The 57671-nt window shown below is 74.2% G+C and carries 51 protein-coding genes and 2 pseudogenes (1 of these 53 running past the window's edge); 31 read left to right on the plus strand and 22 right to left on the minus strand.

The window, feature by feature from the left end; translation table 11 throughout:
* Both VGH76_RS20200 and VGH76_RS20205 read left to right on the plus strand, forming a co-directional pair.
* Window positions 1-148 (plus strand): DUF3117 domain-containing protein (locus VGH76_RS20200; protein ID WP_331558581.1); only part of this gene is annotated, 148 nt, incomplete at its 5' end.
* Between the two features lie 10 nt (window positions 149-158).
* Window positions 159-1685, plus strand: coding sequence for a leucyl aminopeptidase family protein (locus VGH76_RS20205; RefSeq protein ID WP_331558582.1), 1527 nt, complete (start codon window positions 159-161; stop codon window positions 1683-1685).
* 7 nt (window positions 1686-1692) lie between these two features.
* Here VGH76_RS20205 and VGH76_RS20210 read toward each other — a convergent pair whose 3' ends face one another.
* Entirely contained in the window at window positions 1693-2352 is a 660-nt protein-coding gene (locus tag VGH76_RS20210; RefSeq protein ID WP_331558514.1) for an O-methyltransferase, read from the minus strand.
* A 657-nt stretch (window positions 2353-3009) separates the two neighbouring features.
* Between VGH76_RS20210 and sigE the strand changes: the two genes are divergently transcribed.
* The 4 genes from sigE to tatB all read left to right on the plus strand — a co-directional run bounded on the left by sigE (window position 3010) and on the right by tatB (window position 6678).
* The gene (gene sigE / locus VGH76_RS20215; RefSeq protein WP_331558515.1) at window positions 3010-3678 is read left to right on the plus strand and encodes an RNA polymerase sigma factor SigE; all 669 of its coding nucleotides are present in this window, start codon (window positions 3010-3012) and stop codon (window positions 3676-3678) included.
* Entirely contained in the window at window positions 3675-4379 is a 705-nt protein-coding gene (locus tag VGH76_RS20220) for a zf-HC2 domain-containing protein (RefSeq protein WP_331558516.1), read from the plus strand. Before sigE ends, VGH76_RS20220 begins: the two co-directional genes overlap by 4 nt.
* A 152-nt stretch (window positions 4380-4531) precedes the next feature.
* Window positions 4532-6184 (plus strand): S1C family serine protease, encoded by a 1653-nt coding sequence (locus tag VGH76_RS20225; protein WP_331558517.1) that lies wholly within the window; start codon window positions 4532-4534, stop codon window positions 6182-6184.
* 8 nt (window positions 6185-6192) lie between these two features.
* The gene (gene tatB / locus VGH76_RS20230; RefSeq protein WP_331558518.1) at window positions 6193-6678 is read left to right on the plus strand and encodes a Sec-independent protein translocase protein TatB; all 486 of its coding nucleotides are present in this window, start codon (window positions 6193-6195) and stop codon (window positions 6676-6678) included.
* A 2-nt stretch (window positions 6679-6680) separates the two neighbouring features.
* On the opposite strand, the gene VGH76_RS20235 is transcribed toward tatB, so the two are convergent.
* Complete coding sequence (locus VGH76_RS20235; protein ID WP_331558519.1) at window positions 6681-7181, minus strand: MarR family winged helix-turn-helix transcriptional regulator; 501 nt, start codon at window positions 7179-7181, stop codon at window positions 6681-6683.
* Between the two features lie 79 nt (window positions 7182-7260).
* Between VGH76_RS20235 and VGH76_RS20240 the strand changes: the two genes are divergently transcribed.
* Window positions 7261-8136 carry a class III extradiol ring-cleavage dioxygenase gene (locus VGH76_RS20240; protein ID WP_331558520.1) on the plus strand — a complete coding sequence of 292 codons (876 nt, stop codon included), beginning with the start codon at window positions 7261-7263 and terminating at the stop codon, window positions 8134-8136.
* 48 nt (window positions 8137-8184) lie between these two features.
* Window positions 8185-9552 (plus strand): MFS transporter, encoded by a 1368-nt coding sequence (locus VGH76_RS20245; protein WP_331558521.1) that lies wholly within the window; start codon window positions 8185-8187, stop codon window positions 9550-9552.
* A 234-nt stretch (window positions 9553-9786) separates the two neighbouring features.
* Here VGH76_RS20245 and VGH76_RS20250 read toward each other — a convergent pair whose 3' ends face one another.
* On the minus strand, window positions 9787-10338 hold the full coding sequence (locus VGH76_RS20250) for an XRE family transcriptional regulator (RefSeq protein ID WP_331558522.1): 552 nt from the start codon (window positions 10336-10338) through the stop codon (window positions 9787-9789).
* A 41-nt stretch (window positions 10339-10379) separates the two neighbouring features.
* On the opposite strand from VGH76_RS20250, the gene VGH76_RS20255 reads away from it, so the two are divergent.
* Window positions 10380-10871 (plus strand): N-acetyltransferase family protein, encoded by a 492-nt coding sequence (locus VGH76_RS20255; protein WP_331558523.1) that lies wholly within the window; start codon window positions 10380-10382, stop codon window positions 10869-10871.
* Window positions 10872-10926: 55 nt separating this feature from the next.
* Here VGH76_RS20255 and VGH76_RS20260 read toward each other — a convergent pair whose 3' ends face one another.
* The 3 genes and pseudogenes from VGH76_RS20260 to VGH76_RS20270 form a co-directional block, all read right to left on the minus strand.
* Window positions 10927-12063 carry an Mrp/NBP35 family ATP-binding protein gene (locus VGH76_RS20260; RefSeq protein ID WP_331558524.1) on the minus strand — a complete coding sequence of 379 codons (1137 nt, stop codon included), beginning with the start codon at window positions 12061-12063 and terminating at the stop codon, window positions 10927-10929.
* A 252-nt stretch (window positions 12064-12315) separates the two neighbouring features.
* Window positions 12316-12756 (minus strand): annotated as a pseudogene (locus VGH76_RS20265) (DUF1003 domain-containing protein); the annotation flags it as partial.
* Window positions 12749-14101, minus strand: coding sequence for a magnesium transporter MgtE N-terminal domain-containing protein (locus tag VGH76_RS20270; RefSeq protein WP_331558583.1), 1353 nt, complete (start codon window positions 14099-14101; stop codon window positions 12749-12751). The gene VGH76_RS20270 and the pseudogene VGH76_RS20265, both read right to left, overlap by 8 nt.
* A gap of 232 nt (window positions 14102-14333) precedes the next feature.
* Between VGH76_RS20270 and VGH76_RS20275 the strand changes: the two genes are divergently transcribed.
* The 3 genes from VGH76_RS20275 to VGH76_RS20285 all read left to right on the plus strand — a co-directional run bounded on the left by VGH76_RS20275 (window position 14334) and on the right by VGH76_RS20285 (window position 17285).
* Window positions 14334-15293, plus strand: a complete 960-nt coding sequence (locus VGH76_RS20275) for a CoA ester lyase (protein WP_331558525.1) — start codon at window positions 14334-14336, stop codon at window positions 15291-15293.
* A gap of 82 nt (window positions 15294-15375) precedes the next feature.
* A complete protein-coding gene (locus tag VGH76_RS20280; protein ID WP_331558526.1) occupies window positions 15376-16572 on the plus strand; it encodes an acyl-CoA dehydrogenase family protein in 1197 nt (398 codons plus the stop codon).
* A 194-nt stretch (window positions 16573-16766) separates the two neighbouring features.
* The gene (locus VGH76_RS20285; protein ID WP_331558527.1) at window positions 16767-17285 is read left to right on the plus strand and encodes a general stress protein; all 519 of its coding nucleotides are present in this window, start codon (window positions 16767-16769) and stop codon (window positions 17283-17285) included.
* Window positions 17286-17515: 230 nt separating this feature from the next.
* On the opposite strand, the gene VGH76_RS20290 is transcribed toward VGH76_RS20285, so the two are convergent.
* Both VGH76_RS20290 and VGH76_RS20295 read right to left on the minus strand, forming a co-directional pair.
* Entirely contained in the window at window positions 17516-18919 is a 1404-nt protein-coding gene (locus VGH76_RS20290; protein ID WP_331558528.1) for an MFS transporter, read from the minus strand.
* A gap of 204 nt (window positions 18920-19123) precedes the next feature.
* A complete protein-coding gene (locus VGH76_RS20295; protein WP_331558529.1) occupies window positions 19124-20212 on the minus strand; it encodes a magnesium and cobalt transport protein CorA in 1089 nt (362 codons plus the stop codon).
* 378 nt (window positions 20213-20590) lie between these two features.
* Between VGH76_RS20295 and VGH76_RS20300 the strand changes: the two genes are divergently transcribed.
* The 6 genes from VGH76_RS20300 to VGH76_RS20325 all read left to right on the plus strand — a co-directional run bounded on the left by VGH76_RS20300 (window position 20591) and on the right by VGH76_RS20325 (window position 24271).
* Window positions 20591-21106 carry a MaoC family dehydratase gene (locus tag VGH76_RS20300; RefSeq protein ID WP_331558530.1) on the plus strand — a complete coding sequence of 172 codons (516 nt, stop codon included), beginning with the start codon at window positions 20591-20593 and terminating at the stop codon, window positions 21104-21106.
* 66 nt (window positions 21107-21172) lie between these two features.
* On the plus strand, window positions 21173-21331 hold the full coding sequence (locus VGH76_RS20305) for a hypothetical protein (protein WP_331558531.1): 159 nt from the start codon (window positions 21173-21175) through the stop codon (window positions 21329-21331).
* A 57-nt stretch (window positions 21332-21388) separates the two neighbouring features.
* Complete coding sequence (locus VGH76_RS20310; RefSeq protein WP_331558532.1) at window positions 21389-21898, plus strand: PH domain-containing protein; 510 nt, start codon at window positions 21389-21391, stop codon at window positions 21896-21898.
* Between the two features lie 19 nt (window positions 21899-21917).
* Window positions 21918-22784, plus strand: a complete 867-nt coding sequence (locus VGH76_RS20315) for a PHP domain-containing protein (RefSeq protein WP_331558533.1) — start codon at window positions 21918-21920, stop codon at window positions 22782-22784.
* A gap of 10 nt (window positions 22785-22794) precedes the next feature.
* The gene (locus tag VGH76_RS20320) at window positions 22795-23658 is read left to right on the plus strand and encodes a RecB family exonuclease (protein ID WP_331558534.1); all 864 of its coding nucleotides are present in this window, start codon (window positions 22795-22797) and stop codon (window positions 23656-23658) included.
* Window positions 23659-23698: 40 nt separating this feature from the next.
* The gene (locus VGH76_RS20325; RefSeq protein ID WP_331558535.1) at window positions 23699-24271 is read left to right on the plus strand and encodes a hypothetical protein; all 573 of its coding nucleotides are present in this window, start codon (window positions 23699-23701) and stop codon (window positions 24269-24271) included.
* Window positions 24272-24293: 22 nt separating this feature from the next.
* On the opposite strand, the gene VGH76_RS20330 is transcribed toward VGH76_RS20325, so the two are convergent.
* The 5 genes from VGH76_RS20330 to VGH76_RS20350 form a co-directional block, all read right to left on the minus strand.
* Window positions 24294-25556: a kynureninase gene (locus tag VGH76_RS20330; RefSeq protein WP_331558536.1), complete on the minus strand. Its 1263-nt coding sequence runs from the start codon at window positions 25554-25556 to the stop codon at window positions 24294-24296.
* A complete protein-coding gene (locus VGH76_RS20335) occupies window positions 25553-26392 on the minus strand; it encodes an oxygenase MpaB family protein (protein WP_331558537.1) in 840 nt (279 codons plus the stop codon). Before VGH76_RS20335 ends, VGH76_RS20330 begins: the two co-directional genes overlap by 4 nt.
* Complete coding sequence (locus VGH76_RS20340; protein ID WP_414637768.1) at window positions 26389-27243, minus strand: alpha/beta fold hydrolase; 855 nt, start codon at window positions 27241-27243, stop codon at window positions 26389-26391. Before VGH76_RS20340 ends, VGH76_RS20335 begins: the two co-directional genes overlap by 4 nt.
* A 146-nt stretch (window positions 27244-27389) precedes the next feature.
* Window positions 27390-28859, minus strand: a complete 1470-nt coding sequence (locus VGH76_RS20345) for a hypothetical protein (protein WP_331558539.1) — start codon at window positions 28857-28859, stop codon at window positions 27390-27392.
* A 7-nt stretch (window positions 28860-28866) separates the two neighbouring features.
* Window positions 28867-30429, minus strand: coding sequence for a DEAD/DEAH box helicase (locus VGH76_RS20350; RefSeq protein ID WP_331558540.1), 1563 nt, complete (start codon window positions 30427-30429; stop codon window positions 28867-28869).
* Between the two features lie 423 nt (window positions 30430-30852).
* Between VGH76_RS20350 and VGH76_RS20355 the strand changes: the two genes are divergently transcribed.
* The gene (locus VGH76_RS20355) at window positions 30853-31515 is read left to right on the plus strand and encodes a ferritin-like fold-containing protein (protein WP_331558541.1); all 663 of its coding nucleotides are present in this window, start codon (window positions 30853-30855) and stop codon (window positions 31513-31515) included.
* 131 nt (window positions 31516-31646) lie between these two features.
* On the plus strand, window positions 31647-31877 hold the full coding sequence (locus VGH76_RS20360; protein ID WP_331558542.1) for a DUF3107 domain-containing protein: 231 nt from the start codon (window positions 31647-31649) through the stop codon (window positions 31875-31877).
* 59 nt (window positions 31878-31936) lie between these two features.
* Here VGH76_RS20360 and VGH76_RS20365 read toward each other — a convergent pair whose 3' ends face one another.
* Window positions 31937-32566 carry a TetR/AcrR family transcriptional regulator gene (locus VGH76_RS20365; RefSeq protein WP_331558543.1) on the minus strand — a complete coding sequence of 210 codons (630 nt, stop codon included), beginning with the start codon at window positions 32564-32566 and terminating at the stop codon, window positions 31937-31939.
* A 190-nt stretch (window positions 32567-32756) separates the two neighbouring features.
* On the opposite strand from VGH76_RS20365, the gene VGH76_RS20370 reads away from it, so the two are divergent.
* The 4 genes from VGH76_RS20370 (at window position 32757) to VGH76_RS20385 (ending at window position 40436) form a co-directional block, all read left to right on the plus strand.
* Window positions 32757-33854, plus strand: coding sequence for an alpha/beta fold hydrolase (locus VGH76_RS20370; protein WP_331558544.1), 1098 nt, complete (start codon window positions 32757-32759; stop codon window positions 33852-33854).
* Window positions 33851-34804, plus strand: a complete 954-nt coding sequence (locus tag VGH76_RS20375) for a DUF3152 domain-containing protein (protein ID WP_331558545.1) — start codon at window positions 33851-33853, stop codon at window positions 34802-34804. Before VGH76_RS20370 ends, VGH76_RS20375 begins: the two co-directional genes overlap by 4 nt.
* A 279-nt stretch (window positions 34805-35083) precedes the next feature.
* Window positions 35084-36259, plus strand: coding sequence for an adenylyltransferase/sulfurtransferase MoeZ (gene moeZ / locus VGH76_RS20380; protein WP_331558546.1), 1176 nt, complete (start codon window positions 35084-35086; stop codon window positions 36257-36259).
* Window positions 36260-36452: 193 nt separating this feature from the next.
* The gene (locus VGH76_RS20385; protein WP_331558547.1) at window positions 36453-40436 is read left to right on the plus strand and encodes a glycosyltransferase; all 3984 of its coding nucleotides are present in this window, start codon (window positions 36453-36455) and stop codon (window positions 40434-40436) included.
* Between the two features lie 24 nt (window positions 40437-40460).
* On the opposite strand, the gene VGH76_RS20390 is transcribed toward VGH76_RS20385, so the two are convergent.
* Window positions 40461-40991 (minus strand): dihydrofolate reductase family protein, encoded by a 531-nt coding sequence (locus tag VGH76_RS20390; RefSeq protein WP_331558548.1) that lies wholly within the window; start codon window positions 40989-40991, stop codon window positions 40461-40463.
* A gap of 204 nt (window positions 40992-41195) precedes the next feature.
* Here VGH76_RS20390 and VGH76_RS20395 point away from each other — a divergent pair, with 204 nt between their 5' ends.
* Window positions 41196-42056: a formate/nitrite transporter family protein gene (locus VGH76_RS20395; protein ID WP_331558549.1), complete on the plus strand. Its 861-nt coding sequence runs from the start codon at window positions 41196-41198 to the stop codon at window positions 42054-42056.
* Between the two features lie 61 nt (window positions 42057-42117).
* Here VGH76_RS20395 and VGH76_RS20400 read toward each other — a convergent pair whose 3' ends face one another.
* Window positions 42118-43176, minus strand: a complete 1059-nt coding sequence (locus tag VGH76_RS20400) for an MBL fold metallo-hydrolase (protein WP_331558550.1) — start codon at window positions 43174-43176, stop codon at window positions 42118-42120.
* A 172-nt stretch (window positions 43177-43348) separates the two neighbouring features.
* Between VGH76_RS20400 and VGH76_RS20405 the strand changes: the two genes are divergently transcribed.
* The gene (locus tag VGH76_RS20405) at window positions 43349-44881 is read left to right on the plus strand and encodes a PP2C family protein-serine/threonine phosphatase (RefSeq protein WP_331558551.1); all 1533 of its coding nucleotides are present in this window, start codon (window positions 43349-43351) and stop codon (window positions 44879-44881) included.
* 137 nt (window positions 44882-45018) lie between these two features.
* On the opposite strand, the gene VGH76_RS20410 is transcribed toward VGH76_RS20405, so the two are convergent.
* The 6 genes from VGH76_RS20410 to VGH76_RS20435 all read right to left on the minus strand — a co-directional run bounded on the left by VGH76_RS20410 (window position 45019) and on the right by VGH76_RS20435 (window position 52941).
* Window positions 45019-46161, minus strand: a complete 1143-nt coding sequence (locus VGH76_RS20410; protein ID WP_331558552.1) for a hypothetical protein — start codon at window positions 46159-46161, stop codon at window positions 45019-45021.
* 114 nt (window positions 46162-46275) lie between these two features.
* Window positions 46276-46980 carry a type 1 glutamine amidotransferase domain-containing protein gene (locus VGH76_RS20415; protein WP_331558553.1) on the minus strand — a complete coding sequence of 235 codons (705 nt, stop codon included), beginning with the start codon at window positions 46978-46980 and terminating at the stop codon, window positions 46276-46278.
* A 115-nt stretch (window positions 46981-47095) separates the two neighbouring features.
* Complete coding sequence (locus VGH76_RS20420; RefSeq protein WP_331558554.1) at window positions 47096-47509, minus strand: DUF2267 domain-containing protein; 414 nt, start codon at window positions 47507-47509, stop codon at window positions 47096-47098.
* A 637-nt stretch (window positions 47510-48146) separates the two neighbouring features.
* Complete coding sequence (locus VGH76_RS20425) at window positions 48147-49055, minus strand: 1,4-dihydroxy-2-naphthoyl-CoA synthase (RefSeq protein WP_331558584.1); 909 nt, start codon at window positions 49053-49055, stop codon at window positions 48147-48149.
* A 57-nt stretch (window positions 49056-49112) separates the two neighbouring features.
* A complete protein-coding gene (locus VGH76_RS20430; protein ID WP_331558555.1) occupies window positions 49113-51572 on the minus strand; it encodes a winged helix-turn-helix domain-containing protein in 2460 nt (819 codons plus the stop codon).
* Between the two features lie 181 nt (window positions 51573-51753).
* Complete coding sequence (locus VGH76_RS20435) at window positions 51754-52941, minus strand: AMP-binding protein (protein ID WP_331558556.1); 1188 nt, start codon at window positions 52939-52941, stop codon at window positions 51754-51756.
* A gap of 72 nt (window positions 52942-53013) precedes the next feature.
* Here VGH76_RS20435 and VGH76_RS20440 point away from each other — a divergent pair, with 72 nt between their 5' ends.
* The 5 genes and pseudogenes from VGH76_RS20440 to nirB form a co-directional block, all read left to right on the plus strand.
* Complete coding sequence (locus VGH76_RS20440; RefSeq protein ID WP_331558585.1) at window positions 53014-53994, plus strand: o-succinylbenzoate synthase; 981 nt, start codon at window positions 53014-53016, stop codon at window positions 53992-53994.
* A gap of 59 nt (window positions 53995-54053) precedes the next feature.
* Entirely contained in the window at window positions 54054-54503 is a 450-nt protein-coding gene (gene cynS, locus VGH76_RS20445) for a cyanase (protein WP_331558557.1), read from the plus strand.
* A gap of 65 nt (window positions 54504-54568) precedes the next feature.
* Complete coding sequence (locus tag VGH76_RS20450) at window positions 54569-55456, plus strand: TIGR02569 family protein (protein ID WP_331558558.1); 888 nt, start codon at window positions 54569-54571, stop codon at window positions 55454-55456.
* A gap of 151 nt (window positions 55457-55607) precedes the next feature.
* The gene (locus tag VGH76_RS20455; protein WP_331558559.1) at window positions 55608-56990 is read left to right on the plus strand and encodes a nitrate/nitrite transporter; all 1383 of its coding nucleotides are present in this window, start codon (window positions 55608-55610) and stop codon (window positions 56988-56990) included.
* Window positions 56991-57087: 97 nt separating this feature from the next.
* Window positions 57088-57671 (plus strand): annotated as a pseudogene (nirB, locus tag VGH76_RS20460) (nitrite reductase large subunit NirB) (it continues 2040 nt past the right edge of the window).

Below are 57671 nucleotides of genomic sequence, written 5' to 3' on the forward strand. Positions count from 1 at the left end.
GACCGGTGACGGTCCCCTCGAGGTCACCAAGGAGGGGCGCGGCATCGTGATGCGCGTGCCGCTCGAGGGTGGGGGCCGGCTCGTCGTGGAGATGACCGCCGACGAGGCGAGTGACCTGCGGGAGGCGCTCACCTCCGTCTCGCCCTGATCGGGTGAGCGTGACGACGGGGTCGGGCGTGCCCGGGACCCCGGCCGAGGGCGTGCCCTTCGCCGAGCCCGGACTCCCGACCCCCCTGGCCGACGTGGTGTGCGTCGACCCGGGCACCGCCCCGGCAGGCGACGCGCTCGTGCGCCTGCGACGCACCGTCGACGCCGAGGGCGAGTCCCTCCCTGCCCCGGAGCCGACGCCGAGCGGCTGGACCGCGTCACCGGGCGCGGTCACGGCCCTGGCTCCGTCCGACGGGGCCGGCCGGTGGCTCGTCGGCGCGGGCGGCGGGTCGGAGTCCGACTGGCGCGCCGCCGGGGCCGCCGCCGTGCGGGTCGTGACGGGCCGCTCCGAGCCCGGCGAGCTGTACGGCGCCCTCGACGGCGACGTCGCGCGGGTGCTCGTGGCGATCGAGGACGGCCACCCGGGACCCGACGACGACGCGGCGTGGGCGGCGCTCGCGACCGGTCTCCTGCTCGGGTCGCACCGGTTCTCGGTCCGCTCGTCGGCGCCGGCCGAACCGCCCACGGTGCGGGTGGCCGTTCCCGGGGACGCCAGGCCCGCGGTCGAGCGGGCCCTCGTGCTGGCCCGCGCGACGGCCACCGCCCGCGACCTCGCCGACACCCCCTCGGGGGCGAAGTCCCCCGCGTGGTTCGCCGACCAGGCGGTCGCGGTGCTGGGGTCGGTGCCGGGCCTCGAGCTCGTGGTCCGCGACGAGGCCTGGCTCGCCGAGGAGGGGTTCGGCGGCGTACTGGCGGTCGGCGGTGGATCCTCGCGGCCACCGCGGTTCCTCGAGATCTCGTGGTCCCCGGCGGGCGCGGACCGGCACGTGGCGCTGATCGGCAAGGGCATCACGTTCGACACCGGCGGCATCTCGATCAAGCCGAACGCCGGCATGGCCGACATGCGCACCGACTGCTCCGGGGGCGCCGCGGTCGTCGGCGCGCTGGCGGCGATCGCCACGCTCGGGCTGCCGGTGCGCGTCACCGGCCTGGTCCCGCTCGCGGAGAACCACGTCTCGGGCTCGGCCTACCGGCCCGGTGACGTCGTCCGCCACTACGACGGCCGCACCTCCGAGGTCACCAACACCGACGCCGAGGGCCGGATGGTCCTCGCGGACGCCCTCGGCTGGGCGGTCGCGACCCTCGAGCCGGACGTGATGGTCGACGTCGCCACGCTCACCGGCGCGATGAAGGTCGCCCTGGGCGTGCGGACCGGCGGGCTCTTCGCGACCACGGACGACCTCGCGCGCCGCCTCGTCGACGCGGGCGGGGAGACCGGCGAGGCGTGGTGGGCGATGCCGCTGGCCGCCGCGCACGACTCCGACGTCGACTCCACCCTCGCCGACGTCCGGCAGGCGCCGCCCGGGCCCGGTGGGATCGTCGCGGCGCTGTTCCTGCAGCGTTTCACCGGCGGGCTGCCCTGGGCCCACCTCGACATCGCCGGCCCCGCGCGGTGCGACTCGCCCCACGAGGAGGTCGCCAAGGGCGCGACCGGGTTCGCGGCGCGCACGCTCGTCGAGTTCGTCGCCCGCTCCTGAACCCCGCTCAGGACAGGAGCGAGGCGCAGAGCAGCCCGTCGGACACCGGGAGCAGCAGGGGCGCGAGCCGTTCGTCGGCCCGCACCGCGCGCACCGTCTCCCGCAGCGCCGAGGAGATCGCCTCCCGGCGTACCTGGTCGCTCACCCGCCCGGTCCACAGGACGTTGTCCAGGGCCACCACCCCGCCGGGACGCAGCAGCCGCACCGCCTCCTCGAGATAGCGCGGGTACTCCACGGTGAGCGCGTCGACGAGCACGAGGTCGTAACCGGAGTCGGAGAGCCGCGGCAGCACGTCCAGCGCCCGCCCGGTGATCATCCGGACGCGGCCGGGTGCGAACCCGCCCTCGAGGCACGCCTGGCGGGCCAGACCCTGGTGCGGCGCCTCGCAGTCGATGCTGGTCAACAGCCCCTCGCGCGGCATCCCGCGCAGCAGGCTCACCGTGCCGAGCCCGGCCCCGGAGCCGATCTCGACGACGCTGCGCGCGCGGGTCGCCGAGGCCAGGAACGTCAGGGCCGCGCACGCGCCCGGCCCGATCGGGACGATCCCGTGCTCGGTGGCCCGTACCCGCGCCGCCGCGAGGACCTCGTCGTCGCCGGTGAAGTGCTCGGCGCGGGCGCGGAGACGCTCGGTGGCGCCTGCCTCGCCGGTGGGGTCGGTGAGCGCCACGGTGACCGCGGCCTCGTCGTCGTTGTCCTGGTCGGCCGGGGGATCACCGAGCGGGCGGAGGCCTGGCTGCTCGGGGAGCGTCTCGTCGGCTCCGTGCCGTCCCGCCCCGTGCCTCTCGGCCCCCGACCCGCGCCGACCGGCGGGGGTGGACGTGGCGCGCAGCGGTTCAGTCGGTACCCGGGGGTAGACCGGGATGCGGTTGCTGCCGTGCGCACCGCCTGCCCGCCCGCTCGGGGGCCGGGCCGCGCCGCGGCGCCTGCCCGCGAGTCCGGGGGCGCTCGACGTGGACCCCGTTCCCGCGTCATCGTGAGGTGCTTGCGGAGTCCGGTCCGTAGGGGTCGCATCCAGGGGAGCACGCCGGTGGGCGGCCCCCGGCGGCGAGGGGGTGCTCGTGGAATCGACGACGCGCAGGGCGGCACGGGCGCGACGGGACTCACCGTCGTCGCCACCGCCCCGGCGGCCCCCGTCCTCCGTCACGCGAACCAGGCTAGATCGCGATCACGCCACCCGGTCCGCGCCGCGCCGCGCCTCGACCCCTATGGGTCGAGCTCCCCTATCGGCGTGCTCCCTTGAATGTCGCTCCGTCTCCCGTGGATCCTCAGCCCCCTCTCAGACGACCCTCACCCGGGTGTCATACCGAGCGGAGAGAGTGTGGCCATGACCGAGACGCTCGCCGCGCGCCCTGTCGGACCGGACGTGGGTTCCTCCGGCGCCGCCACGACCCACGCGGGCGCCTTCACCGACGGCGCCGAGGGATGGACACCGCCGTCCTGGGACGACGTGGTCCGCGAGCACGCCGACCGGGTCTACCGCCTGGCCTACCGGCTCACCGGCGACGCACACGACGCCGAGGACCTCACCCAGGAGACCTTCATCCGGGTGTTCCGCTCGCTCGCGGCCTACAAGCCGGGCACGTTCGAGGGCTGGCTGCACCGGATCACGACGAACCTGTTCCTCGACATGGTCCGCCGCCGCGGCCGGCTGCGGATGGAGGGCCTCCCCGAGGACACCGACCGGCTCCCCGGCGGCGGGCCCGACCCCGAGCAGGTCTTCTCCGAGGCCCACCTCGACCCCGATCTCCAGGGCGCGCTCGACGAGATGGCGCCGGAGTTCCGGGCCGCCGTGGTGCTCTGTGACGTGGAAGGTCTCTCCTACGAGGAGATCGCGGCCACGTTGGATGTCAAACTGGGGACCGTGCGCAGTCGCATCCATCGAGGACGTCAGGCGCTTCGCAGCGCTCTCGAGCGGCGCCGTGCCGAGCGGGCCGCCGAAGAGGGGGCCGGCGGGCACACGCCGGTGACGCTGGGCGCCGGGTCGGCGCCGTGATCGGCCGGCCGCACGGCACCCCCTGGTCCCGCTGGGTGGGGGCCGTCTCGGAGGCGCTGCCCGGTGGGCACCTCTCGCTCGATGCCGTCGTCGCCCACGTCGACGGCGAGCTCCCGGCCGGCCCCGCCGGACGTGCCGCCGCGCACGTGGACCGCTGCCCGGCCTGTGCCGGTGAGGTCATGGCCCAGCGCCAGGCCCGGAGGCGGCTGCGCGGCGCGGACACCCCGGGCGTCCCCGACTCGCTGCTGTGCTCGCTGCGCGCCATCCCCGACTGTGCCGAGCTGCCCGAGGCACCGGCCGGGCTGACCCTCGACGCCGAGGGGAACTTCGTCGTGCCCTCCGGCGCCCCGGGCACGGCTGAGGCCGCCGGGCGCAGGCGCGCCCGCCGCGCCGCTGGTGCCCCGCGCCCCCGCCGTCTCCCGGTGGTGGTCGCGTCCGGCCTGGTCGCCGGGGCCGCGGCCGTGGTGGGGCCCGTCGTCGCCGCGGGGGCCATCCCGGCCGCGGTCACCCCCGGCGGTCCCGCACCCGTCGCGGGCGCCTCCCTCACGGCGGGCGTCCCGGTGCCCCCCGCCGGGGACCGGGGCAATCCGGTGGCCGGCTCGGTCGAGCACGCCGGACCCGCGGGAGCGATCCCCGCGGTGGCGAAGCCGCCGGCCCGGCCGGCCCCCGGCACGACCACTCCGACGAGTCCTCCGGCCTGACCGTTCCTTCACGGTCGACGGCCGAGGATCGGGCGGTGTCGCCGCGCCGTCCTCCGCGCTCTACCGTGGGAGGACGATGACCACCCACCGCGCGCGCACGCCCACGGCGAGTAGGGCAAGCCGTCGCGAGCGCACCCGATGAGAGCGCAGCCATGAGCAGCCCCTGGTCGCGTCACGCGACGACGGAGCGCCCCGACGCGCCCGAGTACGACGACCCCGCCGACGACGCTCCCGCCGACGCCGGGGTCGCCGGCGACGCCCCGACCGGGTCCGGGGCGCCCACGAACGGCCACCACCGTGCGAACGGCCACACCCGGCCCGCGGGTCCCGACGCTGCCGAGGCCTCTCCGGCCGCCGGCAACGGGCACGTCCTGGACGAGGGCGAGATGGCGGCGGCGTTCGCCCGCCCCGCGGACGGGTCCCCCACCGATGCCGCTCCGCGGGCCCGCCCGCGCGAGCAGGCGGGGGCCCGGGAGCCCTCGGTGGCCCTCGCGGGCGCGTTCGGACGGCCCGAGGGCACGCCGGACACGCTCCAGCGCCCGGCGGAGTCCACCCGGCCGCGGCCTGAGCACGAGGCGCAGGACCTCTGGGCCGGCGAGACCACCGAGCGCGACCCCTGGCGGGATCCCGCCGCGGCGGCCGAGCTCGGGGCACCCGCGGTGCGCGAGAGGGAGCCCGGCCCGGACCGGCGTGCCGTCGGGCCCCGCCTCTCGGCGCGCGAGCTGCTGTTCGGTCGGCGCGTGGCGCCGAGCGCCCTGATCGTCCTCGCGGTCATCGCGCTGCTCGTGGGCGCGGTCGGCGGGGTCGTCGGACACCTGACCGCCGCGGGCTCGGACGCCCTGGTCGACCCGGGCGCGAGCCTCGCCCAGGTCGACCCGGGCAAGGAGCGGCCGGCCGGGTCGGTGGCCGACGTCGCGGGGCGCGTCGTGCCCGCCGTCGTGTCCATCGAGGTCCGGTCGGGCACGACGGGCGGCACCGGGTCCGGCGTCGTCATCGACCCGCGCGGGGACATCGTCACCAACAACCACGTGGTCTCGCTCGCCGCCACCGATCCCCGCGCGACCCTGGAGGCGGTCTTCGCGTCCGGGATGCGGGCCACGGCGCGGATCGTCGGGCGCGACCCGCAGACCGACATCGCCGTGGTCAAGGTCGACGTCGCGAACCCCGTGGTCGCCCAGCTCGGACGGTCGTCCGACCTGAAGGTGGGCGACGGCGTCATCGCGATCGGCTCGCCGCTGGGTCTCGCGGGCACCGTCACCACCGGCATCGTCAGCTCACTGCGCCGGCCGGTGCGCCTCGACGCGGAGTCCGCCAACGCCAACCCCGTCATCGACGCCATCCAGACCGACGCCGCGATCAACCCTGGCAACTCCGGCGGTGCGCTCGTCGACTCCACCGGCGCCGTCGTCGGGATCAATACCGCGATCCGCACGCTCGGCGGCACCGACAGCTCCGGCCAGGGCGGCTCGATCGGGCTGGGCTTCGCGATCCCGATCGACGACGTCCGCGTCATCGCGCAGTCGCTCATCCAGACCGGCGGCTTCGCGCACACCGACCTGGGCGTGAACGCGAAGTCGGTCACCGACGGCACCGCGGACGGCGCACAGATCCTCAACGTCGTCCAGGGTGGTCCGGCGGCCCGCGCCGGGGTGCTGGAGGGTGACGTCGTCACGCGCGTCGACGACCGGCCCATCGCCTCCGCCGACGAGCTGACGGTGGCCATCCGCGAGCACCGCCCGGGCGAGACGGTGACCCTCGGCGTCGTGCGTGGCGGCCGGCCGTTGTCGCTGCAGGCGCAGCTCTAGGAGGAGCCGTGTTCGAGAGCGTCGGGTGGGGCGAGATCCTCGTCCTGGCCCTGATCGGGCTCTTCGTGCTGGGCCCGGAACGCCTCCCCGGCGCGGTGCGGTGGGTCTCCGACACCGTGCGCACCGTCCGCGAGTACGCGGCAGGCGCCCGGGACCAGCTGCGCGACGAGATCGGGCCGGAGTTCGAGGACCTCCGCAAGCCCCTCGAGGAGCTCCGCTCGATCCGCGACCTGGACCCGCGCCGCGCGGTGCGGCGCACGTTGTTCGACCCGATCGCCGACGGCACCTGGAGCGGCGCCGCGACCCCGGCCGCCCCGGACCCGGCGACGGCGGGCGGGGCGGCGGCGGCCCTGACGGCCGGGAACGGGTCGGGGACGAACGGGAACCACGGGCTCCCCGCGTCCGGGGCCGGTGGTGCGGTCAAGGGCCAGTCGGACCGGGCGGCCCCCCTCGCGCCGGGCGAACAGGCCCCGTTCGACCCCGACGCGACCTGACGTCAGGCCCCGTCGGCGATCTGCTGGGCCATCGGGTTGGCGCGCATCCGCCCGGCCGGGTCGAGGCAGCGCAGGATCGCGCCGGTGATGGCGTCGAGGTCGGCGATCCGGTCGGGCCCGACGGCGTCGACGACGAGGCGTCGCACCTCGGCCGCGTGACCTGGGGCGGTGGCGACGACCTTCTCCCACCCGGCGTCGGTCAGTCGCGCCATCGTGACCCGCCCGTTGCCCGCGCAGGGCTCGCGCGCGACCCAGCCCTGCTGCTCCAATCGCGACACCACGTGGGAGAGGCGGGAGAGCGAGGAGCTGACCATGGAGGCGAGCTCGCTCATCGGCATGACGCGGTCACGGGACTCGGAGAGCATGGCGAGCACCAGGTAGGAGAACTGGGTGAGGCCGGCGTCGCGCTGCAGCTGCGCGTCGAGGGCGGCGGGGAGCAGGGTCATCACCGCGGCCGTACGGCGCCAGGCGTGCTGCTCGTCGGCGGTCAACCAGTCGGCCATGGACACAGCTTACACTTGAGGCTTCAACTGTCCAGCGTGTACCGTGATGATTGAACCTTCACCTCCCAGGAGCGCGCCCATGAGTTCCCCGTTCGACACCGCCACCCCGGGCGCTGCCTTCGACGCCTTCGTCGGACCGGCCCGCGACACGGCCGCGGGTCGCCGCCCATGGACTCCCGAGGACGGTCCGCTGCCGGCCGTCTACCTCTCGCACGGCGCGCCGCCGCTCTACGACGACGGCGAGTGGATGGGTGAGCTGTTCGGCTGGGCGGAGCGGATGCCGCAGCCCCGGGCGATCGTCATCGTGTCCGCGCACTGGGAGTCCGCGCCGCTGACGATCTCCTCGCCCGGCGAGGGCACCCCGCTCGTCTACGACTTCGGCGGCTTCGCGCAGCGCTACTACACGATGACCTACGCGACGCCGGACGCGACCGCGCTCGCCGACCGTCTGACCGCGATGCTCGAGGGCACGGAGAACGTCCACCGATCCGCGCGCGGGCTCGACCACGGGGCCTGGGTGCCGCTGTCGGTGATGTACCCGAACGCCGACCTCCCGGTGATCCAGGTGAGCATGCCGGACGAGGACCCCGACCGGCTGATGCGGATCGGCGCCCGGCTGCGGGAGCTGCGCGCGGAGGGCGTGCTCGTCGTCGGCTCCGGGTTCATGACCCACGGGCTGCCGTTCCTCACCCGCGACATGCTGCGCGGCGACTCGGTTCCCGGCTGGACCGACGACTTCGACGCCTGGGCCTCCGACGCCCTGGCCCGCGGCGACGTCGAGGAACTGCGGCGCTTCCGCTCGGCCCCCGGCATGCCCTACGCGCACCCCACCGTGGAGCACTACGTGCCCCTCTTCGTCACCCTCGGGGCCGCGACCGACGCGGAGGTCCCGGCGACCACTGAGATCGACGGGATGATGTGGGGTCTCTCGCGGCGGTCGTTCTCGCTGGCCTGATCCGCTAGCGTCGCCGCCGATGCACACCGCGGCGGGTCCCGGCGCCTGATGCGCCGCGGGGGCGGGCCACTCACGGTCCTCGCCCTCGCCCAGGCCGCGGCCACCTACGAGTTCACGGTCGGGTTCGTCGCCCTCCCGGCGATCGTCGTCGACCTGGACGTCGCTCCCGCCCTCGTGCCGTGGGTGCCCGGCGCGTACGCGGTGGTGTTCGGCGGCGCACTGCTGGCGGCCGGGCGGCTCGCCGACCGGCTCGGGGTGCGGCGCGTGCTCCGCGTCGCCCTGTTGGGCCTGGGCGCGACGACGGCCGTCGTCGCCCTGGCGGGATCGCCCACCGTCCTGCTGGCGGGTCGGGCGGGCCAGGGACTCGCGGCCGCCGCGCTGCAACCGGCGGTGCTGGGCGTGATGACGCGGGTGGCGACCGGTCCCGGGCGAGCGCGGACCTGGAGCGTCTGGAGCGCGGTCGGGGCAGGCGGGCTCGCCCTCGGGGCGGCGGGGGGCGGGGTGCTGGTCGCCCTCGACTGGCGGCTCGCGGTCGGCGTCGTCGTGCCGGTGTGCCTGTTCGCGGCGTGCGTCGCGGGCGTCCTGCCGTCCGAGCCTGCCGTCGCCGAGCCCGTCCGCGTCCCCGTCCGGTCGGCGGCGGTCACGACGACGGCGGGGGTCGCCACGGCCGCGAGCCTCACCCTCGGCGGCACCCTGGGGTGGACCGCGCCGGCCACCGTGACGGCGATCCTGCTCGCCGTCGTGTCCGCGGTCGGCGTCTTCCTGGGGGAACGGTCCGTGGCGCCGCTCCTGGGCCGCGACCTGCGCCGGCGACCCGACGTCCGGCTCGGCGCGCTCCTCGCCGCCGCGTACATGGCGGGCCCCGGCGCGCTGTACTACCTCGTGACGACGATGCTCGCCGATCTCCCGGGCTTCCCGCCCGCGGCGGCGGGCCTGCTGCTCCTGCCGCTGGCCGTCGGCGTCGTGGTCGGCAGCGCGCTGTCGGGGCGGCTGATGGTGTGGGTCGGCGAGGAGCGGGGCGCGCCGCTGGGGTTCGGCGTGGCCGCGCTCGGAACCGTCGGGGTGGCGCTCGCGCTGTCGGCGGTCGGCGGGCTCGCGGCGTCGTCGCTGGTCGCGGGCCTGGGCAGCGGTGTGGCCTTCGCGGCCGTGTTCGCCCTGGCGGGTCGCGACGTGCCGTCCGATCGTCGGGGCGCGGCCGGCGGCATCGTGGTGGCGGCGCAATACCTGGCGAGCGCGGCGTCGTTGGCGGCGTTCGGGGTGCTCGCGGGTCCGGTCGGGCACCGGGGCGTGCTGCTCCTCGCCGGGGCCGTCTCGCTCGTGGGCGCCGTGGCGGCCCAGGTGGGTCGGCGACGCGGAGCTCGCGAAGATCAAGGAGTCACCACGCGGTCGGGCGGAGATCCGGATGACCGATGGTGACTCCCTCGCCGGTAGCGGCCCTGCGGTGCCATCTCGAAGATCAACAGACTTCCATGGGTGTCCGGGTGGGCCGGGAGGACCCGTGCTGGTCCGCTGATCATGCGCCCGGCCGCCCGTGCGGGGCGCACCGCGATCACCAGGACGGTGCGGTGGTCGGTGGTGGGTCGAGACAGCGACGTGGTCCCGCTGATCATGCGCCGTCGCCGGATCGGCGGCCCGAGCGCGGTGCGCCGCTCAGCGGCGGGTGACGGCGACGAGGTAGCGGACCGGGGTGTCCGAGGCGTTGCGGTAGGCGCAGTCCGCGGGCGGGCCGAGCTCGAGGCAGTCGCCCGCGGCGAGGCGGTGGGTGGTCGGGCCCTCGTCGAACTCCAGCTCGCCGTCGAGCACCCAGATCTGATGGCCGAGGAACGCGTACGTGTCGGCGGCGAACGCGGCCTCGGCGTGGGCGGGCATGGTCACCTCGACCAGTTCCAGGTCTCCCCCGGAGCGGGGCGACACGGCCCGGCGGGTGTAGCCCGACGTCGGGTCGGTCCAGGTCGGTTGGTCGACGACTCGTGCGACGCGGCCGCTGCCCTCCGCGCGGGCGACGAGCTCCGAGAGGCTCAGGCCCAGGGCTCCCGAGAGGCGGCCGAGAAGCGCCGCGGTGGGTTGGGCGTCCCCCGCCTCGACCTTGGCGATCATCGCCCGGGAGACGCCTGCGCGGTCCGCGAGCGCGCGGACGGTGAGGTCGCGCTCGACCCGACGCTCCCGGACGGCCGCCGCGAGCGAGGTGGTCAGTGCGTCCATGTGGCCACTATAGCGGCCATATAGTGCTACTTTCGTGAACCGTGCTCAGCATCCGCGAGGCCACGGCCGACGACGCCTCCGCGTGCGCCTCGATCTACGCGCCCTATGTCCGCGACACGGTCATCAGCTTCGAGACCGTCCCGCCGGACGCCGAGGAGATGGCCGCGCGGATCCGGGGCTCGTCGGCCTGGCTCGTGGGTGAGGAGTCGGGCCGGGCCGTCGGCTACGCCTACGCCGGTCCGTTCAACGCCCGGGAGGCCTACCGCTGGTCCTGCAACGTCAGCGTGTACCTGGAGCACGGTCGCCGTCGCACCGGGGCGGGCCGCGCGCTGTACGAGGCGCTGTTCGTGCGGCTGGTCGACCTCGGCTACCGGCGCGCGGCGGCGGGCATCACGCTGCCGAACGAGGCGAGCGTCGGGCTGCACGCGGCGCTCGGCTTCGAGCCGGTCGGCACGTTCGGCCGCGTCGGCTGGAAGCACGACGGGTGGCACGACGTCGCGTGGATGCAGCGGAATCTCTCACCCGACGAGTGATCGACGACGCTTCCCGGACGTCCAGTGTCAGGAACGAGTCATTCCTGACGTCGGGTCAGCGGCCGCTCGGCGAGATGTTCAGCGACATCCCCGCCAGGCCGCGGGCCCGGACGGTGAGCTTGTCCGACACGGCGCGCAGGGCCACGCCCGCCGCGGACTGCGGCGCCGAGAGCACCAGCGGCACGCCGGAGTCGCCGCCCTCGCGCAGGGCGGTGTCGATCGGGATCTGGCCCAGCAGCGGCACCTCGGACCCGACCGCCTTCGTCAGCGAGTCCGCCACCTGCTGACCGCCACCGGAACCGAACAGGTCCATCCGCGACCCGTCGGGCATGTCCATCCACGACATGTTCTCGACGACGCCGACCAGCCGCTGGCGGGTCTGCAGCGAGATCGCGCCTGCGCGCTCGGCGACCTCGGCGGCGGCCTGCTGCGGCGTGGTCACCACGAGCAGTTCGGCGTTCGGGATCAGCTGCGCGACGGAGATCGCGATGTCCCCGGTGCCGGGCGGCAGGTCGAGGAGCAGGACATCGAGGTCGCCCCAGAAGACGTCGGCGAGGAATTGCTGCAGCGCGCGGTGCAGCATCGGGCCGCGCCAGACGACCGGCGTGTTGCCGGGGGTGAACATCCCGATCGAGATGACCTTCACCCCGTGCGCCTGCGGCGGCAGGATCATCTCGTCGACCTTGGTGGGCAGGGCGTCGGCCCCGAGCATGCGCGGCACCGAGTGGCCGTAGATGTCGGCGTCGACCACCCCGACCTTGAGGCCCTTCTCGGCCATGGCCGCGGCCAGGTTCACCGTCACCGAGGACTTGCCGACGCCGCCCTTGCCCGAGGCCACCGCGTAGACCCGGGTCATCGAGCCCGGCTGCGCGAACGGGATGACCGGCTCGTCGGCGTCGCCCTTGACCTTGCGGCGCAGCTCCTTGCGCTGCTCGTCGTCCATGACGTCGAGCTCGACCGACACCGCCGAGACGCCGGACACCGTGGACACGGCGTCGGTCACCCGGGAGGTGATGGTCTCCTTCATCGGGCAGCCGGACACCGTCAGGTAGATCGCGACCTCGACCTTGCCGTGGTCGAGGACACGCACGTCCTTGAGCATGCCGAGCTCGGTGATCGGGCGGTGGATCTCGGGGTCCTCGACACCGGACAGCGCGGTGCGGATCGCCTCGACCGACGGGGAACCAGACATGACCCGATGCTACGTGGCGTCCTCGTCCGACCCGGGGCCCGCGTGGTAGTTGCCACCCGTGCGCGCCCCGGCGTTCTCGAGCGCTCGGCCGAGCGCCCGCTCGACGGCCTTGTCCACGGCCCGCTCGACGGCCTTGTCCACGACCCGGTCCAGGGACTTCTCGAGCGTCCGGTCCATCGACTTGTCGACCGCCCGGGTGAGCGTGCGCTGCATCTCGCGGTCGATGCCGCTGCGCTCCGCGCCCCGCTCGGAGAGCTCGCTGCGCAGGAAGTCGCGGGTCACCATCTCGCCGACGGCCAGCCGGACGGCCGCGAGCTCGCGCGAGAGGTACTCGGTGTCGGCGATGGTCCGCTGCGCCCGCGTCCGGTCCTCGTCGAGCGAGACCCGGTCACGGTCGTCCTGGCGGTTCTGCGCGAGCAGGATCAGCGGTGCCGCGTAGGCCGCCTGGGTGGAGAACGCCAGGTTGAGCAGGATGAACGGGTAGGGGTCCCACTTCCCGAGGATCCCGATGAGGTTCAGGGCGATCCAGATGACGACGAGCACCGTCTGCCAGAGCAGGTAGGTGCCTGTCCCGAGGAAGCGGGCGAGGCGTTCCGCGGCACGGCCGAAGGCCTCGGTGTCGAGCTCGACCCGCAGGCGACGCTGCGGGCCGGCGGGGGTGTCGAGCCGGTATCGGCTGGAGCGCTCAGGCACGGCGGCCTCCGCGGGACGGTCGGGCGGTGGAGGAGGACGGGGCGGTCGCCTTCGCGGCCGCCTTCCCGGCGGGCAGCGCGGACGGCGGGACCCGCAGGCCACCCGTCGTCGTGGGGTCCGGGTCCTGGGTGCGCCAGTCCTCGGGCAGCAGGTGGTCGAGCACGTCGTCGACGGTCACCGCGCCCAGCAGGTGGTCGTTGTCGTCGATCACCGGGCCGCACACCAGGTTGTACGTCGCGAAGTAGCGGGTGACCTCGGTGAGCGAGGCGTCCGGGTGCAGCCGGGTCAGCTCGGCGTCGAGCACCCCCGCGACGAGGGCGAACGGCGCCTCGCGCAGCAGCCGCTGGGAGTGCACGCAGCCGAGGTAGCGGCCGGTGGGCGTCGCCGACGGCGGGCGCGCGACGAACACCATCGAGGCCAGCGCCGGGGTGATGTCCGGGTTGCGCACCCGCGCCAGGGCCTCGGCGACCGTCGAGTCGGGCGTGAGCACGATCGGCTCGGGGGTCATCATGCCGCCCGCGGTGTCCGCCGAGTACGTCAGCAGCCGGCGCACCGACTGCGAGTCCTCGGGCTCCATGAGGCCCAGCAGCTGCTCGGACTCCGGGTCGGGCAGGTCGGCGAGCAGGTCCGCGGCGTCATCGGGGTCCATCGCCTCGAGGACGTCGGCGGCGCGCTCGGACGCCAGGTGGCGGAGCAGGTCGCGCTGTTCGACGGCCGGCAGTTCCTCGAGGACGTCGGCGAGGCGCTCGTCGCCGAGCCCGTCGGCGACGTCGTGCCGGCGGCGCTGCGGCAGGTCGAGCAGGGCCTGCGCGACGTCGGCCGGGCGCATGTCCTCGAACGTCGCCAGCAGTTGCTCGGTGCCCTGCCCCTCCTCGGCGAGGGACAGGCCGCTCACCGCCGCCCAGGGCAGCACCTGCACCGGGCCCCGGCGTCCGAGCCGACCGAGGCGCTCGGTGACCGCGAGGCGGGTGATCAGCCAGTCCCGGCTGCGGGTGTGCTCCATGAGGACGTCGGCGACGGTCGCGTCGGCGTCGTGGTCGACGACCCGGACGGCCGCGTCGAGCATCTCGCCCACGACGAGGACCTCGTTCGGGCGCTGCGCGAAGGGGCGCAGGTTCACCTGCCCGGTGGACAGGGTCACCGCGCCCGCGTCGATCGCGGTGACCCGCAGCATGGGCACGAAGATCCGTCGGCGGGAGCCGACACCGACGACGAGGCCCAGGACACGGGGCGGGCGGGGCCCGACCGACACGGCCGACACCGCGTCCCGGACCCGGCCGATGTTCTCCCCGTCGGGCCCCAGGACGGGCAGCCCAACCATGCGGGCGACGAACACCCTGGTCATCGCTGTGCTGGCGGCGCGGGTCACGCCCCGGAGGTTAGCTGCGACGGTCGAGTTGCCGGTGGTGAGAGGGTGAGCGCGGGACGACGCGCGGGGGAGTAACGCGGAAGTCGACGCCGACGCCTGAGAGCGTCTTCACCTGAATCGGCACAGCTGCGCCCGCGCGTGTCAGCATCCCGGTCAACCAGATGTCTCCACGACGAAGACGTGGAGGCCCTCGAGGAGGTCAGTGCGAGTGAGTGTCGAGAACCGTCCGCGCCGGTCGTGCCTCGCGGTGCCCGGCTCGAGCCAGAAGTTCATCGACAAGGCCCGCGGCCTGCCCGCGGACCAGATCTTCCTGGATCTCGAGGACGCCTGCGCCCCGCTGGCTAAGCCGGATGCCCGCAAGACGATCGTGTCCGCGCTCAACGAGGGCGGCTGGGAGGGCAAGGCCCGGGTCGTCCGCGTGAACGACTGGACGACCGAGTGGACCTACCGCGACGTCACCGAGGTCGTCGAGGGTGCTGGCGCCAACCTCGACGCCATCATGCTGCCGAAGGTGCAGACCGCCGCGCAGGTGCACGCCCTGGACTTCATGCTCACGCAGATCGAGAAGACCATGGGCTACGAGGTCGGGAAGATCGGCATCGAGGCGCAGATCGAGAACGCGCTGGGCCTGACGAACGTCAACGCGATCGCCGCCGCGTCGCCGCGCATGGAGACCATCGTCTTCGGCCCGGCGGACTTCATGGCCTCGATCAACATGAAGTCGCTCGTGGTCGGTGAGCAGCCCCCCGGCTACACCGAGGGTGACGCCTACCACTACATCCTCATGCAGATCCTCATGGCCGCCCGCGCCTTCGACCTGCAGGCGATCGACGGCCCGTACCTGCAGATCCGCGACGTCGACGGCTTCACCCGGGTCGCGAAGCGGGCGGCGGCGCTGGGCTACGACGGCAAGTGGGTGCTCCACCCCGGCCAGATCGACGCCGCGAACGAGACGTTCTCGCCCGACCAGAACGACTACGACCACGCCGAGAACATCCTCGACGCCTACGAGTACTTCACCTCCGAGGCCGGGGGGAAGAAGGGCTCGGCGATGATCGGCGACGAGATGATCGACGAGGCGTCGCGCAAGATGGCGCTGGTCATCGCGGGCAAGGGGCGCGCGGCGGGCATGACCCGCGGCGAGCGCTGGACGCCCCCGGAGAGCTGAGCGTTCCGGGCCAAGGGCGCCCTTCGCCCGGAACCGCGCGGCATACTCGTCGGTAATCACCCCAGAGCAGGGAGCACGACGCATGGCACGCCTCGCCCAGACCGCGGGTCTCACGGATATCCAGAACGAGATCCTCTCCACGGTCCGCGACTACGTGGACAAGGAGATCATCCCGACCGCCCAGGAGCTCGAGCACGCCGACGAGTACCCGCAGGCGATCGTCGACGGGATGAAGGAGATGGGCCTGTTCGGGCTCATGATCCCGGAGGAGTACGGCGGTCTCGGCGAGTCCCTGCTGACCTACGCACTGGTCGTCGAGCAGATCGCGCGCGGGTGGATGAGCGTCTCGGGCGTCATCAACACCCACTTCATCGTCAGCTACATGCTCATCCACCACGGCACCGAGGAGCAGAAGCAGAAGTATCTGCCGCAGCTCGCGACCGGGGAGATGACCGGCTCCTTCTCGATGTCCGAGCCGGAGCTCGGTTCCGACGTCGCGGCCATCAAGACCCGCGCGAAGGTCGACGGCGACGACTACGTGGTCGACGGCGCCAAGATGTGGCTGACCAACGGCGGCTCCTCGAACCTGACCGCGGTGCTCGTCAAGACCGACGAGGGCGCCGAGCGGCCGTACCAGAACCTGACGACGCTGCTCGTCGAGAAGCCGCGCGGGTTCGGCAAGGTCGCGGAGGGCCTCTCGATCCCCGGCAAGATCGACAAGATGGGCTACAAGGGCGTCGACACCACCGAGATGGTGTTCGACGGCTACCGGCTCCCGCAGACCCAGGTGCTCGGCGGGCAGTCGGGCAAGGGCTTCGCGCAGATGATGGACGGCGTCGAGGTCGGCCGCGTCAACGTGGCGGCCCGGGCCTGCGGCATCGCGATCCGCGCCTTCGAGCTCGGCATCGAGTACGCCCAGCAGCGCTCCACCTTCGGCAAGCCGATCGCCCAGCACCAGGCGATCGCGTTCAAGCTCGCCGAGATGGCCACCAAGGTCGAGGCCGCCCACCTGATGATGGTCAACGCCGCGCGCCTCAAGGACAGCGGCGAGCGCAACGACGTCGAGGCGGGCATGGCCAAGATGATCGCCTCGGAGTACTGCAAGGAGGTCACCGAGGAGTCGTTCCGCATCCACGGCGGCTACGGCTACTCCAAGGAGTACGAGATCGAGCGGCTCATGCGTGAGGCGCCGTTCCTGCTCATCGGCGAGGGCACCTCCGAGATCCAGAAGACGATCATCAGCCGCGGCCTGCTCAAGGACTACAAGCTGCGCAGCTGAGCGGCTCGATCGAGGCCCCGTCATGTCAGAAAAGTCCCGTTGCCGACGCTCAACGTCCGCAACGGGACTTTTCTGACGTCGGGCCTCGCGGCCGTTCGGCCGAGTGAGGGAGGGAGCACACACCCCGCGTGGGCACTTTCCTCCGATGCGGTCCGTTGGAAGGATGCTCGGACCGATAGCACGCGGAGGAAGTCGTGAGCTCGCCGTTCATGGGGAACCGACCCGGAGCTGCTCCGGGGCTGCCGAACCTGCCGGAGCCGCCCTCGGGCTGGCCGGTCGGGTCGTACGACAAGTACGAGGGGGCACAGCGCGCGGTCGACCACCTCGCCGACAACGACTTCCCCGTCGCGGACGTGACCATCGTCGGGGTCGACCTGATGCTCGTCGAGCGGGTGATCGGTCGGCTGACGTGGGGGCGTGTGCTCGCCACCGGCGCGGCCTCCGGGGCGTGGCTCGGCCTGTTCGTCGGCGTGATCCTGTCGCTGTTCAGCGCGAACGGCTCGATCGGCGCGATCCTGCTCGGTCTCGGGATGGGCATCGTGTTCGGCATCGTCAGCGGCGCGATCACGTACGGCGCGTCACGGGGGAGGCGGGACTTCACCAGCGCCAGCCAGATGGTCGCCGGCCGTTACGACGTGCTCTGCCAGCCCCGCAACGCCGAGAAGGCCCGCGACATGCTCGCCAAGCTCGCGATCGGCACCGAGCAGACGTAGTCCGGTTCCCGACGACAGGTGCCGGAGCGCCGCCCGGCGTCGCGAGCAGGCCCTACCCACCGCGGTGCCTCCGGTGGTCTGGCCCCGCGGGACCCGAGTGGACCTCCACGGTCGTCGACGCAGCCCCGAGGGTCCACTCGATCGGCACCGTGGCACCCCGAGGGTCCGAGTGGACCCTCAGGGCTGATGCCGCAGCCATGAGAGTCCACTCGACGAGCTCGAGCAGGTGCCTACGGCCCACCTCCACCGACCCCGGTCGCCCGCACGACCGAGAGCGGCATGGCCACGTCCTCGAGCGACTTGCGCTCGGCGTCGACGCCGAGCACCGCCGCGACGATGCCGCCGACGATCATGACCACGGCGCCGAGGATGTAGGCGTAGAAGAGCCCCGACTCGCTCGGGGCGTCCTTCGGACCGATCATCGCCGCATAGACCAGCGGGGCCACCGACCCGAAGACCTGGGCGATCGCGAAGAACACCGCGATGGCCTTGGCGCGGACCTCCATCGGGAAGATCTCGGAGACCGTCAGGTACGCGGCGCTCGCGCCAGCCGACGCGAAGAAGAAGATCACGCACCAGGCGATGGTCTGCGTCGTCGCGTTGAGCGCCCCCGCCTTGAACAGGAACGCGCTGATGATCAGGAGCGCGCCGGCCAGGATGTAGGTCCCGGCGATCATCTTCCGGCGTCCTATGGTGTCGAAGAACCGGCCCAGCAGGAGTGGGCCGAGGAAGTTCCCGATCGCGAACGGGATGTAGTAGATCGACGTGTCCGCGTCGGGTCCGAGATAGAAGTTCGCCAGCACGATCGCGTACGAGAAGAAGATCGCGTTGTAGAGGAACGACTGGGTGATCATCAGGACCGCACCGAGGGTGGAGCGGCCCGGATACGTTCGGAACAGCACTCTCAACAGCGCGATGTACCCCGTCTGCGGACTGGGCTTGATCTCCAAAGCCCGGGTCTCGTCGACCGGGCCGACCTCCTTGCCCGTCGCGGCGACCTCACGCTCGATGTACTCGATCGACTTCTCGGCCTCGTCGGCCCGGCCGTGCATGATCAGCCAGCGCGGGCTCTCCGGCACCGCCCGGCGGAGGACGACGATCACGATCGCCAGCACCGGGCCGATGAGGAACGCGACGCGCCAGTCGAGGCCGGGGCTGATGGCGCCCGAGAGGAGCGGGACCTGGATCGCCGCGGCGATCGCGGCGCCCGCCCAGTACGTGCCGTTGACGGCGATGTCGGTCTGGCCCCGGTACCGCGCCGGTATCAGTTCGTCGATGGCCGAGTTGATCGCCGCGTACTCGCCGCCGATCCCGGCGCCCGCGATGAACCGGGTCGCGTAGAGGAACGTCAACGACCAGGCCCCGGAGCCGAGCGTGAAGGCGGTGAGGGCGCTGCCGCCGAAGTAGATCGACAGCGTGATGAAGAACAGCCGGCGTCGGCCGAGCCGGTCGGAGAGGTTCCCGAAGACCAGCGCACCGACCACCTGTCCCAGCAGGTAGACCGTCGCGAGGAAGCCCACGGCGGTGGTCGAGAGGCCGAGCCGGTCGCCGTCGGTCAGCTTCTCGCCCACGTTGCTGGCGATGGTGATCTCGAGACCGTCGAGGATCCAGCAGGTCCCGAGGGCCACGACCATCCGTGTGTGGAACGGGGACCAGGGCAATCGGTCGATCCGGGCCGGGATCAGGGACCGCACACTCCCCGGCTGCTGAGTGGTCCCGTCTGCCGTGGTCACGTGTGCGCCCTCCCGACTTCCGCCGCTGGAACGCCGTGAGCGTAACCACACAGTCACGCAGCGGAAGACCGAAATTTCACACCGGGGGACGTTCGGCGGAAGCCGTTACAACCAGTGGTTGCGCCGGAACGTCCGGAAGAGCCAGGCGCAGATCACCACGATCACGACGATCACCAGCGGGTAGCCGAACGTCCAGTGCAGCTCGGGCATGTAGTCGAAGTTCATGCCGTAGATGCCCGCGAACATCGTCGGCACGGCGAGGAGCGCCGCGTACGCGGTGATCTTGCGCATGTCGTTGTTCTGCCGCAGCGTGATCTTGGCCAGCACCGCGTCCACCAGCGTGGTGAGCAGCTCGTCGAACTGCGCGACGCGCTCCGACACCGTCACGAGGTGGTCGTCCACGTCGCGGAAGTAGCTGCGGACGTCGGTGGGGACCAGGGGCGAGTACCCCTCCGTGAGCCGGCGCAGCGGGGCCACCAGGGGCTGGACGGCGCGGCGGAGCTCGAGCACCTCGCGCTTCATCAGGTAGATCTGGTCGGCGCCCAGCTCGGAGTACGGCGCGAACACCTCGGCCTCGATGGTGTCGATGTCGCCCTCGACGGCGACCGAGACCTCCAGGTAGGCGTCGACGATGTGGTCGGCGATCGCGTGCAGCACCGCGGCCGGGCCGAGCGCGAGCTGCTCGGGCTCGTCCTCGAGCATCCGCCGCACCCGCCGCAGCCCGGAGTGCTGGCCGTGCCGGACGGTGACGACGAAGTCCTTCCCGACGAAGCACATCAGCTCGCCCGACTCCACGATCTCGTTCGCGGTGGTCGGGGAGGCGTGCGCGACGTAGCGGACGGTCTTGAAGACCGAGAACACCATGTCGTCGTAGCGCTCGATCTTCGGGCGCTGGTGGGCCTGGACCGCGTCCTCGACGGCGAGCGGGTGCAGCCCGTAGACCTCGGCGATGTCGTCGATCTGCACGGCGTCGGGCTCGTGCAGGCCGACCCACACGAAGCCCTCCTCGCGCCGGCGGACCTCCTCGATCGCCTCGCGGTGGTTCCAGCGCCCCTTGAGCCGCTTGCCGTCGACGTAGACCGCGCAGTCGACGACGAAGGCCGAGAGCGGTACGTGCGGGACGTGGACACCCTTGTCGAGCGCACGCGGGCGGCGTCCGCGGACGGTCGGGCGCAGCGAGGGGAGAGCGGGCATGGTGGGTCTCCGTAGGGCTCGAACGACCCGGGGGCCGGTTCAGCGGGATCTCGGACGGATCTCCGCGTCGCTCCGGGGACCACGACGGTGCCGTGCCGTCGTCAGCGGCCCCTCGAGAGGACGCGGCCGGTACTCCCGGGATCGGCGCCCTGCTGCTCGGTCGTGGCCACGTCCACCTCCTCGGTTCCCGGGTCCGGACGATCTCCCGACCGGACCCGCCGGGGGACGGCCGGACGGCTGCCGGGGTGGGTCCGGTGTCGCACGCGTCACGCATCCGTGCGTCCACGTGCGCTTCCGCGATGGTCCATCCTACGGGTCGTCGCGGGCGGCGTGCCGCCCGGACGGCCCGGGAGACGACGACGTTCAGGGAGTGGACACGTGCAGTTCGGTCGGTACTTCGAGGAGTTCGAGGTCGGGGCGACCTACAAGCACTGGCCCGGCAAGACGGTCACCGAGTACGACGACCACCTCTTCTGCCTCATCACGATGAACCACCACCCGCTGCACCTCGACAGCCACTACGCCGAGGGCACCCAGCAGGGGCGCAACGTCGTCGTCGGGAACTACGTCTACTCGCTGCTGCTCGGCATGTCGGTGGCCGACGTCTCCGGCAAGGCGATCGCGAACCTGGAGGTCGAGTCGCTTCGTCACGTCAAGCCGGTGTTCCACGGCGACACGATCTACGGCGAGTCGACGGTGCTCGACAAGAAGGAGTCGAGCTCGAAGAACGACCGCGGGGTCGTGCAGGTCGAGACGATCGGCTACAACCAGGACGGCGTGGTGGTCTGCATCTACCGCCGCAAGGTGATGGTCCCCAAGCGGCCGGTCACCGAGTCCGACGAGGCCGCCCTCGCCGCGGAGCAGCCGAACCGCCCGGTGCCGCAGGAGCGCTGAATCGGGAGACACCCGCTCGGTGTGTCGGTCACGGTCGGTCACGGCATGGCCCTACTATCCGGCCGTGTGGACGTGAAGAAGCTCGTCGGCGCGATCGTCGTGATCTTCGTGCTGTTCTTCATCATCACCCAGCCCCACGCGGCGGCGAACTTCGTCCTGGAGATCCTCCACTTTCTCGAGTACATCGCCCTGTCGATCATCACCTTCCTGAAGTCGCTGTTCTGACCGATCGCGGGGGTACGCTCCTCACGTCCCGGTCCTGGGGCAGGAGGGGAGACCGCCGTGCTGGCACCTCGCGAGGTCGACGAGTACGTCCTGCCGACCGAGCGCCGGGTGATCCGGTTCCGCCGCCACTGGGTGGTCATCGTCAACGAGGTCGTCCAGGCCACGGTGCTGATGGTGATCCTCATGGTCGCGGCCGCGCTGCTCCCCGAGGGCCCGGTGCTCTCCAACCTGCTCTGGTACGGCGGCCTGCTCGTGCTGATCAAGGCGGCGTACAAGGTCAGCGAGTGGTGGGTGGAGAAGGTCGTCATCACCGACAAGCGTGTGATGCTGACCCAGGGCGTCTTCACCCAGAAGGTCGGCATGATGCCGCTCGGGAAGGTCACCGACCTGACGTTCGAGCGGACGCTCACCGGCCGCATGCTGGGCTACGGCACGATGATCATCGAGTCCGCCGGTCAGATCCAGGCGCTGAACCGCATCGACTTCCTGCCCGACCCCGAAGAGGTCTACGAGGCGATCTCCGAGCTGGTGTTCGGGGAGAAGCGGCAGACGCCCAGCCGGCCCTGATCCCGGGTACACCCCGACCGTGATCGATCTCCACCTCCACTCGAACGCCTCGGACGGCACCGACGACCCCGACGACGTCGTCCGACTGGCCGTCGACGCCGGCGTCACCACGCTCGCGCTCACCGATCACGACACGACGGCCGGCTGGGCCGCCGCGGCCGACGCCGTGGCGACGATGCCGTCGGGCGTCCGGCTGGTGCGCGGCGCCGAGTTCTCGACGGCGAGCCCCGACGGCCGGGGCGGGACCGTGTCGGCGCACCTGCTGGGCTACCTGTTCGACCCGGCCCACCCGGCGATCCTGGCGGACCAGGAACGGCTCCGCGAGGAGCGGACCCGGCGCATGGCGGTGATGACCGAGCGGCTGCGCGCCGACGGGTACGACGTCGACCCGGCGGCGATCGCGGCCCGCACCGGGGCGCCGGTCGGGCGCCCGCACCTGGGGCGGGCGCTCGTCGAGATCGGTGCGGTCGACTCGGTCGGCGACGCGTTCGACTCGTTCCTGGCCAAGGGCGGCAGGTACTACGAACCCAAGGCCGACACCCCGATCGCCGACGCCATCGCCACGATCCGGAAGGCCGGCGGCGTCGCCGTGTGGGCGCACCCCTGGGCCCGCCTGCGGGGTGACGTGATCGAGCCCGAGGTGATCGCCGACCTCGCCGGGCGCGGACTCGCCGGGCTCGAGGTGGACCACCGCGACCACTCTCCGGAGGACCGCGCACGGCTCCGGGCGCTAACCCGCGACCTGGACCTGCTGGCAACCGGGTCGAGCGACTACCACGGGGCCAACAAGACGATCCCGATCGCGGCCGAGACCACCGCTCCGGAGGTCCTCGACGCCCTCGTCGAGCAGGCCACCGGTGCGGAGATCGTGACGAGCGGGCAATAGGCTGGAACCGATGAGCGGGCAGCTGACTCTCCAGGACATGCCCTCTCCGCTGATCAAGATCACCCCCGCGCGGCTGGCCACCTTCGAGGACTGCCGCCGTCGCTACCGCATGACCTATCTCGACCGTCCGGCCCCGCCCCGCGGGGGCGCCTGGGCGCACGCCACCCTCGGCGCGGTGGTGCACAACGCGCTGCGGGCGCTCTTCGAGCTCCCCGTCGCCCGCCGCTCCGCCGAGCGGGCCGCCTCCCTGGTGGAGCGGCACTGGGTCTCCGAGGGGTTCCGGGACGACCACCAGGCCGGTGAGTACCGCGCCCGGGCGCAGGACTGGGTGGCCCGCTACGCCGACGAGCACGGCGCCACGGTCGGTGAGCCGCTCGGGCTGGAGCGCTGGGTGGCCGCGCCGGTCGGGGGCATCGTCGCCGAGGGCCGCGTCGACCGGATCGACGATCGCGTCGCCGACAGTGCCGGCGACCCACCCGCCCGCGAAGCCGTCGTCGTGGACTACAAGACCGGCCGGTGGGTTCCCGACGCGCAGGACGCCCGGTCCTCCCGGGCGCTCGCGCTCTACGCCTTGGCCGCGGCGCGCACCCTGCGCCGCGCCTGCCGTCGGGTGGAGCTGCACCACCTGCCCTCGGGCACCGTCGCGAGCACCGTCCACGACGAGGCCTCGCTCGCGCGCCATCGACGTCGGGCGGAGGAGTCGGTCGTCGACATGGCGGCCGCGGACGCGGCGCTCGCGGCGGGCGGGGATGCCGAGGCGCTCTTCCCGCCGTCGCCGGGGCCGCGGTGCGCGCAGTGCGATTTCCGGCGGCACTGCCCCGAGGGCCGCGCCGCCGCGCCACCGCTGGAACCCTGGGCGCTGCTCGCCCCGTGACCCCCTGCGCCCGACCCCTGCTGCGAGGAACCCGCCCCCGATGACCGGCCACGCCGCGCTCCCGCCCGAGGACCCGACACCCCCGGACGGCATCCCCACCCCACCGACCGGCCTCCCGGCCGCCCCGGCCGAGTCGGCGCAGTCGGCAGGGGGCGCCGGGGGCGCCGGGGGCGCCGGTGCGGACGAGCCGACATGGCCGGAACCGGCCGGACCGACCGCTCCCGCGGAGGCGGTCCGCACCGCGACCCCGCGCCGGCTGCACGCGGTCCCCGACGCCTACCCGACGGTGGTCACCGGCGTCCGGACCGGCGCGTTCGGCCGACCCATCGGCAAGCACCGCCCGACGGCGCTGCACCGGCTCGTCGAGGCCGCGCGGGTGCTCACCGGCGGGCTGATCGTGCTCACCCTGGGGGTGGTCGCGGCGCCCGTCGTCCTGGGGGCGGTCGGGCCGGGGGTGGGCGTGATGGTGGGCCACGTCGCCGGGGCGTTGGTGGCGCTCGCCGCGACGGGGCTCGCGGCGTGGCGGCGGACCCCGGTGTGGGCGGCGACCGTGGCGGCCCTCGTCGTCCCCGTGGACGTCCTGGTGGTGCTGGCCCTGTTCTGGTGGCGATAGGTGCGCTTCGCGCTCGTGAGCACTAATCCGTGCTATTGGGCGGATCAGTGCTCTCGAGCACGGAGTGCACCTCACCGAGCCCCGCCGCCACCTCCGCGAACGACGTCGACAGCGGCGCCAGCCCGACCCGGATGCCGTCGGGTGCACGGAAGTCCGGGATGACGCCCCGGCGCCAGCACTCCGCGACCACCGCCCCCGCCGCCGGGTGGCGCAGCGTCACGTGGCCGCCCCGGCGCGCCGGGTCCCGGGGCGAGGCGATCTCGATCCCCACCGCGTCCGCGATCTCCACCGCGAACGCCGTGAGCGCCTCGGACTTCGCGCGCACCGCGCCGATCCCAGCCTCGGCGTAGAGGTCCAGCCCCACCCGAAGCGGCACGAGCGCGAGCACCGGCGGCGTCCCGGAGAGAAAGCGCCGCACCCCTGCGGCCGGGACGTAGCCCGCGGCCATCGCGAACTGGTCCCGGCGTCCGAACCAGCCCTGCACCGGCTGGTGGAGCACCTCGTGGTGGCGGGCCGCGACGTAGGCGAACGCCGGCGAGCCGGGCCCGCCCCCGAGGTACTTGTAGGTGCACCCGACGGCGAGGTCGGCGCCCCAGGCGTCGAGGGTCACCGGGACCGAGCCCACCGCGTGGCAGAGGTCCCAGCACACGAGCGCGCCCGCGTCGTGGACCACCCGCGTGATCGCCGCGCCGTCGGCCAGGTACCCGGAGCGGTAGGCGACGTGGGAGAGCACGACGAGGGCCGTGCGCGGCCCCACCACCTGCGCCACCTGCTCGGCCGACACCCCTCCCCCGGGGTCGGTGGGGATCCAGCGCAGCGTGCGGCCGGTCTCGGCGGCGATGCCCTCGAGCAGGTACCGGTCGGTGGGGAAGTCGTCGTCGGACAGCACGATCTCGTCGCGCCCGGCAGGCGCCGCGTCGACGGCGGAGCGGGCGAGCTTGTAGAGCCACACGCTCGTCGAGTCGCCCAGCAGCGTCTGGCCGGGCGCGGCGCCGAGCAGCAGCCCGCCGAGTCGGTCGCCCAGTGCCTCCGGCAGCTCCACCCATCCCTCGTCCCAGCTGCGGATCAGCCGGGCGCCCCAGTCGTGCTCGGCGAACCCCGCGAGCGCCTCCCCGGTGATCCGCAGCGGGCGGCCCAGGGAGTTGCCGTCGAAGTAGGCGAGCACGTCGCCGGAGAGCACGAACCGGTCCCGCAGCGCGCGCAGCGGGTCGGCGGCGTCGAGCTCCGCGGCGCGCGCGGCGAAACCGGCGAGCCCGACCGGACCGGCGCTGCCGGGTGCGGTCACGCCGCGTCCCCGACGTGCTTCTCCCGCGCCAGGGCCTCCCGCGCGGTCGGCCCGTGCCGCCAGCTCTCCGGCAGCGCCAGCACGGCGCTGCGCAGCCCGCGCACCGCGAGGCCCGCGGCGAGGTCGGTCGTCGGCAGGCCGGGGAGCCCGTGCATGCGGCGGGCCCAGCGGGGCTGCAGCGCGAACCCGAGGGTGGCGATCGCGGTCCACGCGGGCCGGGCGGGGGTGGTGAGCTGGACGCGGGTGGGCATCGGCGGCGCGAGCAGCCGCAGGACAGCGTGCCGGCTGGTGGCCGAGGCGCGCAGCTCGGGGCGCACCGCCTCGAAGTAGTCGGCCACCTCCGCACGGCTGGCCGGGACGTCGGTCGCGCCCAGCAGCTCCGCGGCCCGGACCTGCTCGGCGAGGAACCGGTCGGCGTCGGCGTCGGAGAGCCCGGTCCCGGCCCGGCGGACGGCGTCGAGGAACCCCCACACCTCGGTCACGTGGACCCAGCGCAGCAGGTCCGGGTCGGACGCGCGGTAGGGCAGCCCGGTGACGGGGTCCACCCCGTGGACGTGCTCGTGCCCCGCGCGGACCTTGGCGGCGATCGCGTCGACCCGGTCGCGGGGGGAGAACGTCACCGTCATCACGTACTCGGCGGTGCGCGAGAGACGCGGCCAGAACGCCGTCGAGAAGTCGGAGTGCTCGGCGACGCCCGCCATCGCGCGGGGGTGCAGGGCCTGCACGAACAGCGCCGCGAGCCCGCCGGCGCCCGCCGCCGGGTCCGCCATCACCGTCCACGTCGCGCTGCCGGGGCCGAAGTACCCGAGCTCCGGATCCGCGGGGAGTGCCGTCATGCCTCCAGCGTGTCCTCGCGCAGCCAGGTGCGCCACGTGGGGAGGAGGACGTCGAGCAGGCCCCGCGGGTTCTCGACGTTCGGGGTGTGCGCGGCGCCGGGCACGGCCGCGAACTCGGCCTCGAGCCGGTCGGCCATCGTGCGCTGGGTGGTGACCGGCCAGGCGTCGTCGTGCATCCCGCACACCACGAGGGTCGCGAGGCGGCGGCCCCGCACTGCGGCGACGAGCTCGGGCACCCGGTCGGGCTCGCTGCGCAGCGCGTCGCCCATCCCGAGGAGCGCCGCCGGCGACGACGTGGCGAGACGGTGCCGCAGGAAGGCGGCGACGGCGGGGTCGGCGGCCTCCCAGTCCCCGGCCTCCTCGCGCAGCGCGACGACGGCGTCCAGACCGCGGCGGCGCAGCACCGGCTCGAGGACGTCGAGGCGGGTCCGCCGCGGCCCCATCGGCAGCTCGCCGGGACCGGAGCCCATGAGCGTGAGCCCGCGGGCGGGCGCGCCCGCGAGGACGGCGGCACGCGCGACGAGCCCGCCGTAGGAGTGGCCGAGCAGCAGGACCGTCCGGCCGGCGGCGGCCTCGGCACGCACCAGGTCGCCGACGAGGACCCCGAGTGGACCGGGCCGGTGGTCGAGCTCCCCGGGCAGTCCCGGCGATTCGTACTGGCCCGGCAGGTCGAGCGCGAGCACCCCGATCCCGGCGGCCACGATCGGGTCGATCAGCGGAGCGAAGTCCTCCTTGGAGCCGGAGTAGCCCGGGACCAGGACGGCGACCGCGTCCCACGGCTCGTCCTCCCCGCGGGGCCTGGCCTCGGCCCGCAGCGCGGCCACCGGACCCGCCGGGCCCGCGAGGTCCACCCGGGCGGCCTGGTGCGGGGTCAGCTGGGCGGTGCCGGATCCGGACCCGGGCGCCTCGTCGACGTGGACCGGGAGGGGTTCACGCGCCGGGGTCACACCGGGAGTCTGCCAAACCCCGGGCCGGTCGCGGTGGGGATGCGCTCCGCTCAGCGCGGGGGCCGCAGGCCCACCACGGTCACGCCGCGCTGCTCGACGACAGTGGTGCCGACCACCTCGACGCCCACCGGGCCCGGCGGGTCGGCCCCGCGGTCCACGGGGATCGTCGGGCGGGGCGTACCGGTCGCGCCGTCGACGACGGCGAGGCCGCCCGGGACGGGCACGAGCACCGTCGTCGGGGCCCCGAGCACGTCCGAGGAGACCGCGGCCCCGGGGCCGAGCGTGTTCGGCAGCGTCCAGCGCGGCAGGAGGGTGGACGGGTCGAGCCCGACCGTCGCGGTGCCGGTCCACCACAGGAGGACCGGGCCGGCGAGCCGGACGCCGGTCTGCTGGCCCGGCGGGTCGGTGCCGGTCTCCTGCGCGGCCCGCGCGACCGGGCCCACGGCCGGGCCGAGCGCCGCGGTGCCGATCGGCGTGCCCGCCCCGTCGTAGATGCGCAGGGTGCCGTCGGGCGCCTCGAGCGCGGTGCGGTCGTTCGCGACGGCGACGAGACGCCCGCCGCTCACCCCGGAGAGCACGCTGAAGCGGTCCTCGGGCTTGTCGTACTCGGCGGGGCTGTCGGTCATCACCGACAGCCGGTCCGAGGTCTCGCCGGGGCAGCGCTCCAGCACCGCGACCGCGTCGGCGCCCGCCGCGACCGAGGACCGGGGGCAGCTCGCGCGCGGCTCGGGGGTCGACTGCACGGGCGTGGGCAGTGCGCCGTACTCGAGGGTGGCGACGAGGTCGTCGCGCCAGACCTCCAGGTAGTCCCGGCCGGTGGCGACGACGTGGGAGCCGTCTGCCAGCAGCCGCGTCCCGGGCCGGACGTCGGCGCTGCGGCTCGGGCCGCGCTGCCCGGTGGAGGGGTCGATCGTCGCGACGTCGCTGCAGAAGGTGCCCAGCGGCGATGTCGTGCGGTAGAGCGCGATCACCTCGCCGAACCCGCTGCCGAGGGTGCACAGCGGCTCGGGCCGCCGGTACTCCCACGCCGGCGCGCCGGTGACGGCGTCCAGGCCGGTGACGACGCCGCTGCCGTCGGGGTCGTCGCGCCCGACGGCCACCGCGGGGCCCTGCGCGGTCGGCCCGCCGAGCAGGTGCGCGCCGGGCGGCGCCCCGACCGGGTCGGCCGCCCGCCAGACCGGGACCAGCGCCGTCGGCACCGGTCCGGTGGATGCCGGCGCGAGCGGTGGCGTCGCGGGACGCAGACTCGTCGCGGACTCGTCGCCCACGCGCAGCACGAGGACGGTCCCGACGACGGCCGCGACCACGATGAGCACGATCGCCACCAGGTCGACACGACGGCGCCGTTCCGCCGGCGGCCACCAGACCGCGCGGCGGTCCGCGCGGCCCGGGCCCTCGTGCCGGTCCGGCCCGGCGGGCCCGTCCGGACCGTCGTGCGCATCCGGACCGTCGTGCCGGTCAGGCGCGTCGTCCTCCCCGGCCGGGCGGCTCGGGGTGCGCCGCCCGCTCGGGGCCGTCACCGCGTGCTCAGTCCTCGCCCGCGCCGTTCGCCGCGACGGCGGCCGACTCGGGGGTGGCGGACTCGCCGGCGCCCCGGCCGCCGCGCCCCCGGCGACGACGGCGCCGCGGCCGCGAGCGCCCCTCACCGTCGGCGTCACCGGACGCCTCGGTCGCCGTGTCGCCGGCCTCGGCCGACCCGGCCTCCCCGGCGTCATCCGAGCCGGCCGCGTCGGCGCCGGGCCCGGAGACGACCTCGCCGCCCCGGCGGCGGGTCCGCGAGCGCGAGCGGCGCTTGCGGGCGGGAGCGGCGTCGTCCTCGGCGACGCTCGTCGGGGACTCGTCGTCCTCGTCCTCCTCCTCGGCGGGCCGGCGACGGCGCGCCACCCGGCCCGTCGCGTCGTCGGGGATGCCGAGGTCGCGATGGAGGTGCGGCGAGTTCGAGTAGGTCTCCGGCGGCTCCGGCGCGCCCAGCCCGAGGTCGTCGGAGATCAGCTTCCACTTCGGGAGGTCGTCCCAGTCGACCAGCGTGATCGCGATGCCGGTCTTGCCCGCGCGGCCGGTGCGCCCGATGCGGTGGATGTAGGTCTTCGCGTCGTCGGGGCACTGGTAGTTGATGACATGGGTGACGCCGGTGACGTCGATGCCGCGCGCGGCGACGTCGGTGCACACCAGCACGTCGATGCGCCCGGTGCGGAACGCCTTCAGCGCGTGCTCGCGCGCGCCCTGACCGAGGTCGCCGTGCACCGCGCCGACCTTGAAGCCGCGCTCGGCGAGCTCCTCGGAGACCTTGCTGGCGGTGCGCTTGGTGCGGGTGAACACCATCGTCGGCCCGCGGTCGGTGGCCTGGAGCGTGCGGGCGAGGATCTCCACCTTGTCCAGCGCGTGGGCGCGGAAGACGAACTGCGCGGTGCGCTCGCCGATGGCGCTGGCGTCGACCTGCTCGGCGCGGATGTGCGTCGGCTGGGTCAGGAACGTGCGGGCCAGCGTGATGATCGGGCCCGGCATGGTGGCCGAGAAGAGCATCGTCTGGCGGGTGGCGGGCAGCATGCCGAGGATTCGCTCGACGTCGGGCAGGAAGCCCAGGTCGAGCATCTCGTCGGCCTCGTCGAGGACCAGCCCGCCGATCTTGGCGAGGACCAGGTGGCCTTGCTGGGCGAGGTCGAGCAGCCGGCCGGGCGTGCCGACGACGAGCTCGACGCCCGACTGCAACGCCGCGATCTGCTGCTCGTAGGGGCGGCCGCCGTAGATCGAGACGACGCGGGTGCCGAGGCCCTTCGAGGCGCCCTCGAGGTCCTTCGCGACCTGCAGGCACAGCTCGCGGGTGGGGACGACGACGAGCGCGCGCGGCGTCCCGTCCTCGTTCGGGGTGCCGAGGCGCTGCAGCAGCGGGACGCCGAAGCCCAGCGTCTTGCCGGTGCCGGTGCGCGCCTGGCCGATGACGTCCTCGCCGGCGAGCGCCAGCGGCAGCGTCAGCTCCTGGATGGCGAAGGTGCGCTCGATGCCGTTGGCGGCGAGCGCCTCGACGATCTCGGGGGCGACGCCCAGCTCGGCGAACGTCGGCGAGGCGGCCGACGACGTCGTGGTCGCCACGGCCTCGGTCGAGACCTCGTCGGCGGGTTCGGGATCGGGGGTGGTGTCGGTGTTCAGCGGTCTGCCTTCCTCGCGGCTCGTGCACGCGAGGTGAGCCGGCTGGCTCGACCGCCTCTCCCGGTCCCGGGCTTCGGTGTCCGGTCGGGAAGGCGACGTCGTCTCCGACGTCACCCCGGGGCGGGAGAGCCGACGAGGCGCCCGCGCGCTGGATGCTTCCCGTGGCGGTCGGATGGAACGGTTCCACCGGGCGACACGTCCGCGGGAGGCCGGAGCCGGCGACGGACGGTGCGTGGGGGAGCGGCCCCGTTCGGGGCCACATCGGTCGAGTGGGGGTGTCACCGGCTCGGACCAATCGTGATGATACCCGCACGGAGGCCGCGAGGGCAGCACGGCAGGGGGGTGTGGCGCCTAGGGTGCACCGTCGTGACCGGTGCGGTGTCCTCTGACGACGGGTCGACGGCCCTGCTGGGGCTCGTGGCCTACGGCGAGCTCTCGGCGTTCTCCCAGCTCGCCGCGGACGCCCAGCGCTCCCCGGACCTCGGGGGTCGCGCCGAGCTCGCGACCCTCGCCGCCGTCGAGATGGACCACTACGTGCGGGTGCGCGACCACCTCGCCGACCGCGGGGTCGACGTACTCGACGCCATGGGCCCCTTCGTCGCCCGGGTCGACGCGCTGATGCGCTCGGTCGGGGCCCGCGACTGGCCCGAGGCCCTGGTCGCGACCGCGCTCGGCCGCGGGCTCGTCACCGATCTGCAGGCCGAGGCGCTCGAGGGGCTCTCCGGCGACGAGGCCACGCTGGTCCGCGAGGTGATCGACGCCCCCGGGCACGGGGCGTTCGTGGAGGCCCGCATCCGGGAGGCGTGCGCCGACCCGCAGGTCCACGCGCGGCTCTCGATGTGGGCGCGCCGGCTGCTCGGGGAGGCGCTCGCGGCGGTCGTGGCCGCGTTCGACGCGCACCCGGGGCTCGCGGCGGTGGTGGAGGGCTCGTCCGAGGGTGGGGGCGAGGAGGCGGCCGCGGTGCGCGCCGCCGTCCTCAAGCGGCTGAAGTCACAGCACAACAAGCGCGTGTCGGCGCTCGGGCTGTAGCGCCGTTCGCCCTGCGCGGACGCCGGTGGTGGGCGGCCCGCCCCGGTCGGCGTTCTGGACTAGCCTGCGCGGGCGCACCGGTCGTCGTGAAGGTGACGGCCGGGGGAAGTCGAAGCAGACCGGAGGGTCGCGTGGAGGTCAAGATCGGCGTCGCGGACAGCCCGCGCGAGCTGGTGGTCTCGAGCGGGCAGACGCCCGACGAGGTGGCGGAGCTCGTCGACGGCGCGCTCTCGGGCTCGAGCGGCACGCTGTCGCTCGAGGACGACAAGGGGCGGCGCTACCTCATCCCGTCCACCCGCATCGCCTACGTGGAGATCGCCCCGGCCGAGGTGCGCCGGGTCGGGTTCGGCGTAGGAGGCTGACGCCTTGTGAGCACTTTCGGTGGCTATGGCGACCGAAAGTGCTCACAAGCCGGAGGCACCTACTCGTGGCGGGGGAACCCGCCGATGCCGCGCCACGCCAGCGTCGACATGAGCGCGATCGCGTCCTCGCGCGGCGGCTGCAGCCCCGCGTCGAGCCAGTAGCGCGCCGCCGTCGTCGACAGCCCGACGAGCCCGACGGCCAGCAGCCGCGCCCGCTCCGGCTCCAGCCCGGCGTCGGCGGTGACGACCTCGGTGACCGCGTCGATGCAGTCCGAGGTGGCCCGGTCGACGATCTCGGCGATCTCGGGCGTCGCGCGGGTGTCGGTCTCGAACACCAGGCGCATCGCGCCGTCGCGGGACGAGACGACGTCGAAGTACGCCTGCACCGCGGCGTGCACGCGGGCCTTGTTGTCGGTGGTCGAGCGCATCGCCGCCCGGACCGTGCGCACCATCTCGTTGGCCGCGGACTCCACCAGCGCGCGGTAGAGGTCGAGCTTGCCCGGGAAGTGCTGGTACAGCACGGGCTTGCTGACGCCCGCCCGCTCGGCGATCTCGTCCATCGCCGCCGCGTGGTAGCCCTGCGCGCCGAAGACGGCCCGCGCCGCCGCCAGCAGCTGGGCCCGCCGCTGGGAGCGCGACATCCGCGGACGACCCCCTGCCGAGGGCGCCACCGCACCGGTCTCGCTCATCGGTCCGCCTCCCGCTCGTCGCCCGAGGATCGGCGCGCGGTCCCACCGCCCGACGCACGATCCCCGACCGTTCGACCCTACCTACCGCCCCCCGCGTCCGCGTCGGTCACACGCAGTTCCGTCCTTGTTGCCCTCCGGACATGTGCGGGTCGGTCTCGCGTCATCTCGTGGACACCTGCATGCTGTTCCGGTGACGATCACGGTGACCCGGGGTGGCCGCCCCGCGGCCGGCGGGTGGTCGCGGCCCCCGCGCCGGCGGTCGCCCGCGCCCGCGGAACCGGCGCGCGAGGCCCCGCTGGCCCCCGTCGAGGCCCTCGGCCCGCTCGGTGACCCCACCCCGCACTGGCCGGGTCGGCACGTCGACCTCGGCGGCACGAACCTGCACGTCCGCGAGACGCCGCGGCGTCCCGGCGCCGCGCACGACGACACCGTGGTCTACGTCCACGGCCTCGGCGGCTCCTCGACCAACTGGACCGACCTCGCCGCCACGCTGTCCTCGCGTTGGCACGGCTCCGCCGTCGACCTCCCCGGGTTCGGCCGCACCGAGCCGCTCCCCACGCGCGACTACTCGCTGCGCGCCCACGCCGACACCGTCGCGGCGTTCCTGCGCACCCTCGACGGCCCGGTGCACCTGGTCGGCAACTCCCTCGGTGGCGCGGCGTCGATCGCCGTCGCCGCGGACCACCCCTCGCTGGTGCGCACGTTGACGCTCGTGAGCCCGGCGGTCCCGGACCTGCGTCCCGCCCCGGCCCGGCTCGGCGACGGGAAGATGGCGCTGGCCGCGATCCCGCTGCTCGGCGCCCGGACCCGTCGCGAGCTCGCCGCCGAGGACGCCGGGACACGGCTGCGCCGCACGATGCGGCTCTGCTACGCCGACCCGGGCTGCGTCAGCGAGGCGGCGTTCACCCAGGCCGCGGCCGAGGCGGCGGAGCGGCTCGACCTGCCGTGGGTGGCCGAGGCGATGCAGCGCTCCTTCGGCGGGCTCGTCGGTACCTGGTTCGCCCGCGGTGCCGGGTCGCTGTGGGCGACCGCGGCGCGCGTCGCCTGCCCGACGCTCGTCGTGTGGGGGGAGCGCGACCGGCTCATCTCGGTGCGCAAGGCCCGGCGGACGGTCGCGACGATGCCGCGCGCGCGGCTGCTGCGCCTGCCCGACGTCGGGCACGTGGCCCAGATGGAGACCCCGCTCACCGTCGGCCGCGCGGTCCTCGGGATGGCCGACGCGGTCGCCGACGGTCGCTGGGACGCGGAGCGGTCGGCGCCCGGGGTGTGTGGGACCGTCCCCGGGTGACCGGATCGTCCCGTCGCCCTCGGTCGGGATCGCGCCACCGCGGCGCGCCGCTCGTGGCGTCGTGGGACCCCCGCCCGCCCACGCCGGAGAGCGCGGGACCGGAGCGTGCGGGCCGCCGCGTCCCCGTCGCGGCGCTGGCGGTCGTGCTGCTGGCGCTCACCGGCTTCGTGCTCGCGCGCACCCTCCTCGCCGGGGACGACGTCGCCGACGTGCGCCCGGCCGCGGAGGGACCCGTCGTCGGGGAGGCGCCGTCCGGCGGTGACCTCACCGACGCCGCGCTTCCCACCGTCCCGACCGCCGAGCTGCCCGCCGGGGGCGACTTCCCGGTATCCGGCCGCGGCACGTGGCGGGTGGTCCCCGGGACGACGCCGCAGGTCGGGGCCGGCCGGGTGTTCACCTACACCGTCGAGATCGAGGACGGCGCGACGCTCGCCGAGGGCGACCACGCCTTCGGCACCGCCGTCGCGGCAACCCTCGACGACCCCCGCAGCTGGGTGGGCTCGGGGCAGATCGCGCTCCGCCGCGTCGACGCGTCGGCGGGCGTGGTGCCCGACTTCCGCGTGAGCCTCACCTCACAGCTGACCACGCGCGCGCAGTGCGGCTACCAGATCCGCTACGAGGCCTCGTGCTGGAAGTCCGACGCGGGCCGGGTGCTCATCAACGGTGCCCGCTGGGTCCGCGGCGCCGGGGCGTTCGAGGGCCAGCTCGGGCTCTACCGGCAGTACGCGATGAACCACGAGGTCGGCCACGTCTTCCGCAACCCCCACGTGCCCTGCGGCGGCAACGGCGACCTGGCGCCGGTGATGATGCAGCAGAGCTTCGGCGTGTCCGACGACTACCTCGCGCAGCTCACCGACTCGAGCCCGCAGGGCGTGGAGATCCCCCGCGACGGCAAGGTGTGCCGGCCGAACGCCTGGCCCTTCCCAGTCGGGGGTCCGGTACCGCGCTGAGCCCGCGCCCCGGCCGCCCGCATGCATGCCAGGAACGGCACATTCCTGGCGTCCGACGCCAGGACGGCGCCGTTCACCCGTGGGCGGGACGGAGCTTCCGAGGCCAGGAACGGCACATTCCTGGCGTCCGACGCCAGAGCGCCGCCGTTCGCCCATGGCAGGGTCGGGCCAGGCCCACCACGCCCCCTATCGGCGTGCTGCCCCGGTCCTGTCGGGAACACGCATCGACCGCGTGGGGTTGAATCGCGACAGCAGTCTGTCGAAGGAGCTGAACGCGCGATGGCATCCCTGCCGCCCCTGGTGGAACCGGCCGCCGAGCTGACCAAGGAGGAGGTCGCCCGCTACTCGCGGCACCTGATCATCCCGGACGTCGGCGTCGAGGGTCAGAAGCGGCTCAAGAACGCGAAGGTCCTGGTCGTGGGCGCCGGTGGCCTCGGCAGCCCCGCGCTGCTCTACCTGGCCGCGGCCGGCGTCGGGACGCTCGGCGTCGTCGACTTCGACGTCGTCGACGAGTCGAACCTGCAGCGCCAGGTCATCCACGGCCAGTCCGACATCGGGAAGTCGAAGGCGCAGTCGGCCAAGGAGTCGATCGCCGAGACGAACCCGTTCGTCACCGTGAACCTGCACGAGACGCCGCTGGACTCGTCGAACGCGCTCGACATCTTCCGCGACTACGACCTCATCCTCGACGGCACCGACAACTTCGCCACCCGCTACCTGGTAAACGACGCCGCGGTGCTGCTCGGCAAGCCCTACGTCTGGGGCTCGATCTTCCGCTTCGAGGGCCAGGTCTCGGTGTTCTGGGAGGACGCCCCGAACGGGCAGGGCCTCAACTACCGGCACCTCTACCCCCAGCCCCCGCCGCCGGGCATGGTCCCCTCGTGCGCCGAGGGCGGTGTGCTGGGCGTGCTCTGCGCCTCGATCGGGTCGATCATGGTGACCGAGGCGATCAAGCTGATCACCGGCATCGGCGACACCCTGCTCGGCCGGCTCATGGTCTACGACGCCCTGGACATGGAGTACCGCCAGGTCAAGATCCGTCGTGACCCGAACGCCACCGAGGTCACCGAGCTCATCGACTACGACGCGTTCTGCGGCACCGTCTCCGACGACGCGCAGTCCGCGGCGGCCGGGCACACCATCACGGCGGTGGAGCTCAAGGAGAAGATCGACGCGGGCGACAAGTTCGAGCTGATCGACGTCCGCGAGCCGCACGAGTGGGAGATCGTCCGCATCCCGGGCGCGAAGCTCATCCCCAAGGACAAGATCCTCTCCGGAGAGGCGTTCGCGGAGATCCCGCAGGACCGCCAGACGATCCTCTACTGCAAGTCCGGCGTCCGCTCCGCCGAGGCGCTGTCGGCCCTGCAGAAGGCCGGGTTCTCCAACGCCGTGCACGTCGGCGGCGGGGTGACCGGCTGGGCCCAGCAGGTGGACACCTCCCTGCCGACGTACTAGGTGCCGCAGGCATGTGAGCACTTTCCGGGGCCATAGCCCCGGAAAGTGCTCACATGCGCGCAGCGCACCTGTGGTGCACGGCACCACCGGACGACGCTGCGTAACACGTTCATCCCTCGCACGGATGACCCTCAGGACAGCAATGTCACACTGAGGACACGATCGCCGCACGCGGCGGTCACGATCGCGAGGGGTGCAGGTGGCTCGACGGCGCGATGCGGCACGGCCGCGGCGGTCCTGGGGCACGTGGATCGTCTCCGGCCTCCTCGCGCTGCTGGTCGCGACGGTCCTCGCCGTCACCGGCCTCGTGAACGCCTCGATCGGCAACGACGCCGTCCCGCACGAGCAGGGCGACAGCTCGCAGGTCCCGGCCGACGTCGCCCACGGCGGGACGTTCGTCGACGGCCGCACCGACCCCGCCCGCTCCTCGGCGCTCCCGCCCCGCACCGTCGCGCTGACCTTCGACGACGGCCCCGACCCGACCTGGACCCCGCAGGTCCTGGCCGTCCTGGCCAAGCACCGCGTGCCCGGGACGTTCTTCGTGGTCGGGTCGCTCGCGGTCCGCCACCCCGAGCTGCTCCGCCAGATCCGCTCCTCGGGCAGCGAGATCGGGATCCACACCTTCACCCACGTCGACCTCTCCGAGGTCCCCGGCTGGCGCCTGGAGCGCGAGCTCGGCGAGACCCAGCTCGCCGTCGCCGGCGCCACCGGCGAGACGACGTACCTGGTCCGGCCGCCGTTCTCCTCGACCGTCGACGCGATCGACGACCGCGCCTACGCCGCGATCCTCGCCTCCGGTCGCGACGGCTACGTCAACGTCTTCACCGACGTCGACGGCGAGGACTGGCAGCGCCCCGGCGTCGACGCGATCGTCCGCAACGCCACCCCGAAGGACGGGGCCGGCGCGACGGTGCTGCTCCACGACGCCGGTGGCGACCGGTCCGAGACGGTCGCCGCCCTCGACCGCCTCATCCCCGAGCTGCAGGCGCAGGGGTACCGCTTCACCACCGCCACCGCCGCGGTCGGTGCGCCCCCCGCGGCCGCGCCCGCGCCGTCGCGCGACCGCGTGGTCGGCGGCGGCCTGGTCCACGCGGTGGACCTCGCGACCGGCGGCGTGCGGGTCCTCGAGGGGCTTCTGGTCGTGGTCGGCCTGATCGTCGTGGTGCGGCTGCTGCTGACGCTCGTCGTCGCCCGCCGCCACGCGCGGCGTCGTCGGGACCCGTCCTTCCGGTGGGGCCCCGAGGTCCTCGAGCCGGTCTCGGTGATCGTCCCGGCCTACAACGAGACCGAGAACATCGAGGCCACGCTGCGCTCGATCCTCGCCAACGACCACCCGCTCGAGGTCCTCGTCGTCGACGACGGGTCGAGCGACGGCACCGCCGAGCTGGTCGAGTCCCTGGCGCTGCCCGCGGTCCGCGTCATCCGCCAGCCCAACAGCGGCAAGCCGATCGCGCTCAACACCGGCGTCGCACGCGCCCAGCACGACCTCGTCGTCATGATGGACGGCGACACCGTCTTCCAGCCCGACACCGTCGGCCGGCTGGTGGCGCCGTTCGCCGACCCGGAGGTCGGGGCCGTGGCGGGCAACGTCAAGGTCGCCAACCGCACCGAGCTGATCCCGCGGCTGCAGCACATCGAGTACGTGGTCGGTTTCGGCATCGACCGGCGGGTGCAGGACACGCTGCGGGCGATCACGACGATCCCGGGGGCCGCGGGGGCGTTCCGCAAGCAGGCGGTCCTCGACGTCGGAGGGCTCTCGCTCGACACCCTCGCCGAGGACACCGACCTCACGATCGCGCTGGGTCGCGAGGGCTGGCGGGTGGTCTACGAGGAGCGCGCGCTCGCCTGGACCGAGGCCCCGACGACGCTCACCCAGCTCTGGCGGCAGCGCTACCGGTGGACCTACGGGACGATGCAGGCGGTCTGGAAGCACCGCCGCGCCCTGCGCGAGCGCGGCGCCTCCCGACGGATCGGCTGGCTCGGTCTCGGGCACATCGCCGTGTTCCAGGTGCTGTTCCCGCTGGCCGCGCCGCTGGTCGATCTGTTCTTCGTCTACGGGCTGGTCTTCGGCGACCCGGCGACGACGCTCGTGCTCTGGGGCTCGATGCTGCTGGTGCAGACGGCGGCGGCGGCGTACGCCTTCCGGCTCGACGGCGAGCCGCCGGCGCCGCTGTGGGTCGCGCCCGTGCAGCAGCTGCTCTACCGGCCGCTGATGTACGCGGTCCTGATGCGTTCGCTGCTCTCGGCGGTGACCGGCGGCCGGGTGCGCTGGCAGCGGATCCAGCGGCTCGGGGCACTGCGGGCGCTGATGCCCGGGGTCCCGGCACCGGCCCCGGCGGTCGCGGGCCCGAGCGCTCCCGCTCCGGGTGCTCCCGCCCCGGGTGCTCACGCCCCGGGTGCTCCCGCCCCGGGTGCCGGCGGAGCGTCGTCGCCCGCACCGAATGGCAGCAAGGCCCCGGCGACGACCGGCGCGTCCGCCACGACGACCGCCGCCGCCGTCGAGAAGGAGTCCGGGCCGCGGCCCGCGCGCACCCGGTGGCTCGACGTCCTGCGGGCCGTCGCCCTCGTCCGCGTCATCGGCTACCACGTCCTGGGCTGGGGCTGGCTGTCGTTCGTCTTCCCCTCGATGGGCGTGATGTTCGCGCTCGGCGGCTCGCTCATGCTCGCGTCGCTGCGCCGCGCGGAGGCGGTGGACGTCATCGGGCGTCGGATCAAGCGCCTGCTGCCCCCGTTCTGGTTGTTCGGGCTCGTCGTCGTCCCCGTGATGCTCTGGCACGGTTTCGGGGACGACCCGGTACCCGACGCGCCGCAGTGGCTGTTCTGGGCGCTGCCGATCCTCGACCCGCCCGGCAGCGCGTGGGCCACCGACGCGACCGTGGTGCTCTGGTACATCCGCACCTACCTCTGGCTGGTGCTGCTCACGCCGCTGCTGCTCGCCGCGTGGCGACGTCGGCCGGTGGTCGCGATGGGCGTGCCGCTCGCGATCGTCGGCGTCGACGCCCTGCTCAGCGGCGGCATCCGGGACTTCGGCGACGTCGGCCCCGCCCTCGTCGACGCCTCGGTGTTCGCGGGCTGCTGGATGCTCGGGTTCGCCCACCGCGATGGCAGCCTGGGCCGCCTCGCCGCGAGCCGGGCCGTGCTCCTCGCGGTCGTCGCGGTCGCGGCCGGGGTCGCCTTCGCGCTCACCCACCCCGCGGGCGAGGACGGGATCGACCTCAACGACATCCCGCTCGGCCAGGCCCTGGTCTCGCTCGGCGCGGTGCTGCTCGTGCTGCGCTACACCCCGCGCCTGGCCTGGCTCGAGGGCGTCCCGGGCCTCGGCCGGCTGGTCACCGTGATCAACGCCCGCGCCGTGACGATCTACCTCTGGCACAACGTCGCGATCGCGCTGGCGGCGCCGCTGGACGCGCGGCTCGGATGGCCGTCGACGGGGGCCCTCATCGGCACGTCGCTGGTCCTGACGACAGTGCTGGCGCTCGGCCTCGGCTGGGTCGAGGACCTCGCCGCCGGCCGCCGGCCCGCCCTGATCCCGGGGTCGGACCAGCCCGCCCTGCGCCGACGGGAGCCCCGCCGGGCCGCGCCGGCGCCCCCGGTCATCGGCGACGGCGGGCTGGCGCTGCCCGCCGAGACGCGGGAGAGCACGTTCGCGGCGCGCAACGCGCTCCGCCCGGCCTCGGAGTTCCGGCACGACCCGCAGTTCGCCGGGGCCACCCCAGTCCCGGCCGCCTCGCGCTCGCTGCGGCGGGGGCCGGTGCCGCGGCGCCCGGGTCCGGGCTCGCCGCCCCCGCGGCGCACACCGGGCGCGCCGCCGGCCCGCCCGGTGCCGACGTCCTCGGCCCCGTTCCGCGCCGTGCCCGGCGGCCCGACCACGCGCGTCCCGGACTCGCGGCGCGCCGGCCCGCCGTCACAGCCCGGGATCGCGGCGCGCCCCGTCGTGCCGGCCCCGACCCGTCCACCGCGGGGCCACGACGAGGAGGCGACCACGGGCGTCGTCGGGCGGACCCCGACGACGGGCCGGCGCCGGCTGCTCTCCTTCGGCGAGGACGTGACCACGGCCGGGGGACGCCACGCCTCCCGACCCGACGACCCGACGCCGCCCGACCGGCGCGGCTCGCACCGGGCCGAGGGCACCACGACGGTCCACGACCCGACCACACCGAGCCGTCATCGCCGCTGAGCGCCGGACCGGGCCCCACGGACCTCAGCGCACCACGCGGTACCAGTGCGGGGTGTCCTCCGCGATCGACTCCAGGCGGACCGGGGCCGTGCCGGGGCGCCGGGGGAACAACGGCGTGCCGTCGCCGAGCAGCACCGGCGCCACGAACACCAGCACCTCGTCGAGCAGCCCCGCCTCGAGGCACTGGGCCGCCACGTCCGCGCCGAGGATCGTGACGTAGCCGTCCCCGGCGGCCTCCCGGGCGCGCGCCACCGCGGTGTCGAGGTCGGTCGCGAAGGTCACCCCGGGCGGCGCCTGCGGTGGCGGGCGGTGGGTGAGGACGACGGCGGGTCCGTCGTAGCGCCCGCCGAAGGCGCCCTCGGCGTCGGTGCCGCGGTTCGGGTCGTCCCCGTCGTGGCTGCGGCGCCCGACGAGGAGCGCCCCGAGGCCGGCGAGGAGCCGGTCGGCGGGCGGGTTCGGCTCGCCGACGTGCGGCGCGAGCCAGCCCATGTCGCCGCCCGGGCCGGCGATGTAGCCGTCCAGCGAGGTGGCGGCGGAGTAGATCAGGCGTGCCACGGGTCACTCCTCGGGTCGGGGACCGGCACGGTACCGGGGCCGGGTTCGTCGGGTTCGTCCGCTCCTGCACGGTAGTGCGCCGGCAGTGACAGGTCGCTCACGCAGCGTTCACGTGCGCCACACCAGCGCAGCGAGCTGGGCTGTTCGGATGCGGGTACGAGCGTTCACCCGGACGCTGCCCGTGCCCCCTCCCGAGAGGTCCCCATGCCGATCCCCGTCCCCGAGGCCGTCGACGAGCAGGCCGAGGTCGCCGTCACCAAGACCCACGCCAGCCGCTCGCCCGGCTCGTACCTGGTGAGCGCCGCGCTGGCCGGGGCCTACATCGGGGTCGCGGTGTGCCTGATGCTGGCCGCCGCCGGCCCGCTCAACGCCGTCAACAGCCCGTTCACGAAGCTGGTGCAGGGCCTCGTCTTCGGGATCGCGCTGACCCTCGTCGTCTTCGCCGGCGGCGAGCTCACCACCGGCAACATGATGATCATGGTCATCGGCCTGTTCGACCGGGCCAAGCGTATCGGTCCCGGCGCCGTCGTCGCCGTCATCGTCTTCTCGTTCGTCGGCAACCTCGTGGGTGGCCTGCTCTTCTCGCTGCTCGTCGAGGCGTCGGGCGTGCTCAGGATCGCGAACCCGGGCCAGCAGCCGGCGATGCTGAACTTCCTGCTGACGACGGCGAAGTCGAAGGCGACCGAGGGCGTCGGCACGATGTTCTTCCGCGGCGTGCTGTGCAACTTCCTGGTCTGCCTCGGCGTGTGGATGGCGGCCCGCACCCGCTCCGACGGCGCCAAGCTCGTCGTGCTGTTCTGGGCGCTGCTCGCGTTCATCACCACCGGCTTCGACCACGTCGTCGCCAACATGACGATCCTCGCGCTGGGCCTGTTCTCCGGGGCGCCCGGCGTGACCGTCGGGCTCTTCGCCTGGAACATGCTCTGGGTCGGGCTCGGGAACCTCGTCGGCGGTGCGCTGCTCGGGGCCGCCTACGGCTTCGTCGCCCGCGGGGAGAAGCCGTCCCCGAGCGAGGACACCCCCGACTCCGCCGTGCCGCGTGACCGCGAGGTCGCCCAGGCCTGAACCACCCGCGCGGGCCGGTGCCCCGGGAGGACGCTCCTCCCGGGGCACCGGCGTGTCCGGGTCAGGCCGCGGCGAACGCGTAGCGGCTGCCCACCGCGCCGGGCAGGAACGCGTCGCCGAGCTCCTGGGCGAGGCGCATCTGCGCGCGCCAGCCCGTGCAGTGCGCGGGCACGACGACGTCGGGGGCCATCCCGACGAGGGCCGCGACCGTCGGTTCGATGATCTGCTCGAACCCCGGCCCCGTGAGGTGCAGGCCGCCGAGCAGGGCGTGCAGGTGCCCGCCGCCGGTGAGCCGCAGGGCGTGCCTCGCGATGTTGACCGCGCCCGCGTGCCCGCACCCGGTGAGCACCACCAGACCGCGGCCTCGGACGTCCACCACGAGCGCCTGGTCGTCGACGATCCACGGATCGGGACGCCAGGCCTCGTCGAGGAACGCCTCGTGGAAGGCCATGCCGCGCTCGAACTCCGTCGTGCGGTCCACCTCGCCGGTGACGAGCACGCTGCCGTCGAGCAGGAACGACGGCTCGCGGCGCTCGACGAGCTCGATGCCGTCCCCGCTGAGCGCGGCCCGGTCGAGCAGGGGCATGACGAACGGCTCGCCCCCGGGCGGCGCGAGCCGTCGCCGGGTGAACGCCGCCGGGTGCAGGACGAGCGGGCTCGGCGCCCGGCCCAGCCAGCGCTCCAGCCCCGGGAAGCCGCCCGTGTGGTCGGCGTGCCCGTGGGAGAGCACCACGGCCTGGATGTCGCCCGGGGCGAGGTCGAGCCGGCGGCCGTTCGTGGACATGCCGTCGGGGGAGACGCCGGTGTCGAAGAGCAGCGTGTGGTCGTGCCCGTCCCTGGTGACCGTGACCAGCGCGGCGAACCCGTGCTCGGCGACCAGCCCGGCCCTCGTCGCGCCCTCGACGTACTGGTGGGCCCCCTGCGGCTGTCCCGTGCCCAGCCGGCCGCGGGTCGCGACGTCGGTGTCGGCCAGCAGGGCGTCGAAGGAGTTGTCGACGAGGACCGTGATCGTCAGCGCGTCGACCGGTTCGAGCACGACCGGGTCGACGGCGGCCCCCTCGGCGACCCGCGGGGCGGCGAACGCGACGGCGGCCGGGTCGACCCCGGAGTCGGTGCACATCGCCGGATCGTGGCACCGCCGCGCGCCGGGCGGCACTGCCCGACGAGGCGGCAGGATCCTCGGCTCACGACCCCGCATTCGTTGCAGGCCTCCCGCGAGTGGCCGAGACTCGTGGGTGATCGCGCGCGGGGCGCGGGGACTGGTGAGCGAACGCGGGGTTGCAGGTGGTGCGATGAGACCGGACTCCGGGACCCCCGGCACGTCCGGGCGGCCGGAGGGGGAGTTCGACGCGATGCCGGTCGAGGCGTTCGACGAGGTCTCCGCGATGGCGGCCCAGCTCGCCGAGGCCCCGCTGGCGCTGGTCTGCGAGGTGGGCGGCAACCGCGCCGTCTGGCGGGGTGTGGCCGGGATGCACCCGCAGGACGCCCCGGGGCTCGAGACGCCGGTGATGGACAGCGTCTGCGGCCTGGTCGTCGCCGCGGACGACCCCGTGGTCGTCGCGGACACCGCGGCGCATCCCGCCTCGGCCGACCTCGGCGTCGTCGCCGAGATGGGGATCGGGGCCTGGGCGGGCTTCGCCGTCCGCGCCGACGGCGGGCGGGCGGTGGCGGTGCTGATGGTCATCGACACCCGGCCACGGACCTGGGACGCGCAACGGCTCGCGCTGGTCGAGCGGCTGTCAACCTCGGTGGCGCTGGAGTGGCGGCTGCGCGTCGACCTCGTCCGCCGGGAACGCCGCGCCCGCGCCGACCTCGACGCGCTCGACGTCCGGGCGCGGGCCGCGGAGACCGAGGCGCTGGATTCCGAGCGCCGGGCGCGCGACTCCGAGGAACGGGCGGCCGAGTCGGACCGCCGCGCCCAGCGCACCCGGGAGGACCTCCGGGCGACGCGGGAGTGGGCACACCGCTCGCTGGCCGCCGCCGACGCCCGGACCTCCCGCGCCCACGAGCTCGCCGACGCCGCCCGCCGGCAGGCCGACGCGGCCGCCGAGATGGCCGAGGTGCTCCAGCAGTCGCTGGTGCCGATGCACCCGCCGCGCGTGCCGGGGGTGGAGATCGCCGCCCGACACCGCAGCCCGAGCGATGCCCGGGTCGGCTCGGGCGAGGTGCTCGGCGACTTCTACGACGTCTTCGCGACCCCCACGGGGTGGGGCGTGGTCGTCGGCGACGTCTGCGGCCACGGCGCCCAGGCGGCACGGACGACGGCGCTGGCCCGGTCGACGGTGCGCGCGCTCGGCCACTCCGAGAGCGACCCGAGCGTGGTGCTCTCGGCACTCAACGGCGTCCTGCACGACTGGTTCGGCGAGGAGCGCAGCTTCGTGACCGCCGCCTACGCGGTGGTGTCGGTCGACGACGAGCGCGACGGCGGGCGGATGACGGCGCGGATCGCGAGCGCGGGGCACCCCCCGGTGTTCCTGCACCGCCCGGGGCTCGGCGCGAGCGCGGTGGACGAGCTCAGGGGCGGGGGCCGGATCCTCGGGATCCTGCCGGACGCGCTCGTCGAGGAGGAGACCGTCACGCTCGAGCCGGGCAGCGCGCTCGTCCTCTACACCGACGGGATCCTCGAGGCCCGCCCGCCTGGCAGCATCGAGCAGTTCGGCGAGGAGGGGGTCGCGAAGGCACTCGCCCCGGTGGGCGCCGCGACGAGCGCCGACGGGCTCGCCGACGTGCTGCTCGAGGCGTCGGGCGCGCACGCGCAGCGCCACGTCGAGGACGACGCGCTCGTGCTCGTCGTGCGCCGGCCGGGTGCACCGACGGACGGCTGATGGACGGCGCGCTCGACGGCGTCCCGCCTCCGGCGCGCCGGTCCGGGCATGCCGTGGTCCGCGTTTGTTCCTCGGCCGCGCGAGCAGGGCCCCGAACGCCGGCGCGGCACGCTCGTGGTCGGCAAGGTGGACGGCCGCTACGGGATGGGCGGCAACGGAAAACGCAGCGACGCGGCGGCCAGGTGCTCCTTGATGTCGGTGTCCTCCTTGACGTGTCGCACCCTGCCGCTCTCGTCGATCACCGCCTGAGCGAGCTCGTCCAGGATGTCCCCGGTGTGCCGGGTCGCGTACTCGCACAACGGGCAGGTGTCCCCGGACATGCCCAGCCAGCCGCAGTTCGTGCACACGACGCCGGCGACCGTGGCGCCGTCCTGGACCAGCAGCGTCTCCACCGCCTTGACGGTGGCGGCCCACAGGCAGTCGGCGACGCCGAGCACGCCGTCGCCCCTCCCCATGGCCGCCCTCTCCAGCACATCGCCGACCAGCCGGAGGTCGACGTCGCGCATGTAGCGCGCGACGATCGGTTCCACGTTTTGTTTGATCTTGCCCAGGTCCACAGAATGTGGGTCGACGGTGAACGTGCCGGCCACCCGCTCGCGCATGTCGCGCGGCAGGGTGTCCAGGAAGTGTGGTAGCTCGGACCGGTGGCCGCCGACGGCGAGCAGGTCGTAGCCGTCGGCTTCGTAGAGTTGCGCCAGCTCGGCTGCGGCGTGCCGGTAGTGTTTCCTGGCCAGTTCCTCGACCTTGTTGTGCACCCTCTCCTCGGCCATGGTGGCCGCGTAGTTCGGCTTGCGCATCTTGCGGTCGGACAGGGCGCCGACCGGCTCGATCTCGTCAGCGAACAATTCCCACACCTTCGCCCTGGCCCGATCCACCACCGCGACACAGCACCGCGCGTACTCCTCGACCACCGCCAGCATCGGCCGTACCCACGGGGTGTCGTCCAGCACGACACGGTCTGGCACGGCACGCGGCAGTTGAACTGCCTCGAACACGTCGCGGGCGCTGCATGAGAAGAACACCACCGAGCCGGGCCGCCAGCGCTCGGTCCGGACCTCCTCGCGCATCCGCTCCATGTCGGCGCGCAGCGACAGCCGGGCGGCCCGGTCCAGCGACTTGTCCTTGGCCATCGGCTCGACCTGGTCCAGCACGCTGTTCAGTCGGCCGAGCAGGTCGGCGCGGTCCCTCGGGTCGATCGGTACCCGCACGTACACGGACACGAGTGGAAGCCCGTCGCCGCTCAATCGGAGTATCCGGTTGACCATCTCAGCAGTGATCATCTTTGCTCGCTCCCTGCCCGTGGCACCAACGCTTCTCAGGCGATCTAGCCGTCGGCGGGTGCGGATGAAATGATCGAGAGGGCACACCTCCGTCGATTTCAGTCGCCAGTGACGTCACAGTGCATCGTGTACGCGCAATTCGCCCAGCGTCCGGTCGGTGGCCGCCTGGGACGACGCGGGGTTCTGGCCGGTGAGCAGGTTGCCGTCCACCACGACATGCGGCGCCCACGGCGGACCCGCCTCGAAGTCCGCACCGCGCTCCCGCAACCGGTCCTCCAGCAGCCATGGAGCGCGGTCGGCGAGCCCGCCCAGGCGTTCCTCCTCGTCGGTGAAACCCGTCATGTGCATGCCGTCGAACGGCCAAGCGCCGTTGGGCCGGTTGGCCGATAGCAGGCCCGCCGGGCCGTGGCAGACCGCCGCGACGACGCGTTCCGTGTCGAAGAACTGGATGAGGAGCTCGCCCAGCGGCTGGAAGTCGGCCAGATCTTCCATCGGGCCGTGCCCACCGGGGATGTAGATGGCGTCGTAGTCGGCGACGTGCCCCACCGCGTGCTCCAGCACCATCGGGTGCGCCAGTTCGCCGGCGATCGAGTTGATGTAGTTGCGGAACGCGGTGGCTTTCCTCTCCCCGCCCGCCCTCTTCGGGTGCAGGCTCATCTGGTCCACCGTGGGCGCCACCCCGCCCGGGGTGGCGACCACCACGTCGACACCCTGGGCGCGGAACACGCTGTGCGGGACGACGAACTCCTCGGCCCAGTAACCGGTCGGGTGCCGGGTACCGTCCTCGAGCGTCCAGTGGTCGCTGCCGGAGAGCGCCAACAGAATCCGGGTCATCGGTCAACCACCGGGGTGACCTCGAGCTGAGGAAGATCGTCGAAGTCGCGCCGAGGGTTCCATCGATCCGCCTGGCCGACAGAACGCCTGACGGGCAGAGTCATGGTCGGTCTCCTCCTGTTGGTCGAACGTCCCGGAGACGAGGGCCGGCTGCCACTTCCCTGAACTCCAGGGGCAGTTGGCTCATCATGTGGCTGACGTCGTCACCGCTGATCGTGTCGCGCAGCGTGGCGAGCACCGCGGCCACGCCGATGTCCGCCGTACCCCGGTCCACCCCGGCCCGTTCCGCGGTCCGGCGGATGAATTCGTCGAGGCTGAATCCCTCGGCTTCCTCCTCGGCCGCCACCAAGGGGGTCTGCAGCTCCACGGGGAGCTGCGCGGCGATATGGCGGGCCTCCCCACCGGTGATGCGTTCGCCCAGCGTCCACAGGGTGGCCCGGGTCAGCGCCTCGGCCTGTTCTCGCACGACGTTCGCCCGTTCGGCCACCTCGTCGATGAACTGGTTGTCGTCCATGGCCCAGCATTGCCGCCGCAGGCGGGCGGCGTCTCAGGCCCCGGGGATGGTTTCTGCCGGGCCAAATTCACCCTGCCAGGCCGAGCCGGTGTGCCGGGATCACGTGACCTACACCCGTGGCTTCTCGTCGGCGTGCGTCGGTCGGCGCGGAGTCGGTGCTACGACGGCCGCGACCGCGCCGCACCCGGTCGCCGCACTCGGGAAGCCGCTGGTGCGCCCTGGCAGAGCTGTTCGCCGTGCTGGTTTTTCGACCTGCCAGGTCGAACCGGTGGCGGTGCGATCAGGTGCATCGTCGCAACAGGCCGGTGAGACCAGAAGGAGCGACCCGACCCGCGGGGACGCTTGGCGGGTCGGAAACACCTCCTCGTCCCCGGCTAGGCCCCCGGCGGCTGCTGCTGGCTGGTGAGTTGTGGTGACGACCGGAATTCGCGAAGTCACGTAGGAAATTCCGGGGGCCGTCCCGACATCGTCCACGGCGGACGCCGTCCGGTACGGGGGAGCCTGAAGCACCACGGCGGCAACACCGCGCTGGTGCAGTGGCTGGACCGCTTCCCCGGTCGGCCGAGGATCGTGGCCAGGCTGCTCGCGCTGATCGACCTGCCGGTGGCGGGCGGCAGCGCAGGCCGAGAGAGGCGTCTCAGTAGTACCAGGGGAAGGGCGACCAGTCGGGCTCGCGCTTCTCCAGGAAGGACTCCTTGCCCTCGACCGCCTCGTCGGTCATGTACGCCAGCCGCGTCGTCTCCCCGGCGAAGAGCTGCTGGCCGACCAGGCCGTCGTCGATCAGGTTGAACGAGTACTTGAGCATCCGCTGGGCCTGCGGGGACTTCCCGAGGATCTCCCGGGCCCACTGCAGCGCCGTCGACTCCAGCTCGGCGTGCGGCACGACCTCGTTCACCGCGCCCATCCGGTGCATCGCCTCGGCGTCGTAGGTCCGGCCCAGCATGAAGATCTCCCGGGCGAACTTCTGCCCCACCGCCCGCGCCAGGTACGCCGATCCGTACCCGCCGTCGAACGAGCCGACGTCGGCGTCGGTCTGCTTGAACCGGGCGTGCTCGGCCGAGGCCAGCGTCAGGTCGCACACCGCGTGCAGCGAGTGCCCGCCCCCGGCGGCCCACCCGTTGACCACCGCGATGCAGATCTTGGGCATGAACCGGACCAGCCGCTGGCACTCCAGGATATGCAGCCGCCCGGCCCGCCCGGCCTCGGCCGGGGACACCGCGGTCTCCCCCTCCGCGTACTGGTAGCCGGTGCGACCGCGGATGCGCTGGTCGCCGCCCGAGCAGAACGCGTGGACGCCGTCGCGGGGCGAGGGCCCGTTGCCGGTCAGCAGCACCACGCCGACGTCGGCGCTGGTGCGGGCGTGCTCCAGCGCGGTCGCCAGCTCGTCGACGGTGTGCGGGCGGAACGCGTTGCGGACCTCCGGGCGGTCGAACGCGATCCGGACACACCCCAGCGCCCGGTCCCCCACCCGCTCGGCGGCCCGGTGATAGGTGATGTCGCTGAAGGCGAAGCCCTCGACCGCCTGCCAGGCGGACGGGTCGAAGATCGAGTCGTCGGCGCTCACGCGGCGGACTCTAGGAGGTGCGCCGCATCCCCGCCGGGCTCACCGGGCGACCGCGAGCGGGAGGTCACGGTCGCCCGGGCCCTCCGGATCCTCCTGGCCCGCCGCCCACGCCAGGGCGGGCAGCCCGCGCAGGGCGTCCACCACGACCCGGGTGCCGAGGCGGTCCACGGTGTCCGCGAGCGATTCCCGGCCCACCCGGTGCTCCTCCCACACCCCGACGACCGCCTCGACGAGCGCCGGCACGTGGTCGGCGGCGACGCGCCCGAGGACACGTCCGAGCCGGTCGCGGCGCAGGTCCCCGCCGAGGTGGACCCGGTAGCCGGGCACGCGGCGGCCGCCGAGGGAGACGAGGTTGCCCGCGAAGCCCAGGTCCGCGGCCTGGTGGCGGGTGCAGCTGGCCGGGCAGCCCGACACGCTCACCCGCAGGCCGGTGTTGCGGCGCAGCGCCGGGAGCTCCCAGAGGGTGCGGGCCAGGTCGTGGGTCGAGGTGATCGCGAGGGCGCAGACCGGTGCGCCGACGCACGCCCGCACGTCCTGCGCGGGGTGGTCCGTGCCCACGACGAGCCCGTGCCCACCGAGCGTGCGCCGCAGCACCCCGACCCGGGCCACCGGGACGTCGCGCAGGACGACGTTCTGCTCCCGGGTCGGGCGCAGGACGCCGTCGCCGTCGGCCTCGCTCGCGGTGGCGAGCGCGTCGAGGGCGTCGGCGGCGAGCTCGCCCAGCGGCACCGTGACGGTGACCGTGACGAGCCCGGCCGCGGTCTGCGGGCGCACGTCGGTGCCCCACCCGCCGTCGGGAACCGGGCCGCCGCCGCCCACGGGGCGCGGCGCGACGACCTCCGGGCGCGCGGGCAGCGGGGCCGGGTCGGGCCAGGGTCGCCGCCGGGTGGCCCGCTCCGCCTCCTCGACCAGCGCGGTGAATCGGGCGACGCCCAGGCGCGCGACGAGGTACTTCAGCCGGGCCCGGTTGGGGGTGTCGAAGGCGCCGTGGGCGAGGAAGACCTCGAGCACCGCGTGCACGGCGGGCAGCAGCCGCTCGCGCGGGACGAACTCGACGATGCGGTCGGCGAGTGTCGGGGTGGAGCGCCCGAGGCTGCCGCCGACCCACAGCTCGTACCCGGGCCGGCCGTCGTCGCCGAGCGTGGAGACGAGCCCGATGTCCGAGACCTTCGCGTGGTCCCGGCACGGCCCGCAGCCGCCCATGCCGATGGTCAGTCGTTGCGGCAGCGCGGCGTTGAGGTCCGCGCCGAGGGCGAGCAGGGAGTCGGTGAGCGCCGTGGCGTCCGGGGTGCAGTCGAACGGCTCGTCGGCCGACACCCCCGCGTCGGGGCAGCTGGTCACGCCGCGCACCGTGTGTCCGCACGTCGAGGAGGTGTCGAGCCCGGCGGCGCGCAGGCGCTCGAGGACCCCGTCGACGTCCGGCGCGGGGACGTCGTGCAGCTCGACCTGCTGGCGCGTCGTGAGGTGCACCCGGCCGTCGCTGTGGCGCCGCGCGAGGGCGGCCAGGGTCCGGGCCGCCCCGGCCGGCAGCGCCGCCCTCGTCCGGGCCCGGACGAGGAAGTGCGTGTCGGAGCCCTGGGAGCAGACGCCGAGGGTCTTGAGGCTGTAGCGCTCGAGGGCGCCGAGGTGGCCGGCGCGGAGCGCGGCGCGGTCGAGCGGGAGCCCGGCGCGCTTGCTGGCGACGACGTCCCCGGGCGCGTCCCGGCCGCCGGACCGTGCGGGGCGGTGGCTCGCCCGGTGCCCGGCGAGCGGACGGGCGAGCAGCGGCGGCGGGGTGGCGACCGGGGCCGCGGCCGTGGCGGGACCCGAGACCAGCACGTACCCGATGCCGCGCACCGTGCGGATCATGTCGCGGTGCCGCGTGCCGAGGACGCGTCGGAGCTGCCGGACGTGCACGTCCACCGTGCGGGCGCTGCCCTCGTAGTCCCGGCCCCAGACGCTCGCGAGCAGCTGGCGGCGCGACAGGGGGCGGCCGGCGTGCTCGACGAGCTCGACGAGCAGCTCGAACTCGCGGCGCGCGAGCACCAGCGTCCGGGCGCCCACCCGGGCCTGGAAGGACGCGGCGTCGACGACGAGGTCCCCGACGGCCAGCGCCCCCTCGCCGAGCGCGGGGAGGCCGTTCTCGGGGGCCGGCCGCGCGGGGCGGGGCCCGGCGGAGGCGGTCGCGAGCCGGAGGCGCAGGTCGACCTCGGCCGGGCCGGCGTCGGCGAGCAGCAGCCCGTCGAGGTGGTCCTCGGCGTCGGGGGGCAGGTCCGCCTCCGGGCCGAGCACCAGGACCCGGGGCACGCCGGGCCGGGCGCGGGTCGCGGCCGCGGCGAGCTCGGACGCGGCGCGGGGGCGGTCCCGGCCGTCGAGCAGCACGACGTCGACGTCGTCGGGCGCGGCGAGGACACCGGCGGACGCCACCGGCGTCATCGTCGTCCGGTGGGAGGAGAGCAGGCCGAGGGCGGGCAGGACGTCCTCGACGGACTCCGCCGCGCTGACGAGCAGCAGGTGCACGCGAAACCTCAGGTCGAGTCGGGTGGGACCGCTCCCGCGCGCGCCCGTCGGGTGTGAGGGTGAGCGGGACGCCGCGGGGTCTGGTGGCCGAGCCGACGGCGGATGCGACATCGCACCACGGAACCGGCGCGTACCGGCTACGGGGCCGTTACGCGGGCGTTTCCGCCCCGGGTGTCGCTCGTCACCGGGCGAAGAGGTCCCGCACCGCCGCGCGGTCCGGCTTGCCGATGCCCCGCAGTGGGACCGCGTCCAGCACCCGGATCTCGCGGGGCGCGGCGCGGCCCATCCCGGGCGCGACCTCGGCGCGCACCGCCTCGGCGTCCAGCGGCGTCCCGCGTTCCCCGGCGACCACCGCCACGACGCGGGCGCCCCACTCGACGTCGGGCACGCCGACCACGCACGCCTCGCGCACGCCGGCGACCGCCAGCAACGCCCGCTCGACGGCGGCCGGGGCCACCTTCTCCCCACCGGTGACGATCACATCGTCCGCCCGGCCGAGGATCTCAAGGCGGCCCTCGGCGTCGATCCGGCCCAGGTCGGAGGTGCGGAAGCGCCGGCCGGGCAGGAAGTCGGACTCGGCCGCGCCGTCGGCGCCGCGGTACCCCTCGGCGACCGTCGCGCCGCCGAGCACCACCCGGCCCGTCCCGGACCCGTCGGGGCCGTCGGCGCCCTCGAGCTCGACGGTGACGCGGTCGAGCGGCACCCCGTCGTAGACGCAGCCGCCGCAGGTCTCGCTCATCCCGTAGGTCGTCACCAGCCGCACCCCCGCCTCCCGGGCCCGGGCGAGCAGCCCGCGGTCGGCGGCCGCGCCCCCGACGAGCACCGCGCCGAGCCCCCGCAGCGCGTCCAGCCCGGGCCCGGCGTCGTCGAGCAGCCGCCGCACCTGGGTGGGGACGAGCGACGTGCGGCTGACCGGGCCGCCGCCGTCCCGGGCGGCGGCCTCGAGGGCGGCGGCGAATCCGTCGGGCCGGAACCCCTCACGCAGCTCCATCACCGCCGCCGGGGACCCGGCCCGCGCCGAGCGCAGCAGGACCTGCACGCCCGCGACGTGGTGGGCGGGCAGCGCGAGCAGCCAGCGTCCCTCCCCGCCGAGCCGCGCGGACGTGGCGGCCGCCGACGCGGCGAGCGCCGTGCCGGAGAGCAGCACGGCCTTCGGCAGGCCGGTCGAGCCCGACGTCGTGACCACCGCGGCCACCCCCGGCGGCACCGGCTCGGTGAGCACGGCTCGGGGCGCGGGGTCACCCGGCCCGACCGGGAGCACCGCCGGGCCCTCGCCCGCGGCGGCGGTGACGAGCCGGGTGCCCAGCGCGCGGGCCGCGGCGGGGGAGCCGTCGGTGGGGACGACCTCGACGGCACGGTGGGCGATCACGTCTCTACGGTAGGCAGGGTGACGTCGAGCCGAGAGGCCGTGGGCCTCGTCCCGGGCCCGGCGGGGACCGAGCTGGCCGTCGCCGTCGTCGCGCTGCCGATGCGCACCCGGTTCCGCGGCATCACCGTGCGGGAGACGCTGCTGCTCCGGCGCGCCGGGGACGCGGCGGCGCCGTGCGGCGAGTTCTGCCCGTTCCCCGAGTACGACGACGACGAGGCCGTCACGTGGCTGCGGTGCGCGCTGGAGTCGGCGGGGGTGCTCGGCGCGCCCTGGCCGGCGCCCCGCCGGACGAGCGTGCCGGTCAACGCGACCGTGCCCGCCGTCGGGCCGGAGCAGGCGCACCGGATCGTCGCCGCCTCGGGTGCAGGGACCGCCAAGGTCAAGGTGGCCGAGCGCGGGCAGGACCCGGCCGCCGACCTCGCCCGGGTCGAGGCGGTCCGCGACGCCCTGGGCCCGTCCGGGCGGGTGCGGGTGGACGCGAACGCCGGGTGGGACGTCGACGCCGCCGTCGCCGCGATCACGGCGCTCGACCGGGCCGCCGGCGGGCTGGAGTACGTCGAGCAGCCGTGCCCGACGGTCGAGGAGCTCGCCGCGGTCCGACGCCGCGTCGAGGTCCCGATCGCCGCGGACGAGTCGATCCGGCGGGCCGGGGACCCGATGCGGGTGGTGGCCGCCGAGGCCGCGGACGTGGCCGTGATCAAGGTCGCGCCGCTGGGCGGGATCGCGGCCTCGCTGCGGATCGCCGAGGCGATCGGCCTGCCCTGCGTGGTTTCGTCGGCGGTCGAGAGCTCGGTGGGCCTCGCCGCGGGCCTGGCGCTCGCGGGGGCGCTGCCGGAGCTGCCGCACGCCTGCGGGCTCGCGACGACGAGCCTCCTGGCCGCCGACACGGTGGCCGCGGCCGACGCCGTCGTGCCCGTCGACGGCGCGATCGCCGTGCCGCTCGCGCCGCCCCGGGCCTCCGCCGAGGCGCTCGCGACCCACCCGGCGTCCCCGGACCGGGCGGCGTGGTGGCTCGACCGGTTGAGCCGGGTACTACGCCGCGTGGAAGATTGACCGCACCTTGCCTGTCCGGGCGCCGCCGGCGTCGTCCGCCAGCCCCCGAGGAGAACCCAGTGGACAAGCTCGACCGGCTCGAGGCGGGCCGTGCGGTGGTCGTGGCCAAGGACGCGAAGGGGATGAGCTGGCAGCAGCTGGCCGACACCCTCGGGCGCTCCCTCGTCTGGACCACCTCGGCGCTCCTGGGCCAGCAGCCGCTCGACGCCGAGCAGGCCCAGCAGGTCGGCGCCGTGCTCGGCCTCGACGACGCGACGGTCGCCGCGCTGTCCCTCCCGCCGGTGCGCGGCGAGGCGGCGCTCGACCCCACCGAGCCGGTGACCTACCGGCTCCAGGAGGCGCTGCAGGTCTACGGGACCGCGCTGCACGAGCTCATCCGCGAGGAGTTCGGCGACGGCATCATGAGCGCCATCGACTTCTCGCTGGAGTTCGAGCGCGAGCCCGACCCGAAGGGCGACCGCGTCAAGCTGACCTGGAGCGGCAAGTTCCTCCCGTACAAGGTCTGGTGAGCGGCCCTCGACACGCCGTCGCGTCGTCGGCCTGACTCGACCCGTGCGGGGGTAGCGTGCGGAGCGTGACCGCCGCCCCGCCCCAGGGTTCCCGGGTGCAGCCGCCGGCCGCGGCCGGCGAGCCCGAGGGCCCGCCCCTGCACGTGCGCACCGCGTTCGGGGTCCGCGAGGCGGAACCCCGGCCCCGTCCGCACCTCCCCGGGCCCGCCTGGACCTGCGACGGCGTCCTGCTGCGCCCGGTGTCCGACACCGTGCTCGCCGCGTGGTCGGCGGCCACCACCGAGGAGCTCGCCGCGTCCGGCGTGGACGGGGTGCGCGTCGCGCGTCCCGTGCGGGCCTCCGACGGGCGGCGCGTGGTGTCCGGGTGGGCGGCCTGTCACGACGTCGCCGGGCAGGTGCGCCCGCGCCACGACGACGTCGTCGCCGTGTCGCTGCGACTGCACCGCGCCACCGCGAAGATGACCCGCCCCCGGTTCGTCGACGACCGCGACGACATCCTGGCCCGCGCCGACCGCATGGCCTTCGGCGAGCGCAGCGTCTCCCTCGACGCCGAGACCGGCGGCGACCTGTTCGCCGAGCTCGTCCGTCGCCGCACCCCGCTCTCGGTGCCCTCCCAGCTCGTGCACGGCGACCTGTTCGGCACCGTGCTCTTCGACGGCCCCGACACCCCGGAGGGGTCCGGCGCCGAGCAGGCGCCGCCCGCGGTGCTCGACGTCGTGCCGTTCTGGCGGCCCGTCGAGTGGGCGGCCGCGGTCGTCGTCGTCGACGCCCTCGCGTGGGGCGGGGCCGACTCCGGGATCGTCGGGCGCTGGTCGCACCTGGTGGCGTGGCCGCAGATGCTGCTGCACGCCCTGCTCTTCCGTCTCGCGGTGCACGCCCAGCACCCCGCGTGCACCCGGGAGTCGCTGCGCGGGCTGGAGCACGCGGCCCGCGTCGTCACCGAGCTGTTCTGAGCCGCCCGGACGTCATCCGGGGCCCTCGCTCCGTCATCGTCCCGAAACACGCCGTCACGGCCGTGTAGTGCCCGCTTCCTAACGTCGGCGCCCGACCGCAGCGGGCGCGAGCGACGGACGCGCGCCCGGGACGACGAGAGGGCGTAGCGCGATGAGTGTGGCCACGGAGCACCCGGGCACGGGGCGGGGCCGCTGGATCGACGACTGGCGGCCGGAGGACCCCGGCTTCTGGGAGAGCACCGGGAAGAAGATCGCGAACCGGAACCTCTGGTTCTCGGTGTTCTCCGAGCACATCGGGTTCTCGATCTGGTCGCTGTTCGCGGTGCTCACACTGTTCATGGGTCCGGCCTACGGCATCGACACGGCGGGCAAGTTCTTCCTCGTCTCGATGCCGACATTGATCGGCTCGGTGCTGCGGCTGCCCTACTCGATGGCGGTCGCGGTGGTCGGCGGCCGCAACTGGACCATCATCTCGGCCGCGCTGCTGCTGATCCCGTCGATCCTGCTCGCGATCGTCATGCACCCCGGGACCTCGTACACGACGTTCATGGTCGTGGCGGCGATCGCCGGCGTCGGCGGCGGCAACTTCGCCTCGTCGATGACGAACATCAACGCGTTCTTCCCCGAGAAGGAGAAGGGTAAGGCGCTGGGGCTCAACGCCGGCGGCGGGAACCTGGGCGTCGCGGTCATCCAGCTGATCGGGCTGCTGATCATCGCGACCGCCGGGACCGGGGCGCCGCGCATCGTGCTGGCGGTCTACATCCCGCTGATCGTGCTCGCGCTGCTCGGCGCCGTGTTCTTCATGGACAACCTGTCCTCGGTGCGCAACGACACCGGCGCGCTCAAGGAGGCGGCCCGGGACGCCCAGACCTGGATCATCTCGTTCCTCTACATCGGGACCTTCGGCTCGTTCATCGGGTACAGCTTCGCCTTCGGGCTGGTGCTGCAGAACCAGTTCGGCCGCACACCGCTGCAGGCCGCGTCGATCACCTTCATCGGCCCCCTCCTCGGGTCCCTGATCCGTCCGGTGGGCGGCATGCTCTCCGACCGGATCGGCGGCACGAAGGTCACTTTCTGGAACTTCGTCGCGATGGCGGTCAGCGCGCTGATCTGCATCGGGGCGTCGGGCATCAAGTCGCTGCCGCTGTTCGTGATCGGCTTCGTGCTGCTGTTCATCACCTCGGGCATCGGCAACGGCTCGGTGTACAAGATGATCCCGGCGATCTTCCGGACGAAGGCGCTGGCGGCCTCGGAATCGCGCGGCTGGGACCAGGAGGGCGCGCTGCTGTGGGCGCGGCGCATCTCCGGCGCGGTCATCGGCATCGCCGGCGCGATCGGCGCCTTCGGCGGCCTGCTCATCAACCTGGCGTTCCGCGCGTCGTTCCAGTCCACCAAGAGCGGCACCCCCGCCTTCTGGGCGTTCGTCGCCTTCTACGCGGTCTGCTTCGTCGTGACCTACGTCGTCTACATGCGCAACGCGAAGGCGGCGACCGACCCAAAGACGGGCTCGAAGGTCAGCTACGCGTCCGTATAGGTGCGCTTCGCGCGCGTGAGCACTCACAAGGGCGTAGCCCACCTCAGTGGAAAGGAACTCAGTGGAACCCCGCACCGTCGTCGTCGTCGGCCACGGCATGGTCGGCCACCGGTTCGTCGAGAGCCTGCGCCGCCGCGACACCGAGGGCGCCTGGCGCGTCGTCGTGCTCGCCGAGGAGTCGCGGCCCGCGTACGACCGGGTGGCGCTGTCCTCCTACGTCGGCGAGGCCACCGAGGACGACCTGGCGCTGGCCGACGACGAGTTCCACGCCGACCCCCTCGTCGAGCTGCACCTCGACGACCCGGCGGTGGCGGTGGACCGGTCGGCGCGCCGGGTCACCACGAAGCACGGCCGCACCGTCGACTACGACGAGCTCGTGCTCGCGACCGGGTCGGTGCCCTTCGTGCCGCCGGTGCCCGGCCGCGACCTCGACGGCGTGTTCGTCTACCGCACGCTGGACGACCTCGACGGGCTGCGGGAGGCCGCCGAGCGGGCGACCGCGGGCGCCGGCGCGGGCCGCCGGGCCGGCGTCGTCGTCGGGGGTGGGCTGCTCGGGCTGGAGGCCGCGAACGCGCTGCGCCAGCTGGGGCTTTCCCCGCACGTGGTCGAGATGGCGCCGCGGCTCATGCCGGTACAGGTCGACGAGCCCGGTGGTGCGCTGCTGGCGCGGCTGGTCTCCGA

It is taken from the genome of Actinomycetospora sp. (genome assembly GCF_036497585.1).
GTDB lineage: Bacteria > Actinomycetota > Actinomycetes > Mycobacteriales > Pseudonocardiaceae > Actinomycetospora.

Coding starts and splice junctions, on each gene's coding strand:
- sigE (WP_331558515.1), top strand. CDS start 3,010: ATGACCGAGACGCTCGCCGCGCGCCCTGTCGGACCGGACGTGGGTTCC.
- VGH76_RS20225 (WP_331558517.1), top strand. CDS start 4,532: ATGAGCAGCCCCTGGTCGCGTCACGCGACGACGGAGCGCCCCGACGCG.
- VGH76_RS20235 (WP_331558519.1), bottom strand. CDS start 7,181: ATGGCCGACTGGTTGACCGCCGACGAGCAGCACGCCTGGCGCCGTACG.
- VGH76_RS20240 (WP_331558520.1), top strand. CDS start 7,261: ATGAGTTCCCCGTTCGACACCGCCACCCCGGGCGCTGCCTTCGACGCC.
- VGH76_RS20245 (WP_331558521.1), top strand. CDS start 8,185: ATGCGCCGCGGGGGCGGGCCACTCACGGTCCTCGCCCTCGCCCAGGCC.
- VGH76_RS20250 (WP_331558522.1), bottom strand. CDS start 10,338: ATGGACGCACTGACCACCTCGCTCGCGGCGGCCGTCCGGGAGCGTCGG.
- VGH76_RS20260 (WP_331558524.1), bottom strand. CDS start 12,063: ATGTCTGGTTCCCCGTCGGTCGAGGCGATCCGCACCGCGCTGTCCGGT.
- VGH76_RS20270 (WP_331558583.1), bottom strand. CDS start 14,101: ATGACCAGGGTGTTCGTCGCCCGCATGGTTGGGCTGCCCGTCCTGGGG.
- VGH76_RS20280 (WP_331558526.1), top strand. CDS start 15,376: ATGGCACGCCTCGCCCAGACCGCGGGTCTCACGGATATCCAGAACGAG.
- VGH76_RS20290 (WP_331558528.1), bottom strand. CDS start 18,919: ATGGTCGTGGCCCTCGGGACCTGCTGGATCCTCGACGGTCTCGAGATC.
- VGH76_RS20295 (WP_331558529.1), bottom strand. CDS start 20,212: ATGCCCGCTCTCCCCTCGCTGCGCCCGACCGTCCGCGGACGCCGCCCG.
- VGH76_RS20320 (WP_331558534.1), top strand. CDS start 22,795: ATGAGCGGGCAGCTGACTCTCCAGGACATGCCCTCTCCGCTGATCAAG.
- VGH76_RS20325 (WP_331558535.1), top strand. CDS start 23,699: ATGACCGGCCACGCCGCGCTCCCGCCCGAGGACCCGACACCCCCGGAC.
- VGH76_RS20335 (WP_331558537.1), bottom strand. CDS start 26,392: ATGACGGCACTCCCCGCGGATCCGGAGCTCGGGTACTTCGGCCCCGGC.
- VGH76_RS20365 (WP_331558543.1), bottom strand. CDS start 32,566: ATGAGCGAGACCGGTGCGGTGGCGCCCTCGGCAGGGGGTCGTCCGCGG.
- moeZ (WP_331558546.1), top strand. CDS start 35,084: ATGGCATCCCTGCCGCCCCTGGTGGAACCGGCCGCCGAGCTGACCAAG.
- VGH76_RS20395 (WP_331558549.1), top strand. CDS start 41,196: ATGCCGATCCCCGTCCCCGAGGCCGTCGACGAGCAGGCCGAGGTCGCC.
- VGH76_RS20400 (WP_331558550.1), bottom strand. CDS start 43,176: ATGTGCACCGACTCCGGGGTCGACCCGGCCGCCGTCGCGTTCGCCGCC.
- VGH76_RS20405 (WP_331558551.1), top strand. CDS start 43,349: ATGAGACCGGACTCCGGGACCCCCGGCACGTCCGGGCGGCCGGAGGGG.
- VGH76_RS20410 (WP_331558552.1), bottom strand. CDS start 46,161: ATGATCACTGCTGAGATGGTCAACCGGATACTCCGATTGAGCGGCGAC.
- VGH76_RS20420 (WP_331558554.1), bottom strand. CDS start 47,509: ATGGACGACAACCAGTTCATCGACGAGGTGGCCGAACGGGCGAACGTC.
- VGH76_RS20455 (WP_331558559.1), top strand. CDS start 55,608: ATGAGTGTGGCCACGGAGCACCCGGGCACGGGGCGGGGCCGCTGGATC.